The following is a 57,671-nucleotide window of genomic DNA, read 5'->3' as shown; positions in this document are numbered from 1 at the left end:
GCCTTGCACATCCTCGCGATCCGGATGCTGCCGCGCTTTCAGATCATCGACACTGGTCTCGCGCAGATTGACGCGGCGCAGATCGTCATCCAGCGTCGAGCCCGTCGTGGTCGGATCGATGCCGAGCCGCAGGCGTGAACTGGACGGCGTGTCCGAATCCGTCGTCGTCTGTTTCGCGGCTTTGGTCGTCTTGGATTTGGAGGATGTCGTGCCCGTCGTGTCCGAACCGGGAAGATCGAAACTATCTGTGTCGGTCGATGTTGCCGTCAGATTGGTGCTGGAACTCTGGCTCGCGTCGAGCGATTGCGCCTGAACCGGCATCGGCATGGCGAATGCAGCCCAGCCCAGCAGAGCGGATGCAGCGCATGCCGTCAGCCGGAGGGAGCCACCACCCGCCTTGTTCTTGCCGATGTCCATTTGATCTATGTCTGGCCTTACTGGAAATGCTTTAAATCGTTACCCAAGCGTAATGTCCATTGCTGCTTTACATACACATTGAGCAGTGGCTAAGTGCATGTTTTTAAGCAATAAAAATTACGACTGAGCTTGCGCTGAATTTTGAAGGGGAAACGTTATTTTATGGTTAATAGTTGGTGAAAATATCTGACATCCACTTACGTCGTCATCCGTTCCGATGAATTAGACGATGGCTTTGTCAGGTGCCGGCCGGAGAAAGCCGAAGGTTCGACCGACGCATTTTCCTCATTCCGCTGCAATCCCGAAGGCATCGAAAGCATTCACGAGCTTTCCGTCACGGACTTGATAGGCACGGAAGGCATTGCCGACGATGAGTGTCACAGTGTTATCGATGCTATCAAAAGCAATTTCGCCGACAAGCTCGCGAATGGCGGCGCACATCTCGGCGCGGGCGGCAAACCGTATTTCGTCATCGTTCGCCGCCTGCCAAATCCCTCGTAGCTCTGAGATCCTGCTGCCCGCCTCGTCGATATCGGCCGTCCGCATCGTCAGTCGCTGTCGTTCCTGTTGATTGTGCCGAAGCTCGGCCTCAACCGCCTGTCGCTCTGCCTGACGGACTTTCAGCAGTTGAACGATGCTCTCGATTTCTCCGTTACCGTCTTCGATCACCTCGGCAAGCCGGCGCTCTCTTCGGCGCAGGTCCTCCAGTTGCAGCGTGGCGGCCGCAATCGCCTTGTCCATATCCGAGATTTCCGCATCGAACCGCACCGATTGCAGCGCATCGGCCAGATCGAGTTCGCGGACATGATCGAGGATAGCGGCCTCAATCGGCTCATAGCGGAAGTTCTTCCGCCCTTCGTCACAGCGATGACCCCGCACATGATTGGCACAGACGAGATAGCGGGCCATGCCTTGCTTGACTTGGCTGACCTTCATCGTCATCGGCCCACCGCAATGAGCGCAGTGGCAAAGCCCGGTGAAGAGATTGGCGATCGTCTTGCCCTTGCGTCCGGGCTTTCCGACGGGATCACGCATCGCCTGCACCCTCAGAAACATATCCTTGTCGATAACTGTAGGGAAATAACCCTCTATTGGATCACCATCCGGCACACGCTTGCCGTCAACGATCCTGTGCGGCTGGAATGTGCCTAAGACATCGACACGTTTGAGAAGGAGTTTGATTATGCTCTGATACCAGCCGTTATCGGTGCCGAACGTTGGAACGCCAGTCGCATTGAGATGCCGCGCAATCGCCGTCGACCCGAGGCCGCGCGCGGCCATCTCGTAGATCGTTCGCACCGTCTGCGCATGATGGTTGAGCGTGAACTCGTATCTGTTGCCGTCGATGCGCCTCGCGTCGATCCATGACGGCGTCAGTCCTGTGATATGACCTTCGCCGGCTCTGGCTCTGTCACGCTTACGCTTGTTAGCCGCGCCAATGCGCTCGCTCTTCGTCTGACTCTCTTCATGGCCACGCGACATGACCGCAAGCCCGATGATGAGCTTGGTCCAATCGCCGTTGAGGATTTCCCGGCTGTAGACTTGCTGGCCATCACGACCGAGCGTGACGATAGTGATGCCGGCATTGATGATGGCCATAAACAGCGTCAGTGCATCCGGCACGGCCTCTCGTGATAGCCGATCGAGGCTTTCAATGAGCAGATAGCTGCCTGTGGGGATTTCTCCACTTTCGATCATGGCAAGGAAACGACCGAGCGCGCCATGCTTGAAGTTCTTCCCCTTCCATGCCGACACGCCCAAGTCCCGCAAGCTGTCGTCCAGAAGCAGAGAGTGTTCGTCCGCGTAGGCCCGCGACCGCTCAAGCTGCCGGCGCAGGCTGTCGCCGCGAAGCTGCCGCTGACTGCTCATACGCACGTATGAATATGCCCGAAGTGGATGGGTCCTGCCTTTGTCGTCGGAACTGCCGGTCATAGTCGCCTCCTGCGCTGATCCGCTAACATGGGCGGGAAACGCGGGCGAGCGCGAGGCAATCGGTGTAAACGGCTATATCAGTGTAATGTTGTGGCTAGCGGAGGCGAACCGGCAGCGCCATAAGGAAAGCCGCCGCTGGACGCGTCGGCATGATTGAACACCGTCATCTCCCAGGCACCGTCGGGGCCTTTGGCGTAATAGATATCCAACTGAACCGTCGCGCCGAGCTTGTCATACGCAATCAGCGAGGTCTTGTTGGTATAGACGCTGTTGGCCTGGTTCTCTGCCGGCGTCTGCCCGATCAGGAAGGGTTTGAATGTCTCCGTCGATGGCGAGAGATTGTAGGACAGGCTCATGCCGCCGCTTTGATCGGCAACGGTCGGGTCGTTGCTTGGCAGCGAGGTCATGCCGGTCAGATCGACATCGAAGCTGTTGCCTGCCGAAATCGGCACAGTGAACGAGGTTGGGCCGAGCAACGCGCCGGTCGCAGGATCGAAATTGAGGGTCTGCGTGGTCAATGCAGGCGCAGAATAGGGAAAGCCACCAGCGGTGGACGCTGCTGCGTCGTAATAGCTGACTTCCCATGTGTTGGGACCGGTCTTGGCGTAATAGACATCGAGCGCAGTCGGGGGTCCTAAATCGACAAAGCCTGTCCACGTCTGCTTGGCGACATAGACGCTGGCCGGATCGTTCGAAGACGGCGGCAGTTCAGCGCCTGCCGTATCGATCTCGGGAGCATCCGACGGCAGGTTCGTATGCGCTCCCATATTGTTGGTGCTCGGCCCTGCCGCCTGTGTCATGCCTGAGAGATCGATCGTGAAGGGATCATCCAGCGCCGAGATCGTCAGCATGGGATTGCCGCCGACGATGGCTCCCGTTGCAGGATCGAAGGTCAACGTGGTCGTCGCCATCGGTGCTGGATCGGACACGTCATAAGGCGGGCCCGACGATAGCGAGCCATGCCGCCCGAAGGCCGTCACTTCCCACCGGTTATCGCCGATCTTGGTCATGTAGACATCGGCATAGAAATCCTCGGCGATATCGGATGAGGCGACCGTGAACTTGCGGTCATAGGATGCGGGCAGCTTGTTGTCCGATGGCGCATGCATCATGCCGGTCGCGGCTTCGTCCGCATTGGCTGGCAGATTGACCTTGAACACACCCGAGGTCGAAGGATGGACGGACAGGCCGCTTTCATTGAGATTGATCGGCACGAGACCGGAAAAGCCGTTGATGACGACAGCCGGAGCGCCGCCGTCGAACGCATATCCCATCAACGTGTAACCAGCCGAATTGACCAGATTGCCGCTATCGTTTTTGGTGAAATCACCGGCGCGCGTCAGCACCGGAATACCCGACGCATCGCGCACGATGAAGAAGCCTGCCCCGCTGATGGAAAGATCGGTATCGGAAGTCGTAAAGCTGATATCGCCCTGCTCCGAGATGGCGCGGCGAATGTTCGTCTGCACGCCGCCTGAATTGTAGTTGCCCGAAGCCGACGGCAGCACCATGGAGGAAAAGCTGGTGGAGGCGCGTTTGTAGCCGGTCGTATTGGCATTGGCGATATTGTCGGCCACGGTGGAAAGCCGGTTGGCTTGGGCGTTCATGCCGGACACGCTGGTCTTCATGCTGCCGAACAAACTCATAGCAATATATCCTCGATGCGAATGAATATGGCGGAACGCTATGAACAGAGGCTTGCGTCAGGCTGAAATCAAAATAACGCTAAAGTAGAAAATCCCGAACAATCCATTGGTGTAATCGAACAAAACATTACTAAGATTTGGCTTGCAGGGAGAGCTGCTATCGACGCCGCCGAATATAACATTCACCGTTCCGAACGGCGAGCAGGTAACACTCGACATTACCGGCAACACGCAGCTTGCCGCCGGCTTCGTGACCATCAGCGCCGATGTGAAGGGCAATGGCGCAAGCGCGGTCGTCGGTTACGACCTCTCAGAGGACGGCATCGTTTCCCTGAAATATGCGGATGGAACGCTTGAGCCGAGATACCGCATCCCGCTCGCCGATGTCGCAAGCCCGGATAATCTGACAGTCCTGAACGGCAATGCTTTCTCTGCAAACGGCTCATCCGGCGTCACCGTCATGGGCTTTGCCAATTCGTCGGGCTTCGGATCGATCAAGTCGGGATCGCTGGAGGGGTCCAATGTCGATCTGGCATCCGAACTCACGGAGATGATCCAGAGCCAGCGCAGCTATACAGCCAACTCCAAGGTCTTCCAGACCGGATCGGATTTGCTCGACGTGCTGATCAACCTGCAACGATAGGCACTCTCAACTCTTTGCTCGCCCTTTTGATAGACGGCTGTATCCCGGACTTACGATCAACGGTTTCGGGAAAGGATTACGGCATGTCTCATCTGAAGGGTTTGAAGCTGGCTCAGGCGGTTCCGGTTCGCGCGAGCGCCGATCCAGTCGCACGGTCGCGGGAGAAGATGATCGCGGCCCTTATCGAGCAGAAGCAGATGGCCGAGGCGAAGATCGCCGGCCAGGTATTCGCACCCACGCATATCGTTCGCCGCAAGAACGCCGAGGGCCAGCGCGTCGAGGTCGAAACAGCCAAGCGCGTGCGTCAGGGCTGGTTTACGGATACGGCACGCAAGGTGTTCTTCTCGGCGCGCTATGCGGGCAGGTCCATCGACTTCGCCAAGGACAAAAACGCCATCGAGGTTGGCGAACTCGCAGCACTGCCAGCAGTCATCGATACGCTGGCCGAGGCGGTCCGCGCCGGTGAGCTGGATGCGCAACTGACCGCGGCTGCGGCCGAACGCGGCAAGATGCTGCGTAAGGCGAAGTAAGCGGCGTTCTCTCTTCTCGGATAAGCACGACCCCATAAGATGGATTATCATCTTATGGGGTCGTGCTTTCTGCCTCAGGGTCCACTGGAGCGTCAACGGCGCGCGTCTCGGTCTGAGTGCTGCCGCGCTGCGCTTTCGCCCTTCGCCGCGTTCCTTGATATGTCTATGCGCCCCTGTGGCAGCGCCCGGCGCGCGGGAGCACCTTTTCACTTTCTTCACCCCTGCCGGATATGGATGACGCTGGGCCGGTGATTGGGTTTTGCGTTCACCGCGCCGCCTCTTCGCTCGCCCTTTTCGTCCGATGGAACTTTGCTGCGCCCGCAAACTGCGGAGACAGCATGCATCGGTACAGCGAAAACGAGACGCAAACTTCCCAGCTATCCCAAACACAGATCGATCTTGCCTTGCTCTTCATGAGCGACCCGCACGTCAATGGCCGATCTCTCTACCGCATCCAAGGCGGCAGGCCATTTTGGGTATGCTATGAAGCGGATGGCCGCATACAGGAACGGTCCTATTTCTCGGCGCTGTCCTGGCGGGCCCTGATGCTGTTTGCGCTGGAAGACTGCCGGGAATTCAAGGTCCTTGAGATGGACGAGCCGGGACGGATGACTGAGCTGTTTCCCGAAGCCGTCATGCGGCAGCTTGAGGAAAACGCCAAAGCTCGCTGCGATACCGTTCCGGTGCTAAAGCTGATCGATCCAAAAGGATCGGCTACCGTCATCGTCACCCGTAGCCGCTGCAATGGCCATGCGGTCGATATCTTGCATAACCTCGACAATGGCAGGCCAGTGTTTCAGGCGGTGTGGATATCTGACCTGCTGCGGCTGGACGCCAAGATCGGCATGAAGCTCATACGGGATGAGAGCTTTGCGCCGATCATGCCCATCGGCGCCTATATCGAAGCTGCCGCCCTGACGGGCCGGATCGCAGGTGAAGACGAGATTTCCGTTTTGCCCCTCATCGGGCGCGTGCCGCGACTGCGACTGCCCGAGTCAGCGGCCACCGTGCAGCGCATCTTCGATCATCAGTGCCGGAAATACCCTGCGCTTGAGCAGCTTCGCGCACGGACAATCTACGAGGACTACGGTCTATAGATTACTTATATTGGGGCAACACGGGCGGACAACGTATCACCGTTGTAATCGGAGAAGACATCATGAGCGATGAAATCGCGAAGTTCAACCGCGGCATCGATTGCCGCAATAATTCGTCTCGGCCATCAATCACTACAAAATTCTCTTTTTGAATTCCTGTAAGCGCGCTTGGAGAAATCCAGGTTGCTCTTCCGTAAACTCTGGTGCGTCTTCGTGGAGCAGGCTGTGAAGATACCGCGTCTGAATTCCGTTGACTGTCGAGAACCGATTAGGCTGGTAATCCTCAGCTTTCACGAGACGGTAGATGGGAGTGCTTTCAAGGGCTCGATTAACATCGTAATACGCGTCTGTCGGGTCGTCATAAGTGACCGATGTAAACAGGTAGGCGTATTGCTCACGGCCAGTCTCCGCCAAGCCATCACCACCGATTTCGCTTTCCCACTGGTTTGCTAGATCTTGCGCACGAATTATGAATTCCTGTCGGGTGTTCAGTTGCTTTTGCGTCTCACTGCCAAGAACGATACGGGCCGCGTTAAGTGCAAGTCGCACCTCTTTTAATAGCGCTTCAGTTTGATCAGCGAGGTCAGTGGTGAAATTGTCTATTAGGTCGCGCGGATCGATAGTCTCGCGCTGCGCGACTGCCTTCTCGTACGCATAGTAATCGCGCCCCAGGTATTGTCTCATATCATTAGATGAAAGTTGAAAAGCTGGATCGCTCTCCAACGACGCGAGGTCGCGCTCTAACGATAGTTTGGTCCACTCTGATATTTTGCTCATGAAAACCCCAAAAAAGAAAAGTGGGGGCTGTTACACCCCCACTCTTGTTTCCTTAGACAGCCGCAGACGCTGCCGCTTGTGGGCGAAAGTTCGACTTCGTCAGAGACTTCGTCACAGGCGAAGTGAACTGCAGGTCAGTCTCATGTTCCTTGAATCCATCGTAGATGATACCAGCAACTTCGGCATTTTCGGCACTACCGAAATAGATACCGAACTTACCGTCATCGAGTTTGCGGATCGTGCAAACGCCGTATCCGTTATCATCCACAGGGAACAAGGCTTCATCAGCGTTGAACGTTGCAATCGGCTTCAGCCGGTCAACTTCGCGCGGCACAGAGACTGTGTACGTCTTGGTGCTATTGCGCTTCGCGCCGTGCTCTGCACGATCCATCGCCTTGGCCGCTTCGACGCCCTTGATGGTCTTGTCTCTACCGACTTTCGTCTTTGCATTTTCAAGAACCGACATGATGCCGTCAAAGTCCAACTCTTCCGTGGCGTTAGCCATCAACCAGCGAAGTGCATTGGGGAAGTTCTTTGCCGCGTACGCACTTGGCATCCACTTCCCATCGACTATTTCGCCGATCAGGGCACGCGACACGAATAGCATGGGGTTTACCTTCCCGTTTACGGCCTTTGAGGGGTCGAAATTTTTGGGAGGAGTGATCCCGCGTGCTCGTGCAAGGATGTCGAATTCATTCATCCTGCGCTTGTCACGCATAACGGTTTTTATGAAGACGACTGCCGTCACCAGCAGCTCCTTGGTGGAAAGTTCCACCTTGGTTTGAAGCTGGTGAAGGTTTGCCGTCGCCGTCATCACGATGCTTGCACCCGCGAAGACGTCTTCCGGCTCCTTGGCCCACTCTGCAATTGTCAAAGAACTGGTCTTCGTTTCCATAACTGTCTTTCCTCTTTTTTGGTGCCCCTTGGGGCATCCGGTTGAAACACCGCCCGCGAACCGACATCCGAAATGAAATGTCGCCCGCAAAACGGCAGCACAACAACCAGTCGACTTCAGCCGACTAAAGAAGAGGTGAAGCAATTACCTCGCCCGAAGACAAGAATTCATGTGCCACGACGAAACAATTTTGTCCATTGGAAATCCATCCTGTATATTTCTCAACGTTGTTGATGGTTAAACACAGGTTATTCTAAACGTAAATTTTGTCTGCAAAGTGTTTACGCAATACGGTTTCGTGTGAGGTGTTTTCCAACATTATGCGAGTTCCTTCAATTACCTCACAGTCAACATAGAATTGTTGAAGGTCAGCCTTTTGAAGGGAGCCGTCAAAACGAGGATAGACCAGGCTGTCATTGCGCTTGATATGCCAATGGTTCTTGGTGAATTTCACATAAGGAAGATCTTGCTGGCAGAAAATCTCCACCCAGAAGTCCCGCTCTTCAATGAACAGTGTAACGTGCCACCGGAAATCATATGCGACGTTATCCCGCCATTGACCGTCGACTACCGATCGGTCGTGGCCGGCTTCCATGTGAAAGAACGTCGATCTGACTTTTTTCCGAAAGGCCCCCACATCCATGCTCATTCGGGTACTGTTGCAGAGCATGCAAGCAGCGACAATATTGTCGGGAGCATCGGTTCCGCCATCTGATCTGGCGATGCAATGCTCCGCGGTGCAACGAAAACTCTCAAGAAGGGCATCCGGCGTTTTGAACCACTTTTCGAGCCGAGGTTCCGCAAACCGCTTTTTTGCTTCGTCGAGTGGTTCTATCGCTGCTTCCCACATGGGATTACCGCAATAGCAGCATCTCCCGCGCTGGCGGTTATAGGCGTGAATACGAGAGGCTTTGAGATGGAAATCCGCCAAGTAGTATGTCCTTCATAATTATGAAGCGACTATGAAGGGCGGCGGTTAAGCGACGTTAAAGGCGTATATCATTTTGTTTTTTCTATACAATGCGTCGCTCCGCTTTGCAGAGGCTCACGCAATGCCGCCGCGTTCGGTGTCGGAAGCAATGGGATGATTTTATCTTCGGGGGAAGTTTCGATCCGGACGGATCATTCGGTAGGTTTTTTGATAGTCTTGATACTTGAGTATCTGTCATCTTCGGCACTGTGAATGCTGGGTCCATTCGTTCCGAACGATATCGATGGTTCTTCTGGACCGTTTATCATCTGTTGATAGAATTCCATTGCGGCTCTACGGAGAGCTGCAACGGAATGTCCAGATAATCGATCCGCAAGAAATGCAACGCAGGCGTGGCCACACGGTTCGTTGCGGGTCTATGGTTCAGTGCTTCATGAATTGGCCGACGAGAACCACCTGGTCCCCGTCGAACGTCGAGCGTCCGATTTCCTTGGTGCAATAGTTTGCGACGCCTTCGGCATCGTAGATCGATTGGAAATTGGTCTCGCCGGCGCGGGTCAATCGGTTCCATTTGAGCGCGGTCAGTGCGGGCAGATTATCATAGGGGCGATCGGGAAACTTCAACAGCCCATGCGCGTGAATATTCGTTTTCACATGCTCGATGAAAAATATACCGTCCGTGCGTTCTGCGGCCGACAGGGTATGCCATTTATGCCCGCATAGCTCACGGTCCATCATGCCGCAAAATCGGCCAATCAATCGCGTCATCTCCAATACGTCGCCCGTGCTATTCGTAGTCAGCGTGACGAACGCGTTCGGCTGCATCTGCCTTGCCGTCTCAATATAGCTGTCGCGCAACCGTTGGCGGCGTTCCTTGTGGTTCTGTTCCATGTCCTCTCCCTGCTGCTGTCGGAGCAGCACATCCCAATAAATAGTCTAGGTATTTAGTCCTAAGCAGCGCAGACCCGCGCCAAATAGGCTGGAACCGAAGACATCAAGGGAGGCGGGACATGGCGCACGATATCGAGTTTTTGAAAGAGGTTTACGAGCGAATGCATCGAGCTAGGTTGGTGCAGAGCAAGGTGGAGTTTTCCACGCGGATGCTCGGCAAGGGGCCGAGCTATCTGACATCAATGAGCGCTCGTGACCGGAATGTGCCGGAAGAGGTCGTTGCTCATTTGCGCGAAACGATCGTCGGCGACCTCAACGACATTGAGATCAAGGCAACAGAGCTTGAAGAACAGCTTCGCCGCTTCAGGCTCGAGCAGGCACAGTGCAGGGATGTGCTTGACTGGATCGCGGACGCTGACCGCCTGGACGAACCTAAGCCCAACCGAAAAATGGAAAGCCGTCTGCTTGCGGGCTTGCTCGATATGATACGCGGCGGCTTTCGGTCCGCGTTCATTGAGTGCTGACGTCGGAATAAACAAGCCGGGCGATGCGCCAAGGATCACTAAGGACGTTCGAAATCCTGCGCGGAAATCGTCTGTGGCCTCACATTCCCCGCGGGAACCGCGTACAGCGTGTATGACAAAACTTGCGTCTCAACCTGAGTCGCGGTCTGCTTGGTTTGAAGCGATTGCACGCCGGGAAACTGTCCAGCACCGTCCAGCTCAACGAACTTCCTGCATGCAATGTCCAGCTTATCTCCGAAGGCATATTGCACCTTATACATACCGTCCGGAATACCGTTGATCTGTGCCGTTTGATTACTACGGACAAAAAACGCCGCGACAATCCTGTTCGTTGACGCCTCTCGCAATTTGATGATGGCATTGCCACTAGCACCGTTGCGAATTTCCAGAGCATGTCCTTCCGTGGCATCAAGCAGATTGGCTTGAAGAAGTTCACCGTTGTACGGCGCCTGCGCGCAGGTCGGCACATTCTGAGCGGGTGCCGTTTGTCGGGATGGGTAATTAGCTTTTGTCGGTGGTGGGGAATAGAGCGTCGTAGCCGTGTATGTTCTCGCAGGCCCTTCACTGTCCGCAATGATCATAGCGGTAACGGCTCCAGGTAAGGCGAATGCCATGGTGACGTGAATGGCGATGGTCGTGAGGGACGACCGCCACGGATTTTTCAAACCCGACTGTCGAGTGTTGGCCCCGGCCTTTTCCAGTTGCGACGCTAATTCCGATGCATCGCTTGCGATGCTCTTATCACCTGCAAGTTTCGATAGTGTCGCCAATGCATAAGAAAGTTGCAGGTTGCCGTGAGACAGGAATGCGAGAGCATTGTACCAAATCATGCGTTCGTCGGACTTCTGCTCGTGCTTGCCGCCGAAGCCGTTTATCAGGATCGAGCCGACTGAATACAGCGGCCCCCACGGTACTCCCCACCAGCCGGTGAAAAGAGTGATTGCCGACGACTTAAGCGCTTCCTTCTTGGCGCAGGCCGCACAGAATATGCCCTGAACCGGTTTGCGGACAGTGGCAAAGAGGAAGCTATAGACACGGAAAAATACAACATAGCGCGGTTGAGCGGTGATCTTGCCGCAGCGAGAACAGCAAATTGGATCGATGCGGTGATGTTTTGCTTCCTGCGTCGTCGTCTGATACGCAGAACTATCATATTCAGCCCGCTTGATCGGATCGCTGAGAACATCGTAGGCTGCAGAAATCCGATGGAATTTTTCGGCCGTATTTGCACCGGAGGCGTCCGGGTGAGTTGCTTTTGCAAGACGCCTGTAAGCTGCTTTGATCTCTTCAGCCGTCGACGACGGTTCCACGCTCAAGGCTTTGTAAAAGCCTTGAAGATCATTATTTTGCATCTTGCCCCCGCAAGTAATACGCTTACCGAGACACGGTATGAACGAGAATTCATTCTAAGGCCACTACTATTGGATGCTGCGCAAATCTTTGGGCATGCGGTGTTACGCAATGGGGACACCCGATTACAGCAAATCGACTGCCGCTTTCATCATCTCGTCGCGTACCTCAATATAACGTTGCGTCGTCGTCAGATTGCGATGGCCTGCCAGTGTCATGATGACCTTCGGGCTGACACCGGAATGGGCAAGCCGTGTGATGAACCAGCGGCGACCGCTGTGCGAGGTCGCGCCGTCGAGACCGGCGCTCCGGTAAAGCTGACCCATCAACTGACAGAGCGCGTTTGGGGAAAACGCCGTGCGCTTCTGCGTCATCAGCAGCGGCGCATCGTCAGCACGGTCGCCAAGGTATTCGCCAGCATATCGCTCGATCTCTCGGCGTAGTTTGTCGTTCATGAACACCACGCGGGCATGGCCGCCTTTGGTGATCTCGGCGCCTAGCCGCAATTGCTCCCGCACCTTACTATCGCTGTCGATGACATCACGCACAGCCAGCGCGGCGATCTCGCCCACTCGAAGGCCCGCTAGATGCGACAGCATCAACGCTAGCCGGTTGCGCTCTGCGTACTTCATCTGCGCGACCACCGCCAGCAGTCGCTTGAACTCCGCATCTGTCAAAACTCTCGCCTGCTTCACGCCCGAACCTCACAAAAAGCAGCATTTTCATGCCTTTCGTTATGTTTCCGATGCACCGGAAGGGCGAGCATTAATTGCCAGCGGGAAATTGCTCAGCAGGTGCAATCGGTTAGCGGCGGTGAGGGCCGAAACCTAAGAAAATGTATGTTTTGTGATGTTCGGCTTTCCTTCCAATTCTGAGAAACTGGCGGGTATGCAGCCAGAAGCCGACACAAGCTCGGCTTGAATGAGTGACCGATTTGGAGCCGTATCCTGACAACCCTTTATTGGCTCGACGCAGGTGAAAGCGACTCTTATAGTTGGCACATTCGGCGAACGCGATGTCCGCTCAAAATCTTATAAACCGACACTATGTTTGCAGTGGAGCAGAAGGGAATTGCTTTACTTTATTTCAGACGGCGAATTAGCCGGCGGCTATGATGCACGGATCGAATTGGATGGCGCCGACGTGCTTCTATATAGCCGTGGCGGTGCAACAGGAGGGAGGCCACCGCGAAATACAGACTACGAAAAGGCGCTCCTAACGATAGTCCGGCGTTTGCGGGCGAGCGAGAGTTCCGTTCAACCAGCGATCGCCCGCGTCTTGCTTGATAGTCAACCGGCACGAAAAATGCCCTTGGAAAAGCGGCTCCTCGTGGAGGCTAGCGAGCTTTCCGGACTAAGCGATGACCAAGCCGTTACATTAATCAGATCCAGGGCAAAGAACTGGGGGCAAGCGGCCGGAGTGTTAGGCGGCAACTCAACGAAGGCGCTACGTATTGAAACGCAAGGCCACTCGTACACGAGCATCCAATCGACGCTCAAGCTCCTGGATTGGGAAAACAAGCTCAGTGTTAATACATTAAGCGCCGAGGAGCAAGGCAAGGTCACTTCTTTACATATTGACAGAGCGGTCGAGCGGTTGCGTTCGAATGAAGATGCTCCGAACTTCAGTGAGTCAAGAGACTATGACGTTTTGCTGGACGATGGAGTGAGACTTGCTCCGAAGAAGGTCTTCGGGCTGGCTTTGGAAGAGGCGCTGGGGATCAAAGCCCTACCAGAGCATTTCAATGCTGGATGGGGCCAGCCGAGCTTCCGAATTATTGAGACCGCAGGATACCTGATAGTTCCGAAAAATGAACCACTTCCCACTCCGGCGGAAGTCGCAGAAGCACAAAGTGTTTTGCCTCCGATGGGTGGCGACAGCGGCATGCGCGAGGGCATGCTAAAACTTGTCATCCACATGCGCAGGGAACGCGATCCAAGACTATCCGATGAGAAGAAGGCCACGTTCATTGCGGAGCATGGCTTTCTCTATTGCGAACGGTGCAACATGAAACCGGCCGAGCACTACGAGTCCGACGTGGCCGCTGCCTGCATCGAGGTTCATCATGCCAAGGTTCAGGTCAAAGACATGCAGGAAGATCATGTCACAATGCTTGAGGATTTGCAGTGCCTTTGCGCGAACTGCCATCGCGTGACACACCGTGAACTGGCAGTTGCTGCTCGCGGATTACGAAAAAGCAATAGCCGTTGAACTTGCGTTCTCCAACTATCTAAAGGCGTGACTTCCATCGCCGCAAAATGAGCTTGTGCGGAAGTGTCGCCGACTGCATACAATCATGAAGGCCATCTGAGAGAGCAATGCCCCTTGTCGCCAAGCCGATCAACGATACACATCTTGCTCTCAAAGTCCGCATCCAACTAGCTATAGCGTTTCCCCCGCTCCCTCGCCGGTGCGACAGCACTCAGGAACCGCAGGACGATGCACGCCCTACTAATCCTGCATGACAACTAGGCGGTAGGCGCTTGATGGTTGCGTACGACTCAGCTTTACTCTCAGCAGAGTTGAGCAGGGAGGTGGTTGGTGTCGAATATTATTGTGAGCGCAGTGGTTCACGACTTAGTCCGTGACGGGGCAGGGTTTTCAGTCCGTCTCGCTGAAAAGCCACTAGCAATCGGCACGACAGCTCAGCGGGTTATTGACACGCTTTATGAACTATATGGACGTCGGGGGTCAAAATCGCATGGCCGATTTTCTTCCAATGCCGACAACTTTCCCACGCAGAAGCATTTGCGAAGTTATGTCGACGATGGCCTAAAAGACTTTGCCACACTCACTGCCTCCATGATGGAGACGTTGCGACTTCAAGCCGGCACCCGAGGTGCAGCGCAAGGAGGTCACGTTTTTTTTGCTCATTTTACTCGCTCAGAAAGTCATTACCTTCTTGTCGCAATCATCACCGACAAACTAGGTGCGGCACTGACAAATGACTTGGGGGTCCGTGACGTCAAGCATCTTGATATCGATGGGTTTCGCTTTGCCGGCAGAATCGGAATCTCGGCATGGCTAGCGGGAGAGGCACGCTATATCAGCTTCCTCAAAGGCAAGGGCAACGTTGCCGACTACTTTCGTGACTTCCTCGGCTGTGATGCTTTCGTTCAGGAGCGCGAGGACACGCGCCGCCTAATCGACGCATTGAAAAAATTTACAACTGATAGAGGTATGACTCCCGGTGCGAGGGAGGATTTCCTCAAGCGGGCAAAAGAAATATGCCAGCGATATTCCAAGCAGCGCGAGGAACTATCATTGGCAGCATTAGCCAATGAGCTTGTGCCCACCGACCCTGAGCCGCTTAACGATGCCCTGTCAGATACCGATCTCGGCCTAAATGACAACTTCGTCCCTCATGCCCAAGCACTCCGAGCTCTCACCAGAATAAAAGCTTCCACCAAGAATTGGACGCTCGATTTTGACCGAGATGCTATTGCCACAGGCCAAATCGTCTATGATAAGGATGCGCAATCGTTGCTGATTACCAACTTGCCGTCAACGATGGTCCAAGACCTGGAAGACGAATTCAGCGATGGAACGATTGAAGTTTGAACAACTTCTTGCACTGTATCAAAACACCGAGTTCGTTTCCGGTAGCAGAGAAGGCGTGCTCACCGTTTCCACGGAACACATTCAAAGTTTTCTAAATTGGTTGGAAACGGATACGGCAGAAGCGCGAAGCACCGGGCTTTCGCTGTTAGACGACGTCTCCTCGTGCAAGATCGGCGACACGATTCGCATCGAAGCGGGTACGCCGCGTCAAGGGTTGGGCATACTCGCTGACAATTTTAATGATCTGTTACGTTCTCCAGACGCCAGCTTCAAGGAGCCCTCAAACTATTTTGTCATTCAGGAAAAGATAGAGCGCAACACAAAGCCGCCTCATCGCTTGCAGACACTTTACCGTCAGGTTTTAGCGGTGCTTTCTGTGATCTCAGAGGCCGCAACGTTCGTCGATTACATCCGCCGTGAGATGATCTTCGTAGGTGAAAGCAAGCTTATTGTCCCCGCGCTCTACCAAAGCGAGCTACTGGAAGAGGTAAATGTTGGGCACACTGCCAGGTTCGTTGAACTCTTCAGGAGCGAGACGCACCGAGACCAGAAACTCGGCATCCTAAACGCCTCGATAGTAAGGATGGTCCAGTCGTTGCCCCGTGAAGATAGGCTTCGGCATCTCCTAACCAACCTAGATGCGATCAACGACGACATCCAGAACGGTTATCGGTTATTTGCCTCTAGCTTCTCGTATTCAAAGGTGCGAAGCGAGCTGGCCGCCGCGAAGCTTGAATTCACTGCAAAAGTCCACAAAACTATAGTTGACGTACAAGGGCAGTTGCTCGGAATTCCCGCTGCGACCATTATCGTAGCAACCCAAATGAAGGAGCCAACCTCCTGTCTTATGTCGTGGGCGAACTTTGCCATCATCGCGGGCGCATGGGTCTTTGTTGTGCTTTTGGTATTAGCTCTTATTAATCAGTGGCTTACGCTGTCCGCCATTGCGGGTGAAGTGAATCGGCAGAAAGCAAAACTTCAAACGGATTATGCCGATCTGGGAAAGGAGTTTACGTCAACGTTTAATGGGGTGACTTGGCGAATTTGTTGGCACCGTATCGCGCTCCTCGTTGTGGGGATCGTCAGTTGCGTAGGTGCCGCAGTCGCTACCGCGGCCTATACCTACCTGAGTTCAACAGTTCCAGTATGTGTTTAATCAAATATCCTATCACAAAGGATCTTGTGCTTCCTGCCACTTCAGTCTAGATCCTCACAGGTTCCGAATAGAGATATGGGCTAATAAATTGAGAGCAATCGATTTGTATTCCGGTGTTGGTGGCTGGTCTTTGGGACTGAAGCTCGCGGGCATAGAGGTAGTGGCATCCTACGAACGCTGGGCAATCGCCAACGAAACAAATTTTCTCAACAATAAGCATGTTGCCCATACTGTCGATATCAGACGCCTATCGCTTGATCAGCTTCCCAACGAAATCGATATCGTTGTCGGCAGCCCGCCCTGCACTCAATTCTCATTTGCTAATCGGGGCGGCACAGGTGACATTGAAGACGGACTTGAAGATATAAAGTGTTTCTTGCGGATCGTGGATCATCTCAAGCCGCGATACTGGGCAATGGAGAATGTATCGCGTGTAGCTACCATCATTCAACGGGAGGCCGTCGTTGGTGGACGGCTGGAAGAGTTCCGGCATCTACCGATGACCATGTCCGTGTTAAACATGGAAAAGTTTGGCCTTCCGCAACGAAGGCAGCGCTGCATCGTAGGAAACTTTAACTTCGATCTTCTCAATTCCTATCAGGAAAAGCTGGCTCCCGTAACCTTGGGTGAAGTCGTAACTTCGTTGAGCCAAGTTGTTATCACTGATCCTCTTTATGGAATAACGTTAAATAAAAGTGACCTTCATGATCACGAAGAAGAGGTTCAGCTTAACGAAGAAGAAATTCGCATCAATCAGGCGGCGAAATTACATCATCCGATATACAATGCCATGCCATTTCCGGACCCTATAGTTCGTTCGGCAAGAACGATCACCGCCACATGCACTCGCGTATCGCGCGAAAGTATAATTATCCAGCAGCCCGCGCGCGCGAATGTGTATAGGCGCTTGACTGTAAGAGAGCGCGCATGCCTCCAAGGATTCCCAATAACGTTTCAATTTTATGGAGAAACATATACCCAAAAGCTGCGAATGGTCGGAAACGCCGTACCTCCGACTATTTCATACCTTATCGGACAGGCAATGATGCTGACACACCAAGACGAATTGCCTCATGTGTCCGATCGAATCCGCCTATCTAACGGAAAAGTTGCACCACCCACGAGGACCCCGCCGCATATCGCCGGACGTCAGTATCCGTCGAAGCGGACTTTTCGATTTGCAGTACCAAATTTCCATTTCAAAAGTGGCGTTCGATTCGAGCTAGCGAACTCGTTTGAAATCGGCCAGCCAGTTTGGAGTGTGCGGCTTTATTTCGGAACTCCGAAATCAATCCACATTCTTCCACTCGATCCGGAATCTTTCATCAGCTTCAAATCTTTTGTTTCAATCAATTTACTTGAGCGGATTGATCAGGAGCTCGAAAGGTTAAGCTCATATTTAAGTACCGTTGATGTCGAACGCATGCAAGATGTTTGGTGTCATGCCGGACCTGGGGGCACCCGACCGTTTACGCTACTGGACAAAATCAGCGAGGCAGGCACAAACCTTGCCAAAAATCTCTCTTTTCAGCCGTCACAGTCTACCGACGCGATAGCTGTAGCCCTAACGGCTCATTTCGGTACAAAATATGCAAGTCTTCTTGGAGTGTCGAAATTACACAAAAACGCTAGTGCCGTTCATGCCGGCATGCTGATAGGTGCACTGACAAACAAATGGCTAAGCACTCACGTCTACGGACATGCGACGACGCCTCGGAAAGCAAAAACATCCGGATAAATTGAAGCGCATCTACTCCTGGTCTGTGAGCAATCGCTTCAATCTGGCCCAGCTCTCCTCAGGCAGTTGCTTTATGACCTTGACCAGCTTTTCATCGCCGCTTGCCATAACGAGCTTTCGAACCGGGGCGGCGATTGCTTCCGCCTCTCGCACCTCCTCCTCTTCGACATCCATTCCTCGAACGATAGCACCTGCGCGCAACGCCTCATCGAGCGTCAAAACGAAAGCCGCAGCGAAGGAACTACCGCAATGTTCACAACTTTTTGCACGCAATGGGTTTAAGCCACCGCACTGTCTGCACTCTTTAAAACGCTCTGGACCTTCCTTCTCCGGAAACTCGTGGCCACACACCTCGCAGAACTTTTCCTTAATTGGAACTTCGCTCGTGCAATCGGGGCAAATTTTCGTTTTTGGAGGTTCTTCAGCTTTGCGCTTAGAAGGAGACATTTCGTCTTCAATTCTGCGAGCGAATGCCTCCAGCACGTCAAACGACGGCATTACCACATAAGCGCGAGTGTCGTCATTTGGACCACTAGTGCGAACTACTCTACCAACAGCCTGACGAAACGCCAATTCGGTTAGAGCGTGGGGTAGATATACAAGAACCCTCAGCCTGGCGATATCAACACCTTCCGAGATCATGGCGACGGATACAATCCAACGTCGGTCTGTGTGCCTAAATGCCTCAATGCGATTTTCCGCGTTTTGCATTTGGCTATGTATGATTGCAGGGGTTTCACCCTCGACCAACTCGATCAATTTCACCATATATTCGGCCATCTCGATCGATGGCGCGATTACCAGGCCGCCCGCGTTAGGCATGCGGTAACGAAGGTCATTAAGCTTAGCGGTTGCCCATTCAATCATCGTTGCCTGATAGCCATCAATTCGGGGCGTTTTGCCATCAGCCTCAAATTGAGGAGTGCATGCAAGGCGATAAAAATTCAACGCCCTCTGCAGTCCAGGAATGCGGTTTAATGTGGGGCTCAGTTGAGCTTTTTCTTTGCTGGACACCGAGACTGTTTCACCGTCTTCGAGATCAACAGTGAAGTGCCCTTCATGGCGATGGAAAGTGGCGGGCCTACAATAGTCAAGATCAACTGCTTCGCCGTAACTAAGTGTGTATGTTCCGTCTTCGGGATGATTGATCTGACCTGCGTCGTCATACGCCATCCAGATCGACTTCTTCCCATCAGACCGTATTGGCGTACCAGTCAAGACGATGACATATTTCGCGTCCGAGAATGCGGAGGTCGCACCAGTTCCCCAAGCAGCCTGTACCGCGGCGTGATGGTGCTCGTCGCATATTACCAGCACCCGTGACGCCCCACAGACAGCCTGAAACGCGTCCTGTAGATTTTGAACAGCGGCCCAAGTTGCACAGACGTCAAGTTCAATTTTCTCGTCGCTTGTTACCCGACCCATGTATCGACCGGTTATTGCATAAAAGTCCTTGGCCCATTGCCGAACGACTTCCACTCGTGGCGCAATTACGACAACCCGATCAATGTGACCTTCATCAATCAACCTTTTAGCTATCGTACAAGCAGCGATGGTCTTACCGGCTCCGGGTGCAGCATTAATGAGAAAATGCTTGTCCTCGGCACGTTCGATCAACCATGCCATAGCTTTTTGCAGGGCGTCATTCTGCCACGGTCTAAGCTTCACCATCTTCGATCCTTTGCTTAAGTTGCATTTCGGGCAGAGCGCTTGACCGTTCAAGAGAACTGTTTTTCCATAACGAGAAAACGGATGAACATGATCAGCATGGAAACCTTTACGCAAGCGCTCTCCGCATAACGCACATTTTCCGCCACTTATGAGTGCTAAAATAAATCTCTGCCGAAGAGAAAAGCTTCTCTTCACTTGTTCACCCAATACTCCGTGAACAAAATTTCTCTAATTGGCAGGTTTGCGGGCGGCTTTAACACCGCATGCTGATTAATGCGAACCATTGCTGTCGCATATGGGACCTTACGGTTCTTCACAACGAAACCTTGTTGGCGCATCTCATAGACCAGCTCCGGTAAGTTGGAGAGACCGAACAGAACAAGGGCTTCCATACGCGTTAACGGCTTTCCGGAGAGCATGTGCTCTTTCGCGGCTAGAGCCGATCCGGCGGTAATTGATGATGTCTCCATGCTGGCCCCAAGTACTTCTCAATTGCGGCGCGTAGCGCCAAAGTTGCATTCAAGCCAATATCGTCGATCTTTGAGTACCGTCGGATTTCAAACTCAAGAACCCTCCAGCCTCCATCTTTCATCGCTTCATCCACCGGGAGTGTCTGGAACGCGCGACTCTCGGTGGAAACTCCCCAGCCATCTACATCTTCGCTCGCATCCCGATACGCTCGCATAATAAGGATTGCGATTTGAGCAAGTTGTTTCGCTGGTATATCCGGCCCCAACCCGCTGCGCAATTCCGCAAATATCGCTCTAAACTGGGCCGGTTTTTGCATAACCCCTCCTCAACCTAGAGGGTCATCCATTTTCCGGATCACGTCAACGGGGAAACCACCTATGGGAGAGCAAAATTTCAATTTGTTCTGCTGTTGAGAGCAATTTCAACGTTGATAACAAAACGTTAACTAAGGCGACTCTGTGGAGGACGCAAATTCTGCTAAAAGAAAGGACTTAATTATCTCTGCGAGAGCGGTATCGTTACTAATTTGACATTCCCATATCACCAATACCTTCCATCCAAGGGCATGCAATTTCTCTAAAATAACAATATCTCGGGCAAGATTGCGTTGAAATTTTCCCTGCCAAAAATCGACATTGCTGCGAGGAGTAGTCGCGAGTTTACAATCGGTATGGCGATGCCAAAAACATCCATGAACGAAAATTATCTTCCTACGACTCGGGAATACCAGGTCCGGTCGTCCAGGTAGCCCCGCAACATGTAGCCTGAAGCGAAAGCCTAAGGCGTGGGCGCAACGCCTAACTTTCATTTCCGGGGATGTGTCCTTTCCCCGTATCCTAGACATTATTTTAGACCGAACCTCAGGTGATACCCGATCACCCATTGCTATGCCTCCATTGAGAACGCTCACAATAGTCTCGGGCAATAGCGATGACAAACCTTGACTCAACCTCTCGATCTTCCAAAGTACAACCTCGATTGAGTAGCACATTGTCAAGCATGCATTATATTCTTCTAAATCAATATTTTAAAACCATAATCTTCCAATTCCGATGGCAACTGATCCCCTTTCTAAGGCGATGCACGCGGCCCGTATCAAGTTGTTTTTCAACCGGCCCGAGCTTTCGGTCGAGGCGGCGAGGTTGCGGTTTGTCGACGCAACAGAAGAGTGTGGGAACATGGAACTTAAAGATTCCACTCTTCGGTATAATCGTGAATACGCGAAGTCCCTTTCGCCCAACGAGCTGGAATTGATGATTGCTCGGTTACTCTCTAACGGGCGTATCAGCAAATTTTAGCACAGACATAGCGCACATGGCCCAACTGATTAAGAAATCAGATAGCCATGCTTTGATCTCCCGATCGAAAATCCGTATCCTTGGGATCGATGCGCCTCGCGTCGTTGGCGATTAGCGGTTTTTCTCGGCCCGTCGCCGATCACGATCAGCGCCCCACGCCTCAGCACGAGCCTGACGTTCGGCTTTCATTCCAATCACATCGGGATCGTTGAGACGCGGATTAGTTGGATTTGGCAGAGATCCATTTTCTTTTGCATCAAGGAGCGTCTTGACCACTGCTAAGCCATCGGCCAAATCCCGTTGGCTGTTGGGCAGCAAGTTTTTCTCATCATCGCGTTCGAGACGTATATCGGTCACGAAATGTTCAGGCCGCATTGAACCGGGCTTGTCGTTGATGAAGCCCGCCGCGACTGCATCGAAACTCTTTGTGAGTTTCCCGTATTTGAATTTGTGCGCGCGAAGGCCGTTCGCGATGATTACGGTCACTTCCTGCGTTTCAGGGTCAAACGTCATCATCTGAATGAAACGCTTATAAGCGAAATGCACGCGAGATCGTGACCGATAAAGGTCCTCTTTTGACAAAGTAGTCCAGCGGGCGCGTTCTTCTGCAATCTCGGCTTCGATATCCATCTTGGCCTTGTTCGCCGTCAGAATGCCAGCGCGTTGCGCTTCTAAATCGACTTGCTCGGCTTCGAGTTGTTTTTGCTTCTCAGAATTGGCATCCAACTGCTTGTGGAAGAGGTGCCGGAGGTTTTTCGGTGCAGTCGATATCTCTTCAATCAGCGACGTGTTTTTCTGGTCGAGGGCCTTAAACTCGGCCTCGATATCGATCAGCCGTCTCGCGATCACGTTGAGGTCGCCAGTGTCGTCCTGAATTTTGAAAATCTCGTGCAATCGAAATTCTGGCACGAAATCCAGCATGGCAGTTTCAAGACGATCATAGTTGATGCCTTTGCCACTCGTGCACTGATGCTGTTTTTTCTCTTCCCCATAGCGTTTGAATGTTCGCATTCGGTTATAGCAGCGCAGGTACTTTTGCTGCTTTTTTCGACCGAAATAGAGCGTCATCGAACCCTGGCAAACCCCGCATGTGACCATGCCCTGAAACAGGTTGGTGAACGTTTCGCCTTTGCGGCCTCTATGAGGGCGGGCCTTTTTCGCCTTCATCGCACGAAGATAAAGGTCTTCATCGATCGCGGCGGGAAAGAAGTTCCTCTGTGGCGGTCCAGCGTCGAAATATTTGCCGTTCCGATGCTCTTTTGGCTGATATGTGCCGATCACGGCGGGGTAGTTCAACAAGTGACTAACTGCGGATTGATGCCAGCCAGCTTTCGCTTTCTTGAAAACCGGAGTGTTCTCTCGGTGCAAAATGCGGCAAATCTCCATCTGGCCTAAGCCTTCGGCCGCCAACTCGTAAATCATCTTTACCGTCGCAGCATGGTGGTTGAGCTTATAGGTAATTTCGCCCTTAACGCCTTTGCTAGCGTCGATCCATGACGGGAGGTTGATATTGTACCGGCTTTCGCCACGCATCGCAGCTTCGCGCATCTTTGTCATGGCTTCTTGGATGCGCTTGCTTTTTGTGCTGCTTTCCTCGTTCGCCCGGATCATCACAACGAGACTGCCCATTAACTGGTATGGATTGTTCTCAATCGTGCGCTGAGAGTAGACTTGCTCGTCTGCAAGCGTGACGATGATGATGCCCGCATTGATGATCGCCAAAAATGGCGGCAACGCTTCAAGCACGTTCTTACGTGATAATCGGTCGAGGCTTTCAATAATCAGGTAACTGCCCTGATCAACCTTCCCAGATTTGACTAACTGCAAGAATTTTCCCAGCGCGCCATTTTCGACGTTGGCGCCGGTATAGGCCGAAACGCCTATATCGCGCAGTGTCTCATCCAAATCGAGACCATGCGCCAGCGCGTAGTCGCGGCTGTTCTGTAACTGGCGTCTAAGACTGTCACCGGAGATTTGCCGCTCCGTACTCATACGGATGTACGAGTAAGCCTTTGGTCTGACTGTAATTTCCATATCTCACCTCAGCGCAATTTCACCACGTCACCGCTTAAAAAATGGTGCATTGCGCTGTGTATGTAAAACAACAGTGTACTAAAGGCCCATGGTTAACGCTTCCTTGCCAGCCGACTACAAGGAGTCATGGTGACGGAACTGGCTTTGGTGGCGCGACGGCCGATCTCCGCTGCACAAAATCGATCTCCGGTGGACAGATTTGCAGAAAAGCGTTAGGCCTCCGTCATGAATAAGAGAGCTGTAAGACTCATCGAGAACGGTGCGATCGAATCCGCGATGCGGACGATCGAGACCGAGAGACGGGGCATGGAGGCGCTGGAACGCGCCCTGACCAATGGTCTGGCCGAGCCCTTCAGCCGCGCGGTCGAGATCATCGGCGATATCACCGGCCGCGTCATCATCACCGGTGTCGGCAAGAGCGGTCATATCGGCAACAAGCTTGCCGCCAGCCTGGCCTCCACCGGAACTCCGGCCTTTTTCGTGCATCCGGTCGAGGCCAATCACGGCGATCTCGGCATGATCACGCAGGACGACGTCATCATCGCGATGTCCTGGAGCGGCGAAAGTGCGGAGTTGCGCGGCATCATCAGCTATTCCCGTCGCTTCTCGATCCCGATGATCGCCATTACATCGGGCGAGACCTCTACGCTGGCGCGAGAATCGGATGTCGTTCTATTGCTGCCTAAGGAACAGGAAGCCTGCCCGCACGGGCTGGCGCCCACCACATCGACGCTGCTGCAGCTCGCGATCGGCGATGCGCTCACCGTGGCTCTGCTGGAGGCGCGCGGCTTCACCGCCGAGGATTTCCGCACCTTCCATCCGGGTGGCAAGCTGGGCGCTAGCCTCTCGCATGTCGCCGATATCATGCACAAGGGCGATCGCGTACCCCTGGTCAAGCTTGGCACGGGCATGCGCGAAGCGGTCATGACGCTAGCGCAAATGCGCTTTGGTTGCGTCGGCGTCGTCGATGATGACGGTTGCCTTTGCGGCATTGTGACCGATGGCGACATTGCCCGCAATCTCGGCAACAACCTTGCGGAGATGCGCGTGGACGAGGTGATGACGCGCAATCCGAAGACGGTGAAGGAAACGACGCTGGCGACCGGCGCAATGGCCGTACTCAATCGTCACAACATCTCGGCGCTGATCGTCGTCGACGATGCCCGGCGGCCTGTCGGCATCGTCCACTTCCACGATCTGCTGCGGATCGGCGTCGCCTGATCAGACGGGTTCGACCGTGAGGTCGCGGCCGCTGCTGGCAACGACCTTGACGCGGGTGCCGACTGGCAGATCCGGTCCGTTGACCGTCCAATAAGTATCGTTCAGGCGAATGCGCCCCCGGCCTTCGGTGATCGGTTGGTCGAGCGTCGCCGTGCGTCCGACCAAGCTGGCGCTGCGCTGGTTGAGGAACGGCTCGTCGGTGGCCTGGCTGTTGTTATAGAGATAGTGGCGGCCGATGAGGGTGACGATCACGGCCGTCGCGGCGAAGACAAGTCCCTGCAGTTGCCAGACCCAGAAGGCGCTATCCCAGAAAAGCAGTGACAAAGCGCCGACGATGATGCCGGCCAAGCCGATCCATACCAGGAAGAAGCCCGGCAGGATCAGTTCGGCCGCGAGCAGAATCAGACCTACCAGCCACCAGCTCCAGGGGCCGAGTTCGACGACGAGATTGTCGAACATTTCAGCTCTCCTTTGATGTCAGCGGATTGATCGTCGGCGTGGTGCGTGCGGGGCCTGTCCGGGGACGAGGAGGCTGTGGCGCGCCGCTGCCATCGCCATTGTCGCCGAAGACTTCGCGGGCGATAGCGCCGATGCCGCCGAGCGAGCCGATGATGGAGCTGGCCTCCATCGGCATGAGCACAATCTTCGAATTGCCGGCCGAGCCGATTGCGCTGAGGGCTTCGGTGTATTTCTGCGCAATGAAGTAGTTGATCGCCTGGACATTGCCCTCGGCAATCGCCTCGGACACCACGCGCGTCGCCTTGGCTTCAGCCTCGGCCAGGCGCTCTCGGGCCTCGGCATTGCGGAATGCAGCCTCCCGCTGGCCTTCGGCCTGTAGGACAGCCGCCTGCTTGGCTCCTTCGGCGCGCAGAATCTGCGCATTGCGCAAGCCTTCCGCTTCGAGAACCTGCGCACGCTTTTCGCGCTCGGCCTTCATCTGCCGCGCCATGGCATCGACAAGATCCTTCGGCGGCTGGATGTCCTTGATTTCCACGCGCGTCACCTTGATACCCCAGGGCTCGGCTGCTTCGTCGACCACGCGTAGCAGCCGCTCGTTGATGGCGTCGCGGTTCGACAGCAATTCATCGAGGTCCATCGAGCCCATGACGGAGCGGATGTTGGTTTTGGTGAGATTGAGGATCGCGGTTTCGAGATTGGTAATCTGATAGGCGGCCTGCGCCGCATTCAGCACCTGGAAGAAGGCGACCGCATCTGCTGAGATGCTGGCGTTGTCCTTGGTGATGACCTCCTGCGTCGGCACGGCGAGGACCTGTTCCATCACGTTCATGCGTGCGCCGACCGTTTCGATGAAGGGCACGATCAGATTGAGCCCCGGCTCCAGCGTGCGCATATAGCGGCCGAAGCGCTGGACCGTGTAGCGATATCCCTGCGGCACCGTTTTGATACCCGCAAACAGCACCAGGATGACCAAAACAACCAAGGCAACCGCAAAGATGCTGAACCCACCGATTACCATAAAATCCTCCATGGACGCCCCACACGATGCAGGGTTTGCGTCACTTCAAAGCACTGCCGCGATCTCTGCGTATTCGGGCGAACAAGCGACGCAGCAGGTCAATCAGATGTGGTGGGTTAGCATGTTCTCGGCAAGGGCGGAATGGGCGGTGCCATCCGACTCCTTGCCCTATTTCACGTACGAAAGGGCGGGGGGAAATCTCGTTGTTTGCGGCTGGAACAGACGGTTCCGTCACCCTCCCAATTTCACTCAGGCCTTGCACCTGACCGCACATGTTCATACCTTAAGGGGAGGAAAAGTATCCGGTTTCTGCCGCCGCGCGACCCTCCGAGCCGCGGCATGGCACATCACCAGGGTGAGACGATGAATATCGACAGGACTTTGCGGTCAATCGTGGCCGTGCACGCTTCAATTCCGGACGATGCCTTTACGGCTGGGGCGCTGGGAACCCGGCGGGAAGGCAGCGGTGTGGTCATCAGGGATAACGGACTGGTTCTCACGATCGGCTATCTCATCACCGAGGCCGAGGAGGTTTGGCTTACGACCAATGAAGGCCGCGTGGTGCCCGCCCATGCGCTTGCCTATGATCAGGAGACCGGTTTCGGTCTGGTCCAGGCACTCGGATCGCTTGGTGTCCCCGCTTTGGAATTCGGCAACGTGGCCAAGGCCGCGATCGGCGATCCCGTGGTGATTGCCGATGGGGTCGGTCAATTCGTCCGGGCAAGCATCGTGGCCAAGCAGGAATTCGCCGGCTATTGGGAATATCTGCTGGAGGAGGCGATCTTCGTCGCGCCCGCCCATCCTTCATGGGGAGGTGCCGCGCTTCTCGACGCGCACGGCAAGCTATTGGGCATCGGCTCACTTCACCTGCAGATGGCCTCACAAAATAATGAGGCTGCCGATATCAACATGGTCGTTCCGATCGATTTGTTGCCGCCCATTCTTGATGATCTGCTCAACCGCGGTCAGGTCAATAAGCCGCCGAGGCCTTGGCTCGGGGCTTTCTCCGCCGAAAGCAATGGGGAGGTCGTGGTCATGAGCGTGGCAGAAGGAGGTCCGGCCGCCCAGGCGGGCTTGCGTCGCGGCGACGTCATCTCCGAGATCCGGGATGGGGAAGTGGACAGCCTGGCCGATTTTTACCGCAAGGTCTGGGAAAGCGGCCCCGCCGGTGCAGAAATCCCCATGAGGATATTGCGCAACGGCCGCGAAGCATGGCTACGCGTCAAGTCGGCCGACCGCAGCAGCTTTCTGAGGAAGCCGCAGTTGCAATGAGGCAGGGCGATCGTGGCGGCGGCTGGAACAGCATCCGACGCCACGGGCGCATGGCAGGCATCAAATCCAGCCAAGCAACTCCCGCCTGACCACTTTTTCCAGCACCCGCATGCCGTCTTCGCCGTCGTTCAGGCAGGGAATATGCGTGAACTTCTCGCCGCCATTGTGGTGGAAGGATTCGGCAGCCTGTTCGGCGATTTCTTCGAGCGTTTCCAAGCAATCCGAGACGAAACCGGGGTTGAGGACGGCGATGCGTTTGGTGCCCTCCCTGGCAAGGTGCTCCACCGTCTTGTCAGTGTAGGGTTGCAGCCATTCCTCCGGTCCGAAGCGGGACTGGAAGGTAAGCATGAACCGGTCTTCGGAGAGCCCAAGCTTTTCGCGCAGCAACCGGCTGGTCTCGACGCATTGCCGATAATAGGGATCGCCTTTCTCGGAATAGGAAAGCGGAATGCCGTGGAAGGAGGCCAGGATCTTCTCCGGTTGCCAGTCGAGCGTGGCGAGGTGCCGGGTGACGGAGTTGGCGAGCGCCTCGATATAGGTGGGATCGGTATGATAATCCGGCACGGTGCGCAGCGCCGGCTGCCAGCGCATGGCCATCAGCTTTTCGAAAGCCTTGTCATTGACGGTGGCGGTGGTCGCAGCCGCATATTGCGGATAGAGCGGAAACAGCAAGATACGGTCGCAACCCTGATCCTTCAGCACCTGGATGCGCTCGCCGATCGCTGGCTTGCCGTAGCGCATCGCCCAATCGACAATAACATCCGGCAGGTCCGTCAACCGCGCTGCCATCAAATCCGATTGGTTGCGGGTATAGGTGCGCAGGAAACTTTCGTTCTTTTCCTTGTTCCAGATCGTCTCATACGCCTTGCCGACCTTGCCGGGGCGGGTGTTGAGGACGATGCCGAACAGGATCGGATACCACTTCCATGGCGACCACTCGATGACGCGCTTGTCCGTCAGGAATTCGCGCAGATAGCGCCGCATCGACGTGTAGTCGGTGCCGTCGGGCGTGCCGAGATTGACGAGAAGGACGCCGATCTTGCCGGATTTTTGCTGCGATTGGCCAGTCGGGGCTTCTGCGATCATCAATTGTGGTCCTCTCAACGAAACGGAGCACCTCACATAGGAACAAAAACCGGCCCGGGAAAGCCCGGACCGGCTGACTTTTACGAGACAAATCGTCCTTACTTGGCCGGAATCTTCAATTCACGGCCGATGGTAAGGTGGCGCGCTCTGAGATTGCGGTTGGCGGCCACGAGTTTGCGCCATTCGCCGGCATCGCCGTAGTAGGTCTTGGCGAGATCCCAGAGTGTGTCGCCGACGGCGATGACATGGGTGGTCGGCGTTTTCGGAGGCTCGCTGGCCTGGGGTGCCGGTGCGGGAGTCTCCGGTGCCGTCGCCGCGGCAGCAGGAGCGGTTGTCGGCGTGGTGGTCGGTGTTGCCGGGGCAGCCGTCGCCGGCGCCGTGGCCTCAGGCGTTGATGTGGCAGGCGTGGTGGTGGTGGTGCTGGGTGCTGAAGTGGCAGGCGTGGTGGTCTCGGGCGCTGTGGTCGTAGCTGGAGCGGTGGTAGCTGGGGCTGTTGTTGCGGGAGTGGTCGTCGTCGGAGGCGTCGCGGCGGGGGCCGTGGTCTCAGGCGTTGACGTGGCAGGTGTGGTGGTGCTGGGTGTCGACGCAGCGGGCGCGGTCGTGGTCGGCGCAGTCGTCGTTGCCGGAGCGGTAGTAGCTGGGGCTGCTGTTTCCGGAGTGGTGGTCGTCGCCGGAGGGGTCGCGGCGGGTGCTGCCGTCTGAGATGTTGACGTCGAAGCAGCGGGAGCCGTCGTGGAAGGGGCTGCGCCGGTATCGGCCGCAGCCGGGGCGGGCTTCTGATCCGATGATGCTGCCTGTTGCGTCTCCGCCGGCTTGCCTGCCTCCGGTTGGGCAACGGTTGCGGTGCCGCCGAGCTGTGCGATGCGGCCATCGGTGTAGGGCTTGTAGGGATTATGCGACGCCAGATAATCGGCGACCACCGCTTCGAGGTCGGGGCCGAAGTCATAGGCGTTCTTGCCGTTCTGCGCGAAGACGACGTAACCGTCTCCGCCGGCGCGCATGTAATTATTGCTGACGACGCCGTAGGTCTTGTTGGGATCGAGCGGCACGAACTCCGTGCCTTCCTGCACAACGACGGAGACGACCCTGCTGCCGGGCGGCTTTGATTTATCGAAGGCATATTTGATACCAGCGACCTGCGGGAAGCGGCCGGCGCCATCGTCGATCTGGCTGAGGCCGTTTTCCAATGCCGTCTTCACGTCAGCGCCCGTCAACTGGAAAGTGGCGATGGTGTTCTGGAAGGGCAGCACGGTCAGCACGTCACCCATGGTGACGTCACCGGCGCCGATCGAGGCGCGCAGGCCGCCGCCGTTCTGGATGGCGATGGCGATGTTCTGATTTTTTGTGCGATCCAGCATAGCGTCGGCGACGAGATCGCCCATGGAGCATTCCTGAACGCGGCAAATCTCGCGTGCGCCTTCGATCGGGGCCTGCGTGGCGCCAATGATTTTATGGCGCAGTTCCTCGATCGGCTTGGCCATCTCCTGGACACGGGCGGCAATGGCGGGGTCCTGTTTGATCGAAGAATCGAGCAGGATCGGATCGCCCTTGGCTTCCTTGACGACGCCATTGTCATCGAAGGTGATGACGACATCGCCGAGATATTTGCTGTAGGAGGCCGCCTGAACGACCGGGACTTTATAACCTGCAGGGTTGTCGACCATGGTCGGATAGGGACCGGCGGCTTTCGGGTCCGTATTCGACAGAAGCGTATGCGAATGGCCGCCGACGACGACATCGACGCCGGCGATTCTGGCGATCTGGGCGACGTCGCGCGGATAGCCGACATGGGTAAGCGCGATGATCTTGTTGACGCCCTGCGACTTCAGCGCATCCACTTCGGCACTGATGGCGGCCGCATCGTCCGTGATCTTGACGTGTGGGCCGGGGGAGGAGAGCTCCGGCGTCTCGGTCGTGACCGCGCCGACGATGCCGATCTTCTGGCCGCCGATATCGAGCACGATCGATTTCTTGATGCGATCGCCGATTTTCGATTCGCCGTCGATGACCAGATTGGCGGTGACGACGGGGAATTGCGCCTTGTCGAGGAAGGCGGCGAGCGGGCCTTCGCCGTCATCGAATTCATGGTTGCCGACGGTCATGGCGTCGATCTTCATATCGTTGAGGAATTCGACCTCGGCAGCTCCCTTGTAGGTCGTGTAGAAAAGCGAACCCTGAAAATTGTCGCCGGCATCGAGCAGCAGGACATTTTGGCCGGAAAGTGCGGCGCGACGCTGGTCGATCGCGGTCTTCAGCCTCGCTGCGCCGCCGAAGCATTCATTCTTGCTTTCTTCGGCGGCAGAGCAGGTGGCGTCGAACTTGTTGATCGGTTCCACGCGCGAATGGAAATCGTTGAAGTGCAGAATGTTGAGCTGGTAATCCGCGAAAGCGGTGCTGGCGCTCAGCGCCAAGGCCGCAACGGCCAAAAGACCCATACCCAAGGGCTTCGTCATCTCTCTCTCCTGTTACTCACCATATCCGGCCCGCCCATGTCCCGCAGCGGTACCCCCGGGGTGAATCTTTCCATCCCGGCGAAAAGAGCGCAAGCAAAAGCTGTTGGCTTTATTAGGATTTTGCAAATCAACGGAAAAGAAGCCGCTGTATCAGGCGCAAGCCTCAATGGAGGCATCGCCATAGGATTCCCGCAGGGCGGCGAGGACATTCCAGCCGATGGCAAGGGTGAGAAGCAGGCAGCAAAGGGCAGCGATGCGATGAAAGCGCCGGCTGCCATCGCGGTAAAGCAGGATCGTGCCGGCGCCATAGATCAGTAAAGCAGGCAGGGCGATGATGAAGACGCTTATCGGTCCGTCACAATCGAGCGCCGCGATGCCTTGTGCCTTATAGCTGTTGGCAGGCAAAGCCGCCGCCAGGATAGCGACCGGCAATGCGGCGACCAAAACGAGATAGAGCACCAATCTGCGCATGGCGATCTATCCGTCCGCGGCGCCCGTTTCAGCCCTATCGGCGATTGAGGGAGAACTGCTTCCCGGCATCGGACGTGCAATTGAGCTGGGAGGGGCTGATCATGGCGCAGTTGATCTTGGACTGAGTCTTGCGCACCAGCGAGGTCATGTTGATCTCGATCAGGCTGGGAGAAACGCTGGTATAGGTGCCGGAGGCCAGAACCGAATTGCTGTCGGTGGTGTGGGTCGTGAATGTGCCGGCCTGGAAGGTCGAAATGAGGCCGTTTGCATCGCTCCAGTTGCCTTCTACCCCTGTCTGCGGCTGGACGCTGGCGCGCATGGCCGGCGGAGGCCTCGATCCGCCGAAATCGACGCAGGCGGACAAGGCTGCTGCGGCGGCGAGAAGGGCAATGCTGGTTCTGATCTTCATAAATGTCTCCCGCGATTGAAGGCGGACTAATGTCATGTTGGTTGCGGGAAACCATGCCGTGGCCATCTGTTGAAAGCAAGGCTTCAGAACCCGTCAGGTCGATTTATCCGGCGAGCGTAACAAAAATGCCCGCACGACCAGTGCGGGCATTTGAGTTTCTGACTGTTCGGATGATCCGTCGATCAGCGAACCAGGATGTTCTTGAACTGCCAAGGATCCTTGGTGTCGATGTCTTCCGGGAACAGGCCCGGACGGCCGTCAAGCGGAGTCCAGTCGGTGTAGTGGCCTTCAACCGGACCGAGATACGGCAACTGTACTTCGAGGCAGCGCTTGTAGTCGATCTCGTCAGCTTCGACGATGCCGGCGGTCGGATTTTCCAGGGCCCAGACCATGCCGGCGAGCACGGCGGAGGTCACCTGCAGGCCGGTTGCATTCTGGTAAGGAGCGATGCGGCGGGTCTCTTCGAGCGACAGACGCGAACCGTACCAATAGGCGTTCTTGTCGTGGCCATAGAGCAGCACGCCGAGTTCGTCGATGCCGTCCTCAAGCTCGTCTTCGTCCAGAACGTGATGGACCGGCTGCGCCGTGCCGCCGTTGCCGAACATTTCGTGCAGCGACAGCACGGCGTCGTTGGCGGGATGATAGGCGTAGTGGCAGGTTGGGCGGAAGGTGACGTCGCCATCCTTGTCGCGGACCGTGAAGAAATCGGCGATCGAGATTGACTCATTGTGCGTGACGAGGAAGCCGTATTGCGGGCCGGGGGTCGGGCACCAGGTGCGAACGCGGGTGTTGGCGCCCGGCTGCTCGAGATAGATGGCGGCCTGGCAGCCCTTCTTGTGCTTCTTGGCGTTCTTCGGCATCCACGTTTCATGGGTGCCCCAGCCGAGTTCAGCCGGCTGCATGCCTTCGGAGATGAAGCCTTCGACGGACCAGGTGTTCCAGAATACGTTCAGCGGCTTCGGATGCTTGGTGCGCTGAGTGTCACGCTCGGCGATGTGGATGCCCTTGACGCCGACCTTCTTCATCAGCTTTGCCCAGCCTTCGCGGTCATGCTGATCCGGCTCGTCGAACTTGATGCCGATATCGTTGGCGAGATTGACGAGCGCCTGCTTGACGAACCAGGAAACCATGCCCGGGTTTGCGCCGCAGGTGGAAACAGCCGTCGCACCACCGGGGTTCTTTGCCTTTTCCTTGCGCACGGTTTCACGCAGCGCGTAGTTGGTGCGGTCGGCGTTTTTCATGTTCTTGTCGAAATAGAAGCCGAGCCAGGGCTCGACGACCGTATCGACATAGAGCACGTCGAGCTTGCGGCACAGCTTGATCAGGTCGAGCGAGGAGGTGTCTACCGAGAGGTTGACGCAGAAGCCCTGGCCGCCGCCTTCCGTCAGGAGGGGCTTCAAGAGGTCCTTGTAATTGTCCTTGGTGACATATTCCTCGATATAGCGGACGCCATGCTTTTCCAGGATCGCCTTGTGGTCGGCGTCCAATTGCGGGTCGATGACGACCATCCGGCTTTTGTCGAATTTGAAATGGCGTTCGATCAGGGGCAAGGTGCCGCGGCCGATGGAGCCAAAGCCGATCATTACGATCGGACCGGTAATTTCGGCATATACCGGATAGTTCTGTTCCGTCATTCTTGTCTCCTTCGAAGGGCAGGACGCCGTTCGGCCTGTGAAATTCAATCAATATGTGCGCGAAAATGCGAGGTGAACGGCTCTAACCATAAATTGATGTCACAATAAAGAGCCGTCCCGGCTTATCGGGCAAATGTCAAGCCGGTGAAGCAACGTCCGCAAGCGCTCGCAATTGTCTCGCCAGCTCGCTTTTCTGGTGCGTGAGGCCCTTATAGGCCGTCTGCTGCTCATCCAAAGCATCCAATTGCGCGGCAAAACTCAATGCCAGTTCCGAAGCTTTGGGATGGTTCGCGATCGCGGCGATCGGGTCGACATAAACGCGGATGGTAAAGAGGATATCGCCCGATACCGGCAGCTTGCGCAGCGTCTGGCGCTCGACGCGGGCGAAGCGGGTCTCAAGCGTGGGAGGCGTGGCGGCCGGCGGACGGCTATGCTTCGACGTCCGGAGAGACAGCTCCTTCGTCGTGCTCACCGACCAGTTCATCCGCTCGACAGGCTGCGCCACCTGCAGATTGTCGAAGATGCGGGTGATGAGGACGGCATTGCGGGTGCCCTCGCCAAAGCCGGGCACGTCTCCATGAATCGCCTGCATCGGCCGGCCGAATTTTTCCTGAAGCGACCAGGAGGAGGGGAAGGCGACATGGCCGGCGACGAGATGCCAGCCGTTCTCCTTGCGCCGCATGATGACGAGATCGTCGGCGACGAGCGAACCGGCCTTCAGGAGCGGCGGCAGGCTGGGATCGGCAAGATCGATCGAGTGACCGGCGGCGGAGATGGTATCGCCGTCGCGGCGATAGATTGCCGGATGCTGTTCGCAAAGATAGGTCGTCAGGAGGTCAAGACATTCCCGCTGCGCATGTTCCGAACCGGCTTCGGAAACGAAAACATCATTGCGGCGGTCGTAAAGAAGCCTTTGCTTTTCATCGAGATAGCGCCCGAGATCGGCGTCCGGCTCGATCCATCGTGCCGGATCGAGCGGCATCAGGCCGATCGTGAAGGGTTTTGCAGAGCCGTCATAGGGTGTGTAGGTCAACAAGGTCATGGATGGAGCTTACTGCGTCAACGTTTCCTGATGGAAGAGCATTCGCCAGTGCTCCTCCGCTTCTAGCCGCAAGATCGAGCTGCGAAGCGTTCTGACCTCACGACCATCCGGATAACGGCGGGCCCCACGATAGGTCGCGAGTGCGAGCGTACCGGAGAGCATCTTCAATTCGAAGTCGGTCAGCGTTCGCGAAATACCGTCGGGCTCACCCTCGACAAGCCGATCGACGATGTCGCGGAACGTATAGAGAGCGCCCGAACTGCCGATCTCGCGAAACTCGGCAGACAATAGGTCCGCCAACGCCTGTTTCGATGTGCGCACCGCCGGATCGAAAAGCCGTTCTTCCAATTCTTTCAGATGTCGACTGAGATCATCCATCGCGGCGACGGACAGCATGGGCGACCCCTTCCCGTTTCAAATCAGACCTTCAGGGCCTCCAATCCTTCCCTGACGGTCGTTAGGGCGATTTCCGCGACGTCATAGGCGGCAACGCCGTGGATGGTGAAGGGATCGGCTGCGACATAGGCTTCCAGTTCGGCGCGATCGCCGCGGGCAAAGATGATGCCGCCAGTGCGCGGCACCTTGCGGCCGGACGCGAGAAACCAGCCCTTCGCATAGCCTTCCTTCACCCAGGCCATATGCGGCTCCATGTGCTTGTCGGCTTCGTCATTGCCCTTGAGATAGGTCAGCGAGAGGATGAACATTGCGTCAATTCCATATGAGTTGTGCGCGGATCAGGCCGCGCAGGGAGTTTCCGACATAAAGCGCACCTTTTTCCAGATCGTCCAGCCTTATCCGGCCGACGCGGGCTTTGCGCTGGCAGATGAGTTCGGTGCGCAACACGCCGGCGAGCAGGCCGGAAGAGATCGGCGGCGTTCGCAACGGTCCGGAACCCTCGTCGAGGAAGATCGAGGTAATGGTGCCCTCGCAGACCTCGTCCTTTTCATTGAGCAACAGCACTTCGTCCGCCTCTGCCGTCGAATATTCGGCGCGGGCAGCCTCATAGACGGACCGACGGGTGGTTTTGATGCGCAGCAGCTTGTCGGCAGAATCAAGACGGGTTTTGGCAATGCGGACGCGCCAGACGGTATCGGGAGCAAGGGGCGTGAAGGCGGCAGTCGTAACGTCCGTCTGCCCGGTGCGATCGAATGTCAGGCGCACCCGCAATGGAGCGTTCGCATCCGCAACGGCAGCATCGAGTTTCGCCAGCGCATCCTTCGGCGCGGGAAAACCCAATCGGCGGGCGGACCGTTGCAGTCGGGCAAGATGGAGGCGCAGGCGCACGAAGCCCGTCTGCGGCTCGTAGCGCAACGTCTCGATCAGCGAAAAATCCTCTAGCGCTTGATCCATCGATCTCCCATGGCGAAGCGCGCCTTCAACAGGCATTCTTCATATTCCGCCTCCGCCGTCGAATCGAAAACGATGCCGCCGCCGACATTGAAGACGGCACGGCCGTCATCGAACAGCGTGATGGTGCGGATCGCCACGGAAAAGCGCATGGCGCCGCCAGGTGAAATCATGCCGATCGCCCCGCAATAGGCGTCGCGCGGGTTATCTTCGAGTTCGTGCAGAATTTCCATCGCCCGCATTTTCGGCGCGCCGGTGATCGAGCCGCAGGGGAAGAGCGCTGCGAAGATATCGCGGATGGTCATGTTGGGGAGTAGCTTCGCCTGCACATGGCTGACCATCTGGTGCACGGTCGGATAGGTCTCGATCTCGAAAAGTTTCGGCACGTCGAGCGTACCGACTTCGGTGATGCGTGAGATGTCGTTGCGCAGGAGGTCGACGATCATGCGGTTCTCGGCCTGCGTCTTTTCGTCGGCCAGCATGGCGTCGATGATCTCGGCATCCTCGACGGCGTCGGCGCCGCGCTTGGCGGTACCCTTCATCGGATGCGTCTCGATCCAGCCGTCATCGTCGGTCCGGAAGAAGAGTTCGGGCGAGCGCGACAGGATGATCGGGCCGCCGAGATCGACCAGCGCGCCATATTTTACCGGCTGAAGCTCGATCAGCGACCAGAAGGCGGCACGGGCGTCGCCATTCCAACGGGCCGTGATGGGCATGGTCAGGTTTGCCTGGTAGCAATCGCCCTGGCGCAAATGCCAATGCAGCCGGTCGAATCTCTCTTTATATATAGGGAAGTCCCAACCGGCTGTGGCGTCGGTCAGAAACGCCTCGTTTTCAAGGCGTTGCAATGGCTGGGAGAGGGCATGACCATCCGCCGCCGGAGCGTCGAAAACGCCGAAAGAGAGCAGCGGCGTCTCGCGGTTTTCTTCAGCGAAAGGCGCAAGCTTTTCCTCGAAGAGGTGACCGGCCTCATAGGCCATATAGCCCGCCAACCACTTCCCCGCGGCCTTTGCCTTTTGCATCCGATCAAGGGCGTTGAAGAATTCCGCACGTGTTCGAGCTGTGATGATCTCCGCCGGTTCGGCGAAGAGCATCACCTGTCCTGTGCTGTCGTCCCGGAAGAGGACGTAGGGTTGCGTGTCGGCCACGTGCGATTCTTTATCAGTGTGCATCAAGCACTCTTATCAAGCGCCTCCAGCTCATCGATGAGCCCTTCGATCATCGACAGTCCCTTGCTCCAGAACGACGGATCGGTGGCGTCGAGGCCGAAGGGTTTCAGGAGTTCGGAATGATGCTTGGTGCCGCCGGCCTTCAGCAGCTCGAAATATTTCGCCTGGAAGCCCTCTTCGGCATTCTGATAGACGGCATAGAGCGAATTCACCAGGCAGTCGCCGAAGGCATAGGCATAGACGTAGAAAGGCGAGTGGATGAAGTGGGGGATATAGGCCCAATAGGTCTCGTAGCCCTCTGAGATCTTGATCGCCGGCCCGAGGCTTTCCGACTGGACGGAGAGCCACAGCTCGCCGATATCGTCTGAAGTCAGCTCGCCGTTCTTGCGCGCGGTGTGAACCTTACGTTCGAATTCGTAGAAGGCGATCTGGCGGACGACCGTATTGATCATGTCCTCGACTTTCTGGGCGAGCATCGCCTTGCGCTCGCGCTTGTCGGTGGTCTTGTCGAGCAAGGCGCGGAAGGTCAACATTTCGCCGAAGACTGAGGCGGTTTCGGCCAAGGTCAGCGGCGTCTGGCACATCAGCGCGCCTTGGCCACCGGCAAGCACCTGATGCACGCCATGGCCGAGCTCGTGCGCCAGCGTCATGACATCGCGCGGCTTGCCCATATAGTTGACGAGCACATAGGGATGTGCGGAAGGAACGGTCGGATGCGCGAAGGCGCCCGGCGCCTTGCCGGGACGTACCGGTGCATCGATCCATTCCTCATCGAAGAAACGCCTGGCGATATCAGCCATTTCCGGTGCGAAATCGCCATAGGCGGAGAGAACGGTCTGCTTCGCCTCGGTCCAGGGGATCAGCGCATTAGAGGTCTCGGGCAGCGGCGCGTTGCGGTCCCAGAAATTCATCTGTTCCATGCCGAGCCACTTCGCCTTCATCTGATAATAGCGATGCGACAGGCGAGGATAGGCGTCGCGCACGGCGGCAGCCAAGGCATCGACCACCTCGCGCTCGACGCGGTTGGCCAGATGCCGGCTGTCGGCGATATCTTCGAAGCCGCGCCAGCGGTCGGCGATGTCCTTATCCTTGGCAAGCGTATTGGTGATCAGGGTGAAGATGCGCAAATTGGCCTTGAAGGTCTCGGCGAGAGCCATTGCCGCCTTGCGGCGCAGCTCGGTGTCTTTCTCCTGAAGCATGTTCAACGTGACTTCCAGCGGAAGCTTCTCGCCGTCCACCTCGAAGCGCAGCTCCGCCATGGTCTCGTCGAACAGGCGATTGAAGGCGGCGGCGCTGGTCATGGATTTTTCCAGGAATAGCTGCTCCAGCTTGTCCTCGAGCTGGTAGGGCTTGTCCTTGCGCAGGTCGACGATCCAGGGACGGTAATGGCCGGCGGCTGGGTCGTTTGCCATGCAGGCGTCCATCACGGCATCGTCGATGCGATTGAGTTCCAGCGGAAAGAACAGCAGATGGGCGGAATAGTCGGTCAGCCGCGCCTGCACGTCGCCGTAGAGCTTGCCGTTGGCCGGATCGCTGGTGTTGGAGAAATAGGTAAGGCCGGCGAAAGAGCCGAGGCGGCCCATGATATCGTCCAGGGCTTCATAGTCCTTCAGCGCTGCACCGATGCCGGCGTCACCGGTCTTGGTGGCAGCGTCCGCAAGTTTGCCTTTCCACTTTTCCTCAAACGCGATCGCCGCCTTTCCGGCCTTTTCCATATCACTGACAAAGGCGGTGGAGGTGGCGGACGGATAGAGGTCACTGAGCTTCCAGGCGGGCAGATCGCCGAGGGCGGGATTGGTTGCGGCGGCCGCCGGGCCGGCGGAAAAATTAAAGGATGAATGGAGCGAGGTCGGGCTCATGGGCGGTATTTCCTCTGCTTTTCTTTGCGGAACAGTCCGGTCTCTCCGTGTCTATTCGGCTGAAAAGGCCGCTGCAAGGGCGATTTCCTCGAGATCGGACAACCGAATTCATAGGCACCGTTACATTCGTCATAATGATTAAAATACGATGCTTTGGCAAAACTTCGTGTTCAAGCCTTTCTGCGAAGGTCCTCGTCAGGTTTCGCATGAAGTGAGGCACCAATGACCGTATTTAATAGCGCCAAGGGGGGCGCGCAGATTCTCGTTGTTGAGGATGATCCGATTCAACGCCGTCTGCTGAAAAACGCTATCGAGCGGCACGGACACGTTGCTCATCTGGCGGAGAATGGCCGTTTTGGCCTTGAGATACTGAAGCGCAACAGCGATCAGATCAATGTGATCGTGCTCGATCTCATGATGCCGGAGATGAACGGCATCGAGTTTCTGAGCGCGCTGCGCGATATGGGCACCGAGGTGCCCGTCATCGTGCAGACCGGGCAGGGCGGTATCGAGACCGTGGTGCAGGCCATGCGGGCCGGCGCCTTCGATTTCGTCGTCAAACCGGTATCGCCGGAGCGGATAGCGGCTTCGATCGCCAATGCGCTGAAGCTCGATCAACGCGAGGCCAGGGCTCGCGCCGGACGCAGGTCGCGCTCCAGCGCGATCAGTTTCGACGACATCGTTTCTGCAAGTCCGGCGATGATGCGGGTGATCGATCTTGCCCAGCGAGCAGCGCAATCGAACATCCCCGTGGTGCTCGAGGGCGAATCCGGCGTCGGCAAGGAGCTGGTGGCGCGTGCCATCCAGGCCGCCAGCGACCGCGCTGGCAAGCCCTTCGTGACGGTCAACTGCGGTGCCATTCCGCACAACCTCGTGGAGAGCATTCTCTTCGGCCATGAGAAGGGCGCCTTCACGGGCGCTGCCGAGCGGCATGTCGGCAAGTTTATGGAGGCGGACGGCGGCACGCTGTTCCTCGACGAAGTCGGCGATCTGCCGCTGGAGGTGCAGGTCAAGCTCCTGCGCGCTGTACAGCAAGGGGAGATCGAGACGGTCGGCGCCCGCGTTGCGCAGAAGGTCAATGTCCGGCTGATCTCGGCCACCAACAAGGACCTGATCGAGGAGGTGAAGGCCGGCCGGTTCCGTGAAGACCTCTACTATCGCCTCAACGTTTTCCCAATCACCATGCCGGCGCTGCGTCGTCGCAAGGAAGATATTCCGTATCTTGCTCGTGCCTTTGCCGACCGATTTGCGCTCGAACAGAAACTCGGCCATTCGCTTTCGATCAGTCCGGGCGCCTTGGCGTTGCTGACGGCCTATGACTGGCCGGGCAATATTCGCCAGCTCGAAAACGCGATCTTCCGCGCTGTCGTGCTGTCCGAGGGTTCGGAATTGGTCGAAGCCGATTTTCCGCAGATTGCGGCACAGTTGCCCGGCTATTTCACTGCCGAGCATCCGACCTTAGTTGTGGATAATTCCGAGGCTTTCAGCATCGGCGCGGAGACCGGCGAGAGGTTTGAGCGCGGGACGCGTGTCAGTTCCTCGGATGCGGTTACAACCCCGCCGCTATCGGTCGTCGAAACACCGTCTGTTTCGGCGGCAGACAATGTCATCGTCAGTACGGACCCGTCCGGTGACGTCAGAAAGCTCGCAGATGTTGAGGAAGAGCTCATTCGATTCGCTCTCAAATTCTATCGAGGACAAATGAGTCAAGTGGCAAGGAAGCTCGGAATCGGGCGGTCGACTCTCTATCGCAAGTTGAAGGACTATGGAATAGACCCGGATGACCCGCAGAAACATGCGGCTTGAGCGTATATTAACGTTTAGGCAAGCATATTTTGTTACCTGTCGTAAAGCACTTGTTAGTGCATCGTTCACCATGTATGAAGAGGGCGACCATGTGTGGCATTTTTGCCATCGTGTCACCGCAATTGACAGCCATTTGGAACACGATGCGACATTGTCTGTCGGACGGGGATCGAATTGCCGAATCTGATTGGAAATACCAAGCTTAATAGCTTGAGCAGGCTCTTTGCGTGCTCTGAGATATTTCGTAAGGTGGCCAAGGTCGTAGCCGTTGGTCTTCTTGCGATGGCTGTTTCCACTCCGGTTTTCGTTGGAACCCCCTCCCAGGCAGGCGGCGAAACCCGCAGCCTCAAGATCTATTACGTCCATACAGGCGAAAAGGCTGTTATCACCTACAAGCGCAATGGAAAATTCGATCCGGACGGTTTGGAGAAACTGAACCGCATCCTGCGCGACTGGCGTAAAAACCAGCCGACCAAGATGAACCCGCGCTTGTTCGACCTGATCTGGGAAGTCTACCGCGAAAGTGGTTCGCATGAATTCATCTATGTCGTCTGCGGCTTCCGCTCGCCGGGAACCAACGAGATGCTGCGCACGCGTTCTGCCCATACGGGCGTCGCGAAGAAGAGCCAGCATATGCTCGGCAACGCGATGGATTTCTATATTCCGGACGTCAAGCTCACCAAGCTGCGCGAAATCGGCATGAAGCTGCAGGTCGGCGGCGTCGGCTATTATCCGACATCCGGCTCGCCCTTCGTTCACATGGACGTCGGCGGCGTGCGCGCCTGGCCGCGCATGGATCGCCAGGATCTCGTCCGTCTCTTCCCCGATGGCAAGACGATGCATATTCCGGCCGACGGTCGGCCATTGCCGGGCTATCAGGAAGCGGTTGCCGACTATAAGCGCCGCATGTCTTCCGACGATATCCAGATCGCCAGTGCTTCGTCTCCGCGTCGTGGCTTCTTCGCCAGACTGTTTGGCGGCGGTGCCGATGAGGAAGAGGACAATGCGGATGAAGGCGCACCGGCAACGGCAGCGCCGACCACGGTCGTTGCCAAGAAAGGCCAGTCCGCTCCAGCCGCGACGGATGACGGCGGCGATGACAGCCAGCCGGAAACGCAGGTTGCCAGCATAAATGCGCCTGTTCCGCAGGTTCGGCCAGCCTTCGGCAATCAGCCGGCGGGCAGCGAAGTGGCTTCGGCTCTGATGTCGCCGCCGCATAACGCCGCTCAGGATGCGCTTGCCGCAGCCATGCCGGATGCGAACGACCAGCAGCAATATGCGGATCTTCGCGCCTATCACGTTCCGGTTCCGTCGCTCCTTGACCGTCGTTCGCCCGGTGATGCCGAGCTAGCTTCGGCAGAGTCAGACCAGACCGCGGGCGTGCCGGTTCCGGTTGAGCGTCCGGAAATCGCCGAAAACCTGCTTGCTTCCGCCGATGCCGATCCGGACGCGATCGATGATGCGGCCGATGAAGGCACGCTCTCACCGTCGATCGTGGCAGCTCTCGAACAGCATCGCGTCGATCAAGCGGATGTAAATGCTGGCGTTCCGGTTAATGCTGATGTTCCGGTCAATGTGGCCGCCAACAATGCCGCATCCAAGGATGAGATGCCGGTGAAGACTGCTGCGGATACCGCGGCGCCGGCCAATGCCGTTGGCGACAGTGACGCCGTCCGGGCGATCGCTGCGGTCTCGCCGCAGAAGCGGCCGGGACAGCAGATGCCGATGCAGGTCGCGGCACTTGCGCCGACCACCAATGAGATCAAGGTCAGCAGTGGCCGCTTCAATGATAGCTTCGAACCGGCGCTGTCGCAGGAGCGTCCGATTGCTGCCGGTATCGCGACCAAGGGCGGCCGGCCGAATAGGCAGGATGCCGCAGTGGCCGATGCCGGCCGTGCGACCGTGACCACCGAGCCGAAGCTGACCGAGAAGATGATTTCGCAGTGGGCGATCGCCAATGCCCGTGTCGAAATCGTCAACCGCCCGGTCAAGGCACCGCGCTTCGTCAGCCCGACGCTGCGCGCGCAGCCGACCGCCGTCTATACCGAAGGCTTCAAGGTGCAGACGGCATCGATCGATCCGGAACGCTTCAGCGGTTCGGCCGTGAACTTCCTGCAGGTAAAGAAGTTCAATTCGGTCGAATAGCCCCACCTCCGCCGATCCAAAAGAAGACCGCCGAAGCGGTCGGTTTCGCTTCGGTGGAGCCGGCCGTTGATGTTCTCTAGGTTCGAACGGGGCTCAACGCTGTTCTGAGTTCAGCCGAAAACACTTTCTCCATCGAACACCCGCGCGATCATCAGCTCGACCCAGGCACGGGCGATGCGGGTCGGTACGATGGCGTCGCCGATACCTTTGGATTGCTTTCGGGCGCTTCGGAAGGTGCGTATTTACGCCAGGCGAAATTCCGACGAAAAGTGTCCGTCACGAACCACAATTCCGCGGAGCCTTAGAATGGATCGGATCGACGCAATGAGGGTCTTCGTCACGGCGATCGACGAGGGCAGCCTTGCCGGCGCGGCGCGCAAGCTGAAACGATCGCCGACCGCGATCAGTAGGGCCCTGAGTTCGCTGGAGGCCCATGTCGGCGTCGAGCTGCTCCATCGGACAACTCGCACGCTCAAGCTAAGCGAGGCCGGTCAACGCTATGTGGCCGCATGCCGGCGGGTACTCGTCGAGCTCGAGGAGGCCGACATGGTGGCGGGAGGCGAGCGTTCGTCACCGCGCGGCACTCTGACCATTTCGGCGCCGCCAATCCTTGGCGAAGAGGTGCTGCGGCCGATTCTGGATGATTTTCTCGAGCTTCACCCCAGCGTCTCCGTTCGGTTTCTGATGCTGGATCGCTTCGTCAACCTCGTCGACGAGGGCGTCGATCTTGCGCTCCGCATCGGCAATTTGACGGATTCGTCTCATATCTCGACCCGCATCGGCGGCGATGTAAGGCGCGTCGTCGTCGCATCGCCACGTTATCTCGCCGGCAATCCGGATATCGTCGAGCCGTCCGATCTCGCTAAACATCAGATCGTGGCCTTCAGCAATTTCGGCCTCGATTCCTGGAGCTTCACGCCGGCGAAAGGATCGCCAGTTCCGCGGACGGTTCATTTCACGCCTCGGTATATCGTCAACAGCGTGCGCGCCGCGGCGGCATCGGCGGTAGCCGGCATTGGATTGACGCGGCTTTATTCCTATCACGTCGCAGAATATGTCCGGGACGGCCGGCTCAAGATTGTGCTCCCCGACGCCGAGCATCCCGCGCTTCCGGTCCATTTGCTCGCGCCACCGGGCCGCATGTCCGTGCCAAAGGTTCGCGCCTTTGTCGATCACGCCGTCCCTCGTCTGCGCGTCGAGCTCAATCGCATAGCGACGGAAGCAGGCTCTTTGCCTTGATTGTGCCGATATACGGAGGAGTGTCTGTCAAAGATCGGCAATTCTCCCGAATGACGGATGCATCTAAATCAATAGCACCGACGCCGACGGCGTTGGGCGGCCCGAAACCCCGGCCGCTGCACTTGAAAAGGATGCACACATCATGAGCAGTCAACAGAAGGTCGCCATCATCACCGGAGCCTCGCAAGGGATCGGCGAGGGGCTCGTTCGAGCCTACCGTGATCGCAACTATCGTGTCGTCGCAACCTCCCGGTCGATCAAGGCCAACTCTGACGCAGGTGTACATACCGTGGCTGGCGATATCGCCGACCCGGAAACCGCGGAACGGGTAGTTCGCGAAGCACTTGAGCACTTCGGCCGCATCGATACGCTGGTCAACAACGCCGGCGTCTTCCTTGCCAAGCCGTTCATCGAGTTCACTCAGCAGGACTTCGATCATAACATGAGCGTGAACGTCGCCGGCTTCTTTCACATCACGCAGCGCGTTGCTGCGGAGATGCTGAAGCAACGCTCGGGCCATATCGTCAACATCACCACGAGCATAGTCAATCAGCCGATCGCCGGCGTGCCGGCAGCGCTCGCCTCCTTGACCAAGGGCGGCCTCAACTCGGTCACTCAGGAACTGGCGATAGAATTCGCGAAAACCGGCGTCCGCGTGAACGCGGTATCGCCAGGGATCATCAAAACGCCGATGCATGCGCCGGAAACGCACGAGGCGCTTTCGAGTCTTCATCCCGTCGGCCGGATGGGCGAGATCCGCGATATCGTCGATGCGGTTCTCTATCTTGAGACGGCGAATTTTGTAACCGGTGAAATCCTCCACGTCGATGGCGGCCAAAACGCTGGCCGCTGGTGAAATTGCAGCGCCAAGGCAATTAAGTCCTCGAATCCAAATCTTGAAAGGAAACAGTCATGCCGATCGTTACCGTACAGGTTACTCGTGAGGGAACGAACCCCGACCGGAATTCGGTCACCGCGGAAGAGAAAGCCGCCATCATTGCCGGTGTCAGCCAAGTGTTGCTTGATGTGCTGAACAAACCTCTGGAATCCACCTATGTGGTGATCGAGGAGGTGGATCTGGACAATTGGGGCTGGGGCGGCCTTCCGACGGTCCAATATCGAAAGCAGCGCGCCGCAGCGGCGGCAAAAGCCTGAGCTTCAGGCTTGCATCGTTGACGGCGGATGGTTGATGGCAACAACGGCTGAGATGACGGGCGACGCTCTCTGTGTCGCCCGTCTCAATGTCTCTTGAGCGCAAGAATCTGAATTTTCAGGAAGCACGGAAGCGCTTTGCTTGGTAAAGTGCAGGTGCTTGTCGGGCAAGACGGTAGAAACCCGTGCCTGGCGGTGACATCAGAATCCGGCCGAGATCGACGCTCGTGGCCGTCCTTTCGCAGTTGGCCGTCTTGATGATTCTACAGTTCCGGCGGCTGTCGACATATCGAACCGATGCATATTACGCATGCTTTCGCACGCCGGCGGAATGCTGGGGTGTCCGGTAAAATCCAATTCAGGAGTAATGCCGATGAGCAAGATTTTGATTGTGCTGACCTCCCATGATCAGTTTGGCAATACGGGAAGAAAGACCGGCTTCTGGCTGGAAGAGTTTGCGGCCCCTTATTACGTCTTCAAGGACGCCGGGGCTGAGATCACGGTCGCATCCCCCAAGGGTGGACAGCCGCCGATCGATCCCAAAAGCGACGAGCCTGAAAATCAAACTCCAGCGATGACACGCTTTAAGTCTGATAAGGACGCGCAAGCCGTGCTTGCCAATACCGTAAAGCTCGCGACCGTCAACGCTGCCGACTTCGATACCGTTTTTTATCCCGGCGGTCACGGTCCCATGTGGGATCTAGCGGAAGACAGGAAATCCATTTCCCTGATCGAGGATTTTTACAATTCGGGCAAGCCGGTTGCCGCCGTCTGCCACGCACCCGGAGTCCTCCATCACGTACAATATCAGGGGCAGCCTCTGGTCAAGGGCAAGCGCGTCACGGGGTTTGCGAACAGCGAAGAGGAGGCAGTCCATCTTACCTCCGTTGTTCCTTTCCTCGTGGAGGATGAACTGAAGCGCCTTGGCGGCAGGTATGAGAAGGTCGCCGACTGGCAGAGCTTTGCCATCACCGATGGCAGGCTGGTAACCGGTCAGAATCCGGCATCATCAACGGCTGCCGCTCAAGCACTGTTGAAGCTGCTTTGACCGCGGGCTGAACCGACGAGGCAAACAGGAGGGGTTCAGCTTTCCACGGAAATGCTGAACCCCTCTATCGTTTGGCCAAACTTGTGCTGCCAAAATCAGTCGCCGGGCTTCGCATGCGTGGCGAGCCTCAGATCGTTAAGCCCGCGATTTCCGTCCTTGTTGCCGGTCGCGGCCACGGCGGTGAATATACGCTCGGCATCGTCGTACATTTTGAGATTGAGATAGCAGTAGCCGCGCAGAACCATGAGATCGACGCGTTCCTGCTGCAGTTGCGCGCGTTGATCGAGATAGAGCAGGGTTTCCTGATAGCGTTTGGCGGAAAATGCCGTAAGCGCGCGATCGGCGAGGATGGCAACCTGCAATTCGGCAGCACGCTGGCGGCTGAGAGGAGCCTTGGCTGCAGCAACAGCCGCATTGTTGGCGAGCCCCACGCGCAGATAGGCGAGGCTTTGCCCATAGGCCGCGTCTTCGCGCGCCTTGCCGGCGGGGCTATTCAACGCGACCTCGAAGGCTTCGATCGCCTCCATCGGGCGGTTGAGGTCCATGAGGCACCAGCCGCGGCTCAAAGCATCCGCCGGATCGAGGCGCTGGGCATTGATCGTCGCGGAGCAACCTCGCAGTCCGCGGGCGCCGCGGCGAACCGTCGTGACTTGTGTCTCAGGCCCGCTATATACCACGCGCGCTGTCGTGCGCTGGCGTGTGTTGACATTGGTCTCGGACGGCGCAGGGGTTGCGAGCGGCTGTGCGTTGGTTGGAGCAGCCCCCATTTGCGGCGTGGTTTGATTTGGCGAAGGCAGCGGTGCATAGCCTATGGGCGCTTGAGGCGTGACCTCGCCGAGCCTGGCGATGCGCTCCGAACGGCCCGCCCATAGCCGTTGAATTTCAGCGACACCCTGCCGGTCATTCAACTGATTGCGGGTGATGGCCAGGCCATAGGCGGACGGCTCATCGTCGGGTTTCCAGCGCAATGCGGTCTCGAACCAGCGTATCGCGGTTTGCGGTTGGTTCAGTGAACGCGCATACCAGCCGAATTCCTGTGCAGTCGGCACGTATTTTTGCTCGATGACTTCGGCGGCCATGCGGCTCAGCACGTCTTCGCTGAGATTGGCTGGCGGTTGCAGCGCCATCAGATTGGCTGTGGCCGCGAGATAGGTTGCTGTCGCATCCTTGGACTCGTTCCGCCATCTGTACATGACGTCTTCGGCTTCCTGAGGCTTGTGATCGTCGATCAGGATCAAGGCCAATCCCTGTGACGCCGAAGCGGAATCATCCTTTGCGCGGGCCATGCGAAACCATTTTTCCGCTTCGCCATTGTTTTGGTGGCGCAGATGATACCAACCAAGCAGCAGGGCGTCGGACGCGAGACCCTGGGTCTCAGCCGCACGTTCCACTTGAGAAATATAGTCCGGCGCCACGGACAGTTTCGGATCATCATTGCCCTCGGCGACGAAGCGCCGCGCAAGGTCCGTGCGGATGCTGTCAAATTCCCGCTCGCCATTGCCGTCGGGTTTCTCCAGGGCAAGGAGATCCTGCATGGGCTGATAGGGCATCAGCGCCGATGCCTTTTGAACGGTTGCGAGCCTCTCCTGAGGATTGACGCAATTCTTCAGGATGTAGACGTAGGCGTCCTGGCCGCGGGTAGACCTGTTGGTCTTGATGAAAGCCTCTGCGACACGCCATAAAATGTCGATGTCACTGCAAGTAAGCAGGCTTGGCGTGTTGGCGCCGATGTCGACCACGGTTGCATATTGTTTGAGATCGGAGGCGTTGACCAGACGCGCCCGCGCTTCGGCAATATCGAGACGTTCCAGCAAGTCGGCGGGCGGTTGCCAGCCGGTTTCCGCCGCCTGGCGATCCGCGATGGCCTTGCGCAGCTCGGCATAGCGCCCTTCGGAATAGAGCTGCCACATGGCTTCGAGCTGCTTGTCGCTGTTTTGCGGGATGGCCAGCGGATCGGCTGGCGGCACCCAATCCGGATAAAGCGCCTGAAGTCGGGAAATTTCTGCCTGAAGCCTCGCCTTGTCGCCGTGGCTTGCGAAATAGCGAAGTGCGCTTTCGTCGACTTTGGGCGGCGGTGCGGGCTGCGGTGTGGCCGACTGAGGCGTCGCTTGCGCAACGGCGTTCGGTGTGTCAGATGCCGCTTGGACAGGAGGGGAAGTATCGGACAGAACTGCGGAAGGTGCCGTCGCCTGGATGCGATCGGATACGGCTTTCATATCCAGCGGCGGGGAGTTGAAGGCTATGTCGACCGGCTTGATGCTTCCGGTCTGGGAAACTTGGCTATCCTGACGATTTTGCGCGGCCAGCCCTAATCCCTCTTCGAGATTCCCACGGCCTTTCGTCGCGATGACGAATCCCGCCACCACGACTGCCGCCGAAATCGTAAGTAGGGAGGATTTCATAAACACTCCGGATGTTTCTCCTCAACGAAAGCCAGGCCCAACAGTTGAAGGGTCGATGGATAGTAGAGTGACGGCACGAATTGCCGAACCGAAGCGGGCAACTTCGCCCCGCTTGTTACACACGCCACAACATCGTTAACAATTCGATAACCGGGGTCCGCAAGTGGCTGTTTTGGCTTGCCAGTTTCCAGATCGATCGTGGCTGGTTCATCGCCTTCGACCGTCATGCCCGCCTGCAGCCGCGTCAACAGCGCCTTGTCGGAAATCCCCGCCCGCACAAGGTAAAGCGGGATGCGAATCGCATTGTAACCGAATTCGGCGTCGAAACCGTCAGCGGGTTTCGGCTTGGCGCGCAGGCTCACCCAGTCGGCTGGCAGTTTTCGCGGTCCCAACTGTATTGACTGCAGCAGGGACAGGCCGTCATCCGTAAGCTTTTGCCATTCGTCCGATGGTGCCAGCAAAGCCATGACGGGAATGGCTTCATAAACCCAGTAGGATGGATTGACGACCGGCCCGTCATCGCGTTCCGAGGCCGCATAGCCTTTGATGCCCGGGAGAAGCAGTGTTCGTCCGCCTGCGTGGACCACAGCATGCGATAGAAGCGCCTGCGCTATCGTCGCTGCCGCCTCCAGATAGTCCTTCTTGTTCCATGCCGATCCTGCCAGCGCCAGGGCGTAGGCAATCAGCATGTCGCCGTCAGAGGCATTGTTCGTGTCCGTGACGTGCGGAGTGACGGCCGGGTCCCATTTCCAGGCGGCGAGACCATCGTCGCGCAGCAGCAGCTCGGTTCGCGTGAAATACCATATTTGCTCGAAATCGGCGGGACTGTTCGAAAGATAGGCAAGCAACAAGCCATAGCCTTGTCCCTCGCTGTGGCTGATATTGTCGTTTCCGTTGTCGACGATGCGGCCGCTCGCATCGAGGAATTTCGCCTTGTAGGCGGCCCATGCCTGCGGATCGATTGCAGCGCGTTGCGCCGCAAGTGGCTGGCACATCGTCAAAAGAGCGACGCCGCCGGCAACGACCATGGTTTGCCAGCGCCTCATCCGCGCCTGCCGATCTTGGCGAGGATTCCGGACGTCGCGACGCCGAGCAGCAAGAAGAGGATGATAAGCAGGAATGCGTAGGACAGAATATTGGTCGAAAGCCAGTTCGCGGCAATCAGGCGGTAGTTGGTAAACGACCAGGGCTGAGTCATGACGAAGTCGAAGCGGCTGACGGGTACCGTGTCGACCTTTCCGGTCTTGCTGGAATAAACGGTGATATGACCGGCAATCTGCGGCCAATCGGCCTGGGATGTCATGGCTTCGACTCCGGCTCTCAAGTCCTTTGCCGAAGGCGCGGTGACGATCGTCCAAGAGGATTCGCCCGTGGCGCTCGCTCCCTGCGCAATCATGAAGCTGTTGAGATTCGAGGGCGTGAAGACACGCTCGGCACTGGGAATGAACTGCAGCGAACTCAGCGAGATATCGAAATTGCGGCGCATCCAATCCTGAAACAGCGAAATCTGGCGCTGCAATGCGCCGCCGCCGATTCTGGAGCGCCACTCGTCGAATGTGACAGTCGTTTCCGATTGGCCATTTTGCCCGGCTGTGGGGGGACGCCAGGATGCTTGGCTGGCCGTCGCGATATTCATCTGCGACAACGTCGTCGTCGGCATCTGCGAAATCGAGCCGACGAAGATCGCATCGCGGTTTCCAACGCCGCTCGGCGAGGCGATAAGATCCACATCGATTGGATGTCCTGCAACAACCGCCATTTGTCCCAGCAATGTTGCCGTTGCGGATACGGTGTCGGGATCAGCACGGTCGATGAAGAGGGCGACCGGCGCGAGACCACGATTGTAAGGATAGCTCGTGCCTGCCAGTGCTGCCAGATTCGGACGCTGGGCGACCCTGGCGAAATCCGGCATATGAAATTGACTTGTATCGAACAGTGCGAAACGTGGCGTCGTGTTGGAGGTCGTGCCGGGCGCGCAGGCTTGGTCCTCGTTGGTCAGCAACATCGCTTCCAGCGTCACCGTATTGAGACCAGGTTTGAAATGGCGCATCGTCACGCGAATGGGCAGATGCCTGAAAATGCCGCCACCTGTCGCAGTAATCGGCTTCGTCGTAGCGATGCTTCCATTGACATAAACGTCGACATGGCTTCCCGGCAGAACGTTCTTCGCATAGGCGGCGTCAAGAAGGATGGTCGCTTCGCCATAGGCATTGGCATAGAAGTCCGACGGGATTGCCACATTGAAGCTGGTGTGGAAGCGGCGACCCGAAAATTCCGTCGTGTCGATGCCCAATTGCGAGAATGAGAGGCTCGTGTCCGAAAACAGGAATGGTGCATCCGGCGCGGTCCAGCGCTGGGTGACCAAGATATCCCTGCGGACGGTCGGATCTCTGTCGGTCGGCGAGACGATGGTATCGATGGCGCCGGAAACCGCCTGCCAGGACGGCCCGCTGACGAGAAGGATCGTCGAGCCCGTGCGCGGATCCTTGACGAAAGTTGCCAGTGCGGCGGTCTGTGCTGCCGCCGGTGCCGAAAACAAAGGCTGCAGCTCGGCGGGCGTCCCAACGAGCACCGTCATCTTTCCGGGACCGGGCGGAGGCAGCGTGTCCGTGCTGAAAGAGAAAGTCTCATTTGGCATTCCGCTCAGCAGCGAAAGGCCCTGGGCCAGCCGCATCAGCGGTTTTGTGGTGCCCGGTTGCGCCAGAGCCGGCACGACGAGGTTGAATTCGGTTTTGCCGGCACCATCGACACCAATTGCGCGGATTGCATCCGTGCTCGACAGTCTTTGTGCATCCTGTTCGCTAAAGCTTAGATAGGTCTTTGCCGGATCGATATCGGACCAAAGTTCGTAGGTTGATTGGATGTTGCAATCGGTGCGATGGCGCTGTGTCGCTTCAAAGGTCACCAGATTGGCGCCCGGCTGCAGCAGACCGCGCGGGATATCGAAACTTATCGAGGAGGCGCTATCCGGCGAGCCGATCTGCTGCTGGCCGATAGGGCGATTGTTGAGAAAGATGGTCAGTTGCGAAGCCTCGGGGGCAACGACGACCGCATTCTGATAGGCGAAATTGAACTTGGCCGGAGCGGCGGCTTGTTCGGGAGTGAGGAAAATCGACCACGATTTCCGATCATATTCGCCTTGCAGTCGGAAGTCTGTGAACGGCACGACATACCGCCGGAAATCAGCGGCCGCCGGCGTTGCTGCCGCCTGCTTCACCACCGGAACATTTTGCGCCGGTAGGACAGGCGCGACCTGTGGCGTGCTTGTTTTGGGTGCGGTCGCCTGCGGAGCCGCGACTTGCGGAACTGCCGCTTGCGGAGTGACCACCTTTGGACTCGTCACCTGCGGGGTGGTCGTTTGCGGTGCAGTGACCCGCGGCATCAATGTTTCCGGCATGATCGGCTTCGCACCCTTCGGCCGTTCACCGGACATGTCGAAAGGCGCCGTCTGAGCATGGGCGATCGTGGCGCCAAGCAGGAAAATCAGCGCTGAAAGGACGCTCTTCATCAATTGCTCGCCTTTACCCCTTGCTGCTCCGCCTCGCTTTCGGATCGCATGCTGCGGAAAAGATAAAGTAAACCGCGGCTTGTCTGATAAAGCGACAGACCCACAAACCATATGGTTCCGCGAATGATGCCGGGATTGCGGCGGCGGGCCTGCTGGAACTGCGTCCATTGATCGGAGTTTGCAAACACCAGATCCGCAATCAGGCGATGATCCAGGGCACCTTTCGGGACATATTGGCAGCCGATTGTCGTTATCTCACCGGTTCGCTGGACGTTGCGGACGACAACCGGCAGCGTCTCCATTTCCGCGCCGCTATATGGCTGAAAGCGGAGGACCCCTTCCGCACCCACGACGATCGGATCAAGCTCCTTGTTGAAGACATTCAATCGCGCGCCGTGGACGGAAACGTCCTCGATCGAGGCGGAATTCCACCGGCCGTTGACGCCGAATTCGCTGCGACGATTGACCCTGACGCGGCGCGAGGACGACCGCTCGCCACGCTCTGAAACAACGCCAAGCGCACAACCGGACAGGACCAGGTTGATCATATTCCATCCGCCGACGACGAGCGTCACATCCGCTTTATAGGGTTCGGCATAGATGCGGTATATTGTTACCGCGACCGCGAGGATCTGCACGGCGAAAATCACGAAGAAGGGGCGGCTGATTTCGGAAAGACGGCTGGTAGAAATCGACTCATCCTTGGCCGTGACCTTGAACGTCGGTTTTCGCGGATTGAGCATGACCGAGATGACGGCGGGCAGCAAATGCACCGTCTGGACATATTCATAGAGCTCCGAAATCCACGGCCAGCGGAAGGAACCGTAGAGATAGTTCTGCATCATGAGGTTCACGAGCATGTAGGCGAGCGTGTAGGCGAGGAATTCGCCGCCGGACGCCGTGAAGATCTCGAGATCGAAGAAAAGATAAAAGAGCGGCGCGAACAGGAAAATGGTGCGAGGAAAGGGAAAGAGCCAGAAGAGCGTGGACGACATGTAGCAAAGCCGTTGCGGCAACGAGAGGCCGCGCTTCAGCAGCGGGAAGCGGAAGCGCAGGATTTGCATCATGCCCTGAGCCCAGCGGCTGCGCTGGCCGATGAAACTCGCAAACGTCGCGGGCTGCAGACCGGCAATCAGCGGCTTGTCGACATAGATGCTGTTCCAGCCGCTGCCATGAAGGGCCAATGCCGTTTCGCAATCTTCCGTGATGCTGATGCCGCTGAAGCCCTTTTGCGATTCCAGTGCGGTGCGGCTCAATACGGCGGCCGAACCGCAGAAAAAGGCGGCATTCCACTTGTCCAAACCGCGCTGAATGATGCCGTAGAACATCTCGTTCTCACTCGGCATGTTGTCAAAAGTCTTAAGATTGCGCTCCAGCGGATCGGGATTGATGAAGAAATGCGGCGTTTGGACGAGAAAGAGCTTTGGGTCGTCTTCGAAATAACCGACGGTTTCGAGCAGGAAATCGCGGGCCGGCGCATGGTCGGCATCGAAGACGGCGATCAGGTCGCCGCTCGAATGCTTCAAACCATTGTTGAGGTTGCCGGCCTTGGCGTGCTCATTGCGGTCGCGCGTCAGATATTCGACATCGAGATCGTCGCAAAGCTGCTTGAGTTCGTTGTGGCGCGCAATTGCCGTCTGCGATTCCAAAAGTTTGGTGGAATTGCGCTTCTGTAAAGTGCCGCCGTCGTCGAGCAGCCAAACCTTGAGTTTGTCGGCCGGATAATCCATCGCCTTGGCGGAGGCGAGTGTGTTGGCGAGAAGCTTTGTGTCCTCATTGTAGGACGGAACGAAAACGTCGACGGATGGAAATTGCTGTACCTTCGATGCGCGGGCGGTGCGTGGAGGCAGGGGCGTCGCAACGATGAAAAGGCTGAGCATCAGCATGGCGACGTTGTACATTTCTGCAAGATAGAGCAGCAGGCCAGGGATGAAATTTTCCGGCTGATTGACGGGTGGCAGCGTGTTGGTCGTGCGCCAATAGACATAGCGCAACACGATCGACGTACCGAAAGCGAGCGCAATCAGCCGCCAGGTTCCCTGAGCCTTGAGGATCTTGATGATCGCCATGATGGCAACGACAGCGGTGCTCGCGATGAGCTGAGTCTGCAGGTTGACCGGCAATGTGATCAGGACGATCCCGCATAGCGAAACCACCATCCACATCAAGATGCTTCGCGCTGTTTGCATCGATGTCCCTTCAATGGCGCTGAGCCGCACGCGTGTCGGCGCTCTAGGTTGTTTATCTCCGGCAGGCCGCGGTCGCGGCCGCGTCGCCGATACAGTCTGGGGATGGTACGATTGTACCGTTGGTTCCCATCGTTCTGGGCTGAACCTGTGCCGGTATCTGCGCCGGCGCGGTCGTGACGCCTGTCTGGGGCATGCTGCCCTGCGGATCGGGCAATGGCACGCGAGGACCGACTGCTTGAGGCGGAGCCACCGTGACGGGCTGCGGCTGGACCGGGACCTGGCGACGGACGACGGCGGGACGAACCACAACAGGGCGGACTTCATAGCCGCTGGCCATCGCACCGTTTCGGTAGCCGCCCGCATCCGGGTAAATCGGATCGCCAGGATGGCCGAGCAAAGCATCGGCTCCTCGCGGGGCACCATAGGGGTTCAAGGTCTGGCCTTCGAAGCCGCCGGCGATCGTGTAGCCGTAAACGGTGCTTAGGAGCTGCCGCTCGTTTGCCTGCGCATCGCAGAGCCGGAGCCTGACCTGAACCATGCTGAAATTACGCTGCTCCACCGGCGGGGAATGACCGGCACGGATTTGCTGCCAGGCATAAATGCAGGTATCGCCCGCCCGGCTCTGGCCAGAAGCATAACCGAAGGGGCCGTAGCTGTTCTGCACGAAGTTTGCGGAGCGAGCGAGGCGAACGCCGGGTATCGTCGCAGCCATCTCACGCGAGATCGCGCCTTCGCTGATCATTTGATAAGGTGTGCTGCCAAGCCCCGGGTTCGAGCCGGACGCGCCGAGAAACTGCACTTTGAGAAAGTTCTGACCGATAACCGACGATGTCGTGGAGAGCGAAATCGTCTGCTCCACATCGTCTTTGTGCTTGCGCTCGACCACGCTGACGATGGCAGGGCCGCCGGGCGGCGGGAATGCCAAAGCTTTTTCATTAGGCACGGTTTCCGCATCAGCCGATTGCCGCACTCCGCCCGTTGTCGTGCAACTGGTCGCTACCACGGCCAATGTTACGAGGGCTATTATTCTGACTAAGTGCATCTTTGATCGCGGCAATCATTTGTCGTTATATTCACGGGCAAATTACGCGATGAATTTTGAAATCAAGCCCCTGAGTTCAATATTTAGGTTAAGCGCAATTATGGTTAATTATCAATTAACAATGAAAGGATTGGTCAAATCTTAGGGCAGAAACGACGGTTTTCCGTTATTTCGGCGCGCTCGCCGCACTGCTGCATAAGATGATCGAGGCCATATCGCTTTCGCGGTCGCGGCCTTGATATGAACTGATAGCGGACCGAGCAACCGTCGTCGTGAGGATTGTCATGGCACTTGGCCGTAGTATTATCGCAGAGGGTCCACCACGACCCTCAAGGCTGACTCGCTCTTCCGATATGCTCCCAGCGAGGCAGCCCCGACGTTGGCAATGAAGTCTTCGCCACCGTCCACGATCGACGCCATGATCGTCCTGCGTGGCTCAACGACGACTTCGGAAACGTCGTAGTCGGAGTCATCAGAGGGCTCGGCGTACGAAACCTGGCTAGGAGACGCGACCAGGGGATCACGGGTTTCGCATTCCGGGAGGCACGATTCAAAAGTGCGTGTCGCATCGTACCGTTTCGAAGTTGCCTTCGTCGCAACTTCGGAGGACGTCCTGATGATGGTGGGGATCGGAAGGTTTGTCGGCGTTGACGCTACCGTTGCCGTGGAGACGTCCGATTGCGTCTGCTGCGGAAGTGATGCGAGGAGATCGTCCTTTGCAGGCCGGATGTTTTGCGTGTCGGCAGCGAAGACGGTTGCGACTTGCGGCAAAGGGCGGGACGCTTCTATGTCTCCCCCGCCGATCCACCAGGACACACCCAATCCTGCACCGGCGAAGGCCAGATACAGAATCTTACTCTCGATGAACCTCGAAATTGATACAGCCATCTCTCGAACTCTTTCTCACCGTTGAAACCGGTCTCAGAAGAACCCCAAATCAGGGCGCAATTTTCGCCCAATGATGACGGGAAAGCGGCTGATTGTTCAAAAATATTTCGGCGGAAGCAGCGGAATGAACGCGCTCCTCGCGCTTCCATTCCGCCGAAAGCTTATTCCATTCCGAGCGCGGCCATGTAGGTCTGAAGGATGGATTCTTCCTCGAGGCGCTCATTGGCGTCCTTTTTGCGCAGGCGGATGATCGTCTTCATCGCCTTCGTGTCGTAGCCCCGGCCTTTCGCTTCCCCGAACACGTCCTTGATGTCGTCGGCGATCGTCTGCTTTTCTTCTTCCAGTCGCTCGATGCGCTCGATGAACTGGCGGAGTTCCGCCGCCGCTACGTTGATATCGCCGGTCGTGGCCACTTCTTCCATGTGTCATATCCTCTCTTGCGGCCTTGAGGCCTGAATTCGATGGGCCGTTGACCTGCCGTGAATGGAGCGCGAGGTCAAGCCGTCTCGATGAACGTCGCCCTATTCCTTCGGCCTGTTCTGCTCAAAAGCGGCTTTTTGCACAGCGGAAGCCTCCGTCTGGTGCAGATTTTTCCAGTCCTCGTAAGGCATGCCGTAGACCATTTCGCGCGATTCGTCCTTGGTCACCGGCAGGCCCGCTTCCTCTGCCGCCTCGCGATACCAGTTGGACAGGCAGTTGCGGCAGAAACCGGCGAGATTCATCAGGTCGATGTTCTGCACGTCGCTCCGCTCGCGCAGATGCGCGACAAGGCGACGGAAAGCGGCTGCCTCCAGTTCGGTCTGCTGTTCCTTGGTGAGCTCAGTCATCTCTGTTTCCTCACGTCATTTTTCCGGCACGATTTCGTCCGAGGCCGCTTTGCTTGTTTGGCGTCAAGCCTCGTCATACGGGCCGGTGCGCGACGGATAGCGCTTATATTCGTGCAGCGCTGGGTCGTCGTTCATCGCCGCAAAGATCGGCGCCAGCCGCGCGGCCCACTCGCTGATGCCGGTCTCATCGCCGATCAAATCCTGGCGGACTTCCAGCAGCGCATGCGCAATACCCGTGACCATGCAGTGGCGGTACATGGTGTCGTTCCTCAGCGCCCCGTCATAGGGTTCGTTGTCGCCTATTACGAGATTGGTGTCGGCGCCAAGCTTTGCAAGAAGCGGCAGCACGGCGCGCTCATCGCTGTCCCAGAGCACGCTTGCATGCCAGGGGCGAGGAACACCCTTCCAGGCCGGTGTGAAGGA

General features: G+C 57.0%; 51 protein-coding genes and 2 pseudogenes (2 of these 53 only partly in view). 17 read left to right on the top strand and 36 right to left on the bottom strand.

All coding sequences use genetic code 11. The features are described from left to right. The 3 genes from ACXHXG_RS12125 to ACXHXG_RS12115 all read right to left on the bottom strand — a co-directional run. Nucleotides 1–417, bottom strand: the start of a protein-coding gene (locus ACXHXG_RS12125; RefSeq protein ID WP_457899406.1) for an outer membrane beta-barrel protein. 1,113 nt of this gene lie to the left of the window's left edge; only the first 417 of its 1,530 coding nucleotides appear in the window; the start codon lies at nt 415–417; its stop codon lies off the left edge, out of view. Nucleotides 418–702: 285 nt separating this feature from the next. Continuing rightward, nucleotides 703–2,349: a recombinase family protein gene (locus tag ACXHXG_RS12120; RefSeq protein ID WP_457899405.1), complete on the bottom strand. Its 1,647-nt coding sequence runs from the start codon at nt 2,347–2,349 to the stop codon at nt 703–705. A 77-nt stretch (nt 2,350–2,426) separates the two neighbouring features. Further along, complete coding sequence (locus ACXHXG_RS12115) at nt 2,427–3,995, bottom strand: flagellar hook-basal body complex protein (RefSeq protein WP_457899404.1); 1,569 nt, start codon at nt 3,993–3,995, stop codon at nt 2,427–2,429. Nucleotides 3,996–4,137: 142 nt separating this feature from the next. Between ACXHXG_RS12115 and ACXHXG_RS12110 the strand changes: the two genes are divergently transcribed. From ACXHXG_RS12110 to ACXHXG_RS12100, 3 genes are all read left to right on the top strand, one after another. Then, nucleotides 4,138–4,638 (top strand): flagellar hook-basal body complex protein, encoded by a 501-nt coding sequence (locus ACXHXG_RS12110; protein ID WP_457899403.1) that lies wholly within the window; start codon nt 4,138–4,140, stop codon nt 4,636–4,638. An 83-nt stretch (nt 4,639–4,721) separates the two neighbouring features. Beyond that, on the top strand, nt 4,722–5,168 hold the full coding sequence (locus tag ACXHXG_RS12105) for a DUF6641 family protein (protein WP_457899402.1): 447 nt from the start codon (nt 4,722–4,724) through the stop codon (nt 5,166–5,168). Nucleotides 5,169–5,506: 338 nt separating this feature from the next. Beyond that, nucleotides 5,507–6,265 (top strand): DUF2958 domain-containing protein, encoded by a 759-nt coding sequence (locus tag ACXHXG_RS12100; RefSeq protein WP_457899401.1) that lies wholly within the window; start codon nt 5,507–5,509, stop codon nt 6,263–6,265. Between the two features lie 132 nt (nt 6,266–6,397). On the opposite strand, the gene ACXHXG_RS12095 is transcribed toward ACXHXG_RS12100, so the two are convergent. From ACXHXG_RS12095 to ACXHXG_RS12080, 4 genes are all read right to left on the bottom strand, one after another. Next, complete coding sequence (locus ACXHXG_RS12095) at nt 6,398–7,042, bottom strand: hypothetical protein (protein WP_457899400.1); 645 nt, start codon at nt 7,040–7,042, stop codon at nt 6,398–6,400. A 52-nt stretch (nt 7,043–7,094) separates the two neighbouring features. Continuing rightward, nucleotides 7,095–7,937, bottom strand: a complete 843-nt coding sequence (locus tag ACXHXG_RS12090) for a hypothetical protein (RefSeq protein ID WP_457899399.1) — start codon at nt 7,935–7,937, stop codon at nt 7,095–7,097. Nucleotides 7,938–8,190: 253 nt separating this feature from the next. Next, a complete protein-coding gene (locus ACXHXG_RS12085; protein ID WP_457899398.1) occupies nt 8,191–8,868 on the bottom strand; it encodes an HNH endonuclease in 678 nt (225 codons plus the stop codon). A gap of 423 nt (nt 8,869–9,291) precedes the next feature. Further along, entirely contained in the window at nt 9,292–9,759 is a 468-nt protein-coding gene (locus ACXHXG_RS12080; protein ID WP_457899397.1) for a hypothetical protein, read from the bottom strand. A 119-nt stretch (nt 9,760–9,878) separates the two neighbouring features. Between ACXHXG_RS12080 and ACXHXG_RS12075 the strand changes: the two genes are divergently transcribed. Continuing rightward, nucleotides 9,879–10,283, top strand: coding sequence for a DUF6626 family protein (locus ACXHXG_RS12075; RefSeq protein ID WP_457899396.1), 405 nt, complete (start codon nt 9,879–9,881; stop codon nt 10,281–10,283). Between the two features lie 38 nt (nt 10,284–10,321). Here ACXHXG_RS12075 and ACXHXG_RS12070 read toward each other — a convergent pair whose 3' ends face one another. Then, on the bottom strand, nt 10,322–11,635 hold the full coding sequence (locus tag ACXHXG_RS12070; protein WP_457899395.1) for a J domain-containing protein: 1,314 nt from the start codon (nt 11,633–11,635) through the stop codon (nt 10,322–10,324). Between the two features lie 123 nt (nt 11,636–11,758). Beyond that, a complete protein-coding gene (locus tag ACXHXG_RS12065; RefSeq protein WP_457899394.1) occupies nt 11,759–12,310 on the bottom strand; it encodes a tyrosine-type recombinase/integrase in 552 nt (183 codons plus the stop codon). 394 nt (nt 12,311–12,704) lie between these two features. On the opposite strand from ACXHXG_RS12065, the gene ACXHXG_RS12060 reads away from it, so the two are divergent. The 4 genes from ACXHXG_RS12060 to ACXHXG_RS12045 all read left to right on the top strand — a co-directional run bounded on the left by ACXHXG_RS12060 (nt 12,705) and on the right by ACXHXG_RS12045 (nt 18,088). Next, a complete protein-coding gene (locus ACXHXG_RS12060; protein ID WP_457899393.1) occupies nt 12,705–13,844 on the top strand; it encodes an HNH endonuclease in 1,140 nt (379 codons plus the stop codon). A gap of 330 nt (nt 13,845–14,174) precedes the next feature. Then, nucleotides 14,175–15,194, top strand: a complete 1,020-nt coding sequence (locus tag ACXHXG_RS12055) for a nucleoid-associated protein (RefSeq protein ID WP_457899392.1) — start codon at nt 14,175–14,177, stop codon at nt 15,192–15,194. Beyond that, nucleotides 15,175–16,350, top strand: coding sequence for a hypothetical protein (locus tag ACXHXG_RS12050; RefSeq protein ID WP_457899391.1), 1,176 nt, complete (start codon nt 15,175–15,177; stop codon nt 16,348–16,350). Before ACXHXG_RS12055 ends, ACXHXG_RS12050 begins: the two co-directional genes overlap by 20 nt. Before the next feature lie 88 nt (nt 16,351–16,438). Beyond that, nucleotides 16,439–18,088, top strand: a complete 1,650-nt coding sequence (locus tag ACXHXG_RS12045) for a DNA cytosine methyltransferase (RefSeq protein WP_457899390.1) — start codon at nt 16,439–16,441, stop codon at nt 18,086–18,088. Nucleotides 18,089–18,100: 12 nt separating this feature from the next. On the opposite strand, the gene ACXHXG_RS12040 is transcribed toward ACXHXG_RS12045, so the two are convergent. The 5 genes from ACXHXG_RS12040 to ACXHXG_RS12020 form a co-directional block, all read right to left on the bottom strand. Beyond that, nucleotides 18,101–19,954, bottom strand: coding sequence for a DEAD/DEAH box helicase family protein (locus ACXHXG_RS12040; RefSeq protein WP_457899389.1), 1,854 nt, complete (start codon nt 19,952–19,954; stop codon nt 18,101–18,103). After that, on the bottom strand, nt 19,951–20,178 hold the full coding sequence (locus ACXHXG_RS12035; RefSeq protein WP_457899388.1) for a helix-turn-helix domain-containing protein: 228 nt from the start codon (nt 20,176–20,178) through the stop codon (nt 19,951–19,953). Before ACXHXG_RS12035 ends, ACXHXG_RS12040 begins: the two co-directional genes overlap by 4 nt. A 14-nt stretch (nt 20,179–20,192) precedes the next feature. Continuing rightward, nucleotides 20,193–20,546 (bottom strand): hypothetical protein, encoded by a 354-nt coding sequence (locus tag ACXHXG_RS12030; RefSeq protein WP_457899387.1) that lies wholly within the window; start codon nt 20,544–20,546, stop codon nt 20,193–20,195. Nucleotides 20,547–20,675: 129 nt separating this feature from the next. Continuing rightward, nucleotides 20,676–21,113, bottom strand: coding sequence for a very short patch repair endonuclease (locus tag ACXHXG_RS12025; RefSeq protein ID WP_457899386.1), 438 nt, complete (start codon nt 21,111–21,113; stop codon nt 20,676–20,678). 526 nt (nt 21,114–21,639) lie between these two features. Continuing rightward, entirely contained in the window at nt 21,640–23,562 is a 1,923-nt protein-coding gene (locus ACXHXG_RS12020) for a recombinase family protein (RefSeq protein ID WP_457899385.1), read from the bottom strand. 225 nt (nt 23,563–23,787) lie between these two features. Here ACXHXG_RS12020 and ACXHXG_RS12015 point away from each other — a divergent pair, with 225 nt between their 5' ends. Next, entirely contained in the window at nt 23,788–24,783 is a 996-nt protein-coding gene (locus tag ACXHXG_RS12015) for a KpsF/GutQ family sugar-phosphate isomerase (protein WP_104824251.1), read from the top strand. On the opposite strand, the gene ACXHXG_RS12010 is transcribed toward ACXHXG_RS12015, so the two are convergent. Next, on the bottom strand, nt 24,784–25,242 hold the full coding sequence (locus ACXHXG_RS12010; RefSeq protein WP_104824250.1) for an NfeD family protein: 459 nt from the start codon (nt 25,240–25,242) through the stop codon (nt 24,784–24,786). A 1-nt stretch (nt 25,243) separates the two neighbouring features. After that, complete coding sequence (locus ACXHXG_RS12005; RefSeq protein ID WP_104824249.1) at nt 25,244–26,260, bottom strand: SPFH domain-containing protein; 1,017 nt, start codon at nt 26,258–26,260, stop codon at nt 25,244–25,246. A gap of 363 nt (nt 26,261–26,623) precedes the next feature. On the opposite strand from ACXHXG_RS12005, the gene ACXHXG_RS12000 reads away from it, so the two are divergent. Then, nucleotides 26,624–27,532, top strand: a complete 909-nt coding sequence (locus ACXHXG_RS12000; protein ID WP_104824248.1) for a S1C family serine protease — start codon at nt 26,624–26,626, stop codon at nt 27,530–27,532. 60 nt (nt 27,533–27,592) lie between these two features. On the opposite strand, the gene hemH is transcribed toward ACXHXG_RS12000, so the two are convergent. The 11 genes from hemH to ACXHXG_RS11945 form a co-directional block, all read right to left on the bottom strand. After that, nucleotides 27,593–28,618 carry a ferrochelatase gene (gene hemH / locus ACXHXG_RS11995; protein ID WP_457899384.1) on the bottom strand — a complete coding sequence of 342 codons (1,026 nt, stop codon included), beginning with the start codon at nt 28,616–28,618 and terminating at the stop codon, nt 27,593–27,595. Nucleotides 28,619–28,716: 98 nt separating this feature from the next. After that, nucleotides 28,717–31,071: a 5'-nucleotidase C-terminal domain-containing protein gene (locus ACXHXG_RS11990; RefSeq protein WP_457899383.1), complete on the bottom strand. Its 2,355-nt coding sequence runs from the start codon at nt 31,069–31,071 to the stop codon at nt 28,717–28,719. 150 nt (nt 31,072–31,221) lie between these two features. Continuing rightward, nucleotides 31,222–31,542 carry a hypothetical protein gene (locus tag ACXHXG_RS11985; protein ID WP_104824245.1) on the bottom strand — a complete coding sequence of 107 codons (321 nt, stop codon included), beginning with the start codon at nt 31,540–31,542 and terminating at the stop codon, nt 31,222–31,224. Nucleotides 31,543–31,576: 34 nt separating this feature from the next. Then, entirely contained in the window at nt 31,577–31,951 is a 375-nt protein-coding gene (omp10, locus tag ACXHXG_RS11980) for an outer membrane lipoprotein Omp10 (RefSeq protein ID WP_457899382.1), read from the bottom strand. A 182-nt stretch (nt 31,952–32,133) separates the two neighbouring features. After that, the gene (locus tag ACXHXG_RS11975) at nt 32,134–33,585 is read right to left on the bottom strand and encodes a homospermidine synthase (protein WP_457899381.1); all 1,452 of its coding nucleotides are present in this window, start codon (nt 33,583–33,585) and stop codon (nt 32,134–32,136) included. Between the two features lie 136 nt (nt 33,586–33,721). Continuing rightward, nucleotides 33,722–34,627, bottom strand: coding sequence for a heme-dependent oxidative N-demethylase family protein (locus tag ACXHXG_RS11970; protein WP_457899380.1), 906 nt, complete (start codon nt 34,625–34,627; stop codon nt 33,722–33,724). Nucleotides 34,628–34,636: 9 nt separating this feature from the next. Then, a complete protein-coding gene (locus tag ACXHXG_RS11965; RefSeq protein ID WP_457899515.1) occupies nt 34,637–35,005 on the bottom strand; it encodes a nuclear transport factor 2 family protein in 369 nt (122 codons plus the stop codon). A gap of 41 nt (nt 35,006–35,046) precedes the next feature. After that, nucleotides 35,047–35,331 (bottom strand): YciI family protein, encoded by a 285-nt coding sequence (locus ACXHXG_RS11960; RefSeq protein WP_283047350.1) that lies wholly within the window; start codon nt 35,329–35,331, stop codon nt 35,047–35,049. A 4-nt stretch (nt 35,332–35,335) separates the two neighbouring features. Further along, the gene (locus ACXHXG_RS11955; protein WP_457899379.1) at nt 35,336–35,977 is read right to left on the bottom strand and encodes an aminotransferase class IV family protein; all 642 of its coding nucleotides are present in this window, start codon (nt 35,975–35,977) and stop codon (nt 35,336–35,338) included. After that, on the bottom strand, nt 35,962–37,122 hold the full coding sequence (locus tag ACXHXG_RS11950) for an aminodeoxychorismate synthase component I (RefSeq protein ID WP_457899514.1): 1,161 nt from the start codon (nt 37,120–37,122) through the stop codon (nt 35,962–35,964). Before ACXHXG_RS11950 ends, ACXHXG_RS11955 begins: the two co-directional genes overlap by 16 nt. Before the next feature lie 23 nt (nt 37,123–37,145). Then, nucleotides 37,146–39,002, bottom strand: coding sequence for a M3 family oligoendopeptidase (locus ACXHXG_RS11945; RefSeq protein WP_457899378.1), 1,857 nt, complete (start codon nt 39,000–39,002; stop codon nt 37,146–37,148). Between the two features lie 222 nt (nt 39,003–39,224). Between ACXHXG_RS11945 and ACXHXG_RS11940 the strand changes: the two are divergent. The 7 genes and pseudogenes from ACXHXG_RS11940 to ACXHXG_RS11910 form a co-directional block, all read left to right on the top strand. Next, nucleotides 39,225–40,476: pseudogene (locus ACXHXG_RS11940) on the top strand (sigma-54-dependent transcriptional regulator); the annotation flags it as partial. 125 nt (nt 40,477–40,601) lie between these two features. Continuing rightward, nucleotides 40,602–40,808: pseudogene (locus ACXHXG_RS11935) on the top strand (helix-turn-helix domain-containing protein); the annotation flags it as partial. Nucleotides 40,809–40,982: 174 nt separating this feature from the next. Continuing rightward, on the top strand, nt 40,983–42,953 hold the full coding sequence (locus ACXHXG_RS11930; protein ID WP_283047344.1) for a peptidoglycan L,D-endopeptidase MepK: 1,971 nt from the start codon (nt 40,983–40,985) through the stop codon (nt 42,951–42,953). Nucleotides 42,954–43,259: 306 nt separating this feature from the next. Beyond that, entirely contained in the window at nt 43,260–44,192 is a 933-nt protein-coding gene (locus tag ACXHXG_RS11925) for a LysR family transcriptional regulator (protein ID WP_104824235.1), read from the top strand. A gap of 142 nt (nt 44,193–44,334) precedes the next feature. Continuing rightward, on the top strand, nt 44,335–45,048 hold the full coding sequence (locus ACXHXG_RS11920) for an SDR family NAD(P)-dependent oxidoreductase (protein WP_104824234.1): 714 nt from the start codon (nt 44,335–44,337) through the stop codon (nt 45,046–45,048). Nucleotides 45,049–45,104: 56 nt separating this feature from the next. Continuing rightward, nucleotides 45,105–45,347, top strand: coding sequence for a tautomerase family protein (locus tag ACXHXG_RS11915; RefSeq protein WP_104824233.1), 243 nt, complete (start codon nt 45,105–45,107; stop codon nt 45,345–45,347). 370 nt (nt 45,348–45,717) lie between these two features. After that, nucleotides 45,718–46,392, top strand: a complete 675-nt coding sequence (locus ACXHXG_RS11910) for a type 1 glutamine amidotransferase domain-containing protein (RefSeq protein WP_457899377.1) — start codon at nt 45,718–45,720, stop codon at nt 46,390–46,392. Nucleotides 46,393–46,487: 95 nt separating this feature from the next. Here the strand turns inward: ACXHXG_RS11910 and ACXHXG_RS11905 are convergent, their stop codons facing one another. The 9 genes from ACXHXG_RS11905 to ACXHXG_RS11865 form a co-directional block, all read right to left on the bottom strand. Continuing rightward, nucleotides 46,488–48,794 carry a cellulose synthase gene (locus tag ACXHXG_RS11905; RefSeq protein WP_457899376.1) on the bottom strand — a complete coding sequence of 769 codons (2,307 nt, stop codon included), beginning with the start codon at nt 48,792–48,794 and terminating at the stop codon, nt 46,488–46,490. Next, nucleotides 48,791–49,840, bottom strand: a complete 1,050-nt coding sequence (locus ACXHXG_RS11900) for a family 8 glycosyl hydrolase (RefSeq protein ID WP_457899375.1) — start codon at nt 49,838–49,840, stop codon at nt 48,791–48,793. The genes ACXHXG_RS11905 and ACXHXG_RS11900 overlap by 4 nt, the downstream gene beginning before the upstream one ends. Next, the gene (locus ACXHXG_RS11895) at nt 49,837–52,302 is read right to left on the bottom strand and encodes a cellulose biosynthesis cyclic di-GMP-binding regulatory protein BcsB (protein ID WP_199773486.1); all 2,466 of its coding nucleotides are present in this window, start codon (nt 52,300–52,302) and stop codon (nt 49,837–49,839) included. Before ACXHXG_RS11895 ends, ACXHXG_RS11900 begins: the two co-directional genes overlap by 4 nt. Continuing rightward, entirely contained in the window at nt 52,302–54,491 is a 2,190-nt protein-coding gene (gene bcsA / locus ACXHXG_RS11890; RefSeq protein WP_104824229.1) for a UDP-forming cellulose synthase catalytic subunit, read from the bottom strand. Before bcsA ends, ACXHXG_RS11895 begins: the two co-directional genes overlap by 1 nt. A 52-nt stretch (nt 54,492–54,543) precedes the next feature. Then, a complete protein-coding gene (bcsN, locus tag ACXHXG_RS11885; RefSeq protein WP_457899374.1) occupies nt 54,544–55,533 on the bottom strand; it encodes a cellulose biosynthesis protein BcsN in 990 nt (329 codons plus the stop codon). 303 nt (nt 55,534–55,836) lie between these two features. After that, on the bottom strand, nt 55,837–56,421 hold the full coding sequence (locus tag ACXHXG_RS11880; RefSeq protein WP_457899373.1) for a hypothetical protein: 585 nt from the start codon (nt 56,419–56,421) through the stop codon (nt 55,837–55,839). 161 nt (nt 56,422–56,582) lie between these two features. Further along, a complete protein-coding gene (locus ACXHXG_RS11875; RefSeq protein ID WP_104824226.1) occupies nt 56,583–56,843 on the bottom strand; it encodes a DUF2312 domain-containing protein in 261 nt (86 codons plus the stop codon). Between the two features lie 99 nt (nt 56,844–56,942). Further along, on the bottom strand, nt 56,943–57,248 hold the full coding sequence (locus ACXHXG_RS11870) for a DUF1244 domain-containing protein (protein WP_104824225.1): 306 nt from the start codon (nt 57,246–57,248) through the stop codon (nt 56,943–56,945). Between the two features lie 63 nt (nt 57,249–57,311). Next, nucleotides 57,312–57,671, bottom strand: partial view of an N-formylglutamate amidohydrolase gene (locus ACXHXG_RS11865; RefSeq protein WP_457899372.1) — the 3' end only. It continues 438 nt past the right edge of the window; the window shows 360 of its 798 coding nt (coding positions 439–798); its start codon lies beyond the right edge, outside the window; its stop codon occupies nt 57,312–57,314.

Source organism: Rhizobium sp. LEGMi-198b, assembly GCF_054114205.1.
This window is presented reverse-complemented; position numbering and strand designations above follow the sequence as displayed.

Bases quoted from the DNA above. Each gene is read 5' to 3' on its own strand.
- ACXHXG_RS12010 (WP_104824250.1), bottom strand. From the start codon at position 25,242: ATGTTCGACAATCTCGTCGTCGAACTCGGCCCCTGGAGCTGGTGGCTG.
- ACXHXG_RS12075 (WP_457899396.1), top strand. From the start codon at position 9,879: ATGGCGCACGATATCGAGTTTTTGAAAGAGGTTTACGAGCGAATGCAT.
- ACXHXG_RS11990 (WP_457899383.1), bottom strand. From the start codon at position 31,071: ATGACGAAGCCCTTGGGTATGGGTCTTTTGGCCGTTGCGGCCTTGGCG.
- ACXHXG_RS11875 (WP_104824226.1), bottom strand. From the start codon at position 56,843: ATGGAAGAAGTGGCCACGACCGGCGATATCAACGTAGCGGCGGCGGAA.
- ACXHXG_RS11970 (WP_457899380.1), bottom strand. From the start codon at position 34,627: ATGACCTTGTTGACCTACACACCCTATGACGGCTCTGCAAAACCCTTC.
- ACXHXG_RS12070 (WP_457899395.1), bottom strand. From the start codon at position 11,635: ATGCAAAATAATGATCTTCAAGGCTTTTACAAAGCCTTGAGCGTGGAA.
- ACXHXG_RS11975 (WP_457899381.1), bottom strand. From the start codon at position 33,585: ATGACGGAACAGAACTATCCGGTATATGCCGAAATTACCGGTCCGATC.
- ACXHXG_RS11910 (WP_457899377.1), top strand. From the start codon at position 45,718: ATGAGCAAGATTTTGATTGTGCTGACCTCCCATGATCAGTTTGGCAAT.
- bcsA (WP_104824229.1), bottom strand. From the start codon at position 54,491: ATGCAAACAGCGCGAAGCATCTTGATGTGGATGGTGGTTTCGCTATGC.
- ACXHXG_RS11945 (WP_457899378.1), bottom strand. From the start codon at position 39,002: ATGAGCCCGACCTCGCTCCATTCATCCTTTAATTTTTCCGCCGGCCCG.
- hemH (WP_457899384.1), bottom strand. From the start codon at position 28,618: ATGATCGCAGAAGCCCCGACTGGCCAATCGCAGCAAAAATCCGGCAAG.
- ACXHXG_RS11915 (WP_104824233.1), top strand. From the start codon at position 45,105: ATGCCGATCGTTACCGTACAGGTTACTCGTGAGGGAACGAACCCCGAC.
- ACXHXG_RS12095 (WP_457899400.1), bottom strand. From the start codon at position 7,042: ATGAGCAAAATATCAGAGTGGACCAAACTATCGTTAGAGCGCGACCTC.
- bcsN (WP_457899374.1), bottom strand. From the start codon at position 55,533: ATGCACTTAGTCAGAATAATAGCCCTCGTAACATTGGCCGTGGTAGCG.
- ACXHXG_RS12105 (WP_457899402.1), top strand. From the start codon at position 4,722: ATGTCTCATCTGAAGGGTTTGAAGCTGGCTCAGGCGGTTCCGGTTCGC.
- ACXHXG_RS12050 (WP_457899391.1), top strand. From the start codon at position 15,175: ATGGAACGATTGAAGTTTGAACAACTTCTTGCACTGTATCAAAACACC.
- ACXHXG_RS11920 (WP_104824234.1), top strand. From the start codon at position 44,335: ATGAGCAGTCAACAGAAGGTCGCCATCATCACCGGAGCCTCGCAAGGG.
- ACXHXG_RS11955 (WP_457899379.1), bottom strand. From the start codon at position 35,977: ATGGATCAAGCGCTAGAGGATTTTTCGCTGATCGAGACGTTGCGCTAC.
- ACXHXG_RS11905 (WP_457899376.1), bottom strand. From the start codon at position 48,794: ATGAAATCCTCCCTACTTACGATTTCGGCGGCAGTCGTGGTGGCGGGA.
- ACXHXG_RS12100 (WP_457899401.1), top strand. From the start codon at position 5,507: ATGCATCGGTACAGCGAAAACGAGACGCAAACTTCCCAGCTATCCCAA.
- ACXHXG_RS12120 (WP_457899405.1), bottom strand. From the start codon at position 2,349: ATGACCGGCAGTTCCGACGACAAAGGCAGGACCCATCCACTTCGGGCA.
- ACXHXG_RS11965 (WP_457899515.1), bottom strand. From the start codon at position 35,005: ATGGATGATCTCAGTCGACATCTGAAAGAATTGGAAGAACGGCTTTTC.
- ACXHXG_RS12020 (WP_457899385.1), bottom strand. From the start codon at position 23,562: ATGGAAATTACAGTCAGACCAAAGGCTTACTCGTACATCCGTATGAGT.
- ACXHXG_RS12080 (WP_457899397.1), bottom strand. From the start codon at position 9,759: ATGGAACAGAACCACAAGGAACGCCGCCAACGGTTGCGCGACAGCTAT.
- ACXHXG_RS12030 (WP_457899387.1), bottom strand. From the start codon at position 20,546: ATGCAAAAACCGGCCCAGTTTAGAGCGATATTTGCGGAATTGCGCAGC.
- ACXHXG_RS11900 (WP_457899375.1), bottom strand. From the start codon at position 49,840: ATGAGGCGCTGGCAAACCATGGTCGTTGCCGGCGGCGTCGCTCTTTTG.
- ACXHXG_RS12005 (WP_104824249.1), bottom strand. From the start codon at position 26,260: ATGGTAATCGGTGGGTTCAGCATCTTTGCGGTTGCCTTGGTTGTTTTG.
- ACXHXG_RS11870 (WP_104824225.1), bottom strand. From the start codon at position 57,248: ATGACTGAGCTCACCAAGGAACAGCAGACCGAACTGGAGGCAGCCGCT.
- ACXHXG_RS12000 (WP_104824248.1), top strand. From the start codon at position 26,624: ATGAATATCGACAGGACTTTGCGGTCAATCGTGGCCGTGCACGCTTCA.
- omp10 (WP_457899382.1), bottom strand. From the start codon at position 31,951: ATGAAGATCAGAACCAGCATTGCCCTTCTCGCCGCCGCAGCAGCCTTG.
- ACXHXG_RS12115 (WP_457899404.1), bottom strand. From the start codon at position 3,995: ATGAGTTTGTTCGGCAGCATGAAGACCAGCGTGTCCGGCATGAACGCC.
- ACXHXG_RS12035 (WP_457899388.1), bottom strand. From the start codon at position 20,178: ATGCTCTCCGGAAAGCCGTTAACGCGTATGGAAGCCCTTGTTCTGTTC.
- ACXHXG_RS11880 (WP_457899373.1), bottom strand. From the start codon at position 56,421: ATGGCTGTATCAATTTCGAGGTTCATCGAGAGTAAGATTCTGTATCTG.
- ACXHXG_RS11985 (WP_104824245.1), bottom strand. From the start codon at position 31,542: ATGCGCAGATTGGTGCTCTATCTCGTTTTGGTCGCCGCATTGCCGGTC.
- ACXHXG_RS11960 (WP_283047350.1), bottom strand. From the start codon at position 35,331: ATGTTCATCCTCTCGCTGACCTATCTCAAGGGCAATGACGAAGCCGAC.
- ACXHXG_RS11925 (WP_104824235.1), top strand. From the start codon at position 43,260: ATGGATCGGATCGACGCAATGAGGGTCTTCGTCACGGCGATCGACGAG.
- ACXHXG_RS12015 (WP_104824251.1), top strand. From the start codon at position 23,788: ATGAATAAGAGAGCTGTAAGACTCATCGAGAACGGTGCGATCGAATCC.
- ACXHXG_RS12090 (WP_457899399.1), bottom strand. From the start codon at position 7,937: ATGGAAACGAAGACCAGTTCTTTGACAATTGCAGAGTGGGCCAAGGAG.
- ACXHXG_RS11895 (WP_199773486.1), bottom strand. From the start codon at position 52,302: ATGAAGAGCGTCCTTTCAGCGCTGATTTTCCTGCTTGGCGCCACGATC.
- ACXHXG_RS12025 (WP_457899386.1), bottom strand. From the start codon at position 21,113: ATGGGTGATCGGGTATCACCTGAGGTTCGGTCTAAAATAATGTCTAGG.